The organism is Corynebacterium halotolerans, assembly GCF_050107895.1.
Lineage (GTDB): Bacteria > Actinomycetota > Actinomycetes > Mycobacteriales > Mycobacteriaceae > Corynebacterium > Corynebacterium halotolerans_B.
Genome location: NZ_JBNILW010000005.1, coordinates 113,155 through 168,208, shown reverse-complemented (window position 1 = coordinate 168,208; position 55,054 = coordinate 113,155). Strand labels below are relative to the sequence as shown.

Below are 55,054 nucleotides of genomic sequence, written 5' to 3'. Positions count from 1 at the left end.
TCTGGACGGGCATGGAACAGCTGACCTATTTCGTCCTCACCCCGGCGCTCTTCGTCACTGCGATAGCCTCGGTGGACCTGACCGCCGTTCCCTTCGGGTCCGTGGCCGCCGTCCTGGTCATCCCCATCCTCGTGGCCACGGCCCTCGTCCTGGTGCTCCGGCGATTGATGAAGGCCACGGGGCCGCAGATCACCTCCCTGGTGCAGGGGGCGGTGCGCTTCAACACCTACACCGGTCTGATCTTCGCGTCCGCGGTTGCCGGAGCCGAGGGGGTGGCGTTGTTCTCCCTGGCCGCCGCGATCGTCGTCCCCCTGGTCAATGTGGTCAGCGTGGCGGCGCTGACGGTCTACGGCGACAACGACGCGGAAATCCGGCCGGTCCCGATGGCCCGGCAGATCATCACCAACCCGCTGATCCTGGGGTGTGTGGTGGGCATCGCGTTCTCGCTGGCACCCTTCGAACTGCCCGCCTTCGCCGACGCCAGCCTCGGCATTGTGGCGGACGGCGCCCTGGTCATCGGCACCCTCGTCGTCGGCGCGGCACTGCAGTTCCGGATCAGCCGGCATGACATCGGCATGATCACCGTTGTCTCCGTGATCAAACTGGTGGCCCTGCCGCTGAGCGCATTCTTCCTGGCGCAGTGGCTGTCCATCGAGGGGGTCATGCTCGCGGCGATCGTCATCATCACGGCCCTGCCGCCGGCCCCGTCCTCCTACGTCCTGGCGGCCCGGATGGGCGGCGACGGCCAGCTGATGATCTCGATCACCGGGGTGCAGACCGTGCTGTCCCTGGTGACGCTGCCGTTACTGCTGACCCTGGTGTAACGCGTGTTCAGTCCGGCTGCGCCTGATAGCGAACCGGCCGGAGTGTGCCGTCGTCGCCGGTCAGGTGGGTCTGCGCACCGGGGATGATGTCGGTGTTGTGCGCGGCCACGGCAAGCCAGTCGTCCTCGCCGAACCGGGAGACCACGAAGGTGAACACCCCACGTCGGGTGCCGGCACGGCTGGTGGCGGACGCGTCCGGAACCCGCTGGCCGTCCACCCGCCAGCGGGCGTGCACCACGGCATGGCCCTCACCCAACATCCGGATCCGGGTCTTCTCGAAGACCATCGTGGTGTCCGGGAACATGTCCCGGAAACCGATGGCGTGGTTGTGGCGGATCTGCCGGTGTCCGCGCCACCAGAAGCCGACCACGTTGACGAAGTCCGCGTCCGTCGTGAACACCGCGGTCAGCTCCTCCGCCGACGCCCGGTTCCACGCCGCGCGGAAGCCTTCCGCGACCCCGCCGGGATCAGCGAATCCCACAGCGGCTACCAGATGGTCACCCGCTGCTCGGGCGCCAGATACATCGCGGAGTCCGCCGTGACCTCCGGGAAGGCCTCGTAGAACTCGTCGATGTTCGCCGCGATCTGGTTGCAGCGGAACTCGGCGGGGGAGTGCGGGTCGATCGCCAGGTACTGGGTGGCCAGCTCCGGACGGATGGCGGTGCGCCACACCCGGGCCCAGGAGAGGAAGAGCCGCTGGATGCCGTTGAACTCCCGGTCGGTCAGACCCGGGTCGGAGCCCTCGGCAGTGAACGTGGCCACCGGGGAGGTCTCGAAGGTCTGCCCCTGATCCGCCAGGTACTTCCGGTAGGCCACGACCGCGATGCCCAGGCCTCCCAGGTCGCCGATGTTCTCACCCAGAGTGAACTCGCCGTTGACGCCCTCGGTCTCCACGCCCCTGTCCTTGAGCACCGAGGGCACCAGACCGTTGAACTGCTCCACCAGCTTGTCCGTCAGCTTCTTGAACGCGGCACGATCCTCATCCGACCACCAGGACTGCAGGTTGCCGTCCCCGTCATACTGCGATCCCTGGTCATCGAAGCCGTGGCCGATCTCGTGACCGATGACGGCGCCGATCGCGCCGAAGTTCTCCGCGGCGTCGGCCTCTGGGGAGTAGAAGGGGGCGCGCAGGATCGCGGCGGGGAAGGTGATGTCATTGACCACCGGGTTGTAGAAGGCGTTGACGGTCTGCGGGGTGGCGAACCACTCGTCGCGGTCCGCCGGCTTGCCGACCTTGTTCAGTTCATAGTCATGGAGGAAGGCCGCGGCCGCCCGGACGTCGGCCACCAGGTCCGCGCCAGAGGCGCTCACCTCAAGTCCCTCGTAGCTGCGCCACTTGTCCGGGTAACCGATCTTCGCGCGGAACTTGTCCAGCTTCGCCAGCGCCCGCTCCCGGGTCTCCGGTGTCATCCAGGCCAGGTTGGTGATGCGCTCCCGGTAGGCCTCCGTCAGGTAGTCGACCAGCTGGAGCATGTCCTCCTTGGAGGATGCGGGGAAGTGCTCCGCCACGAAGATCTTGCCGATCTCATGGCCCACCAGCTGCTCGGCCAGGGCCACCCCGCGCTTCCACCGGTCCTTCTGCTCCGTGGCACCGGACAGGCGGGTGCCGTAGAACTCGAAGTTCCTGGCGCCCACCTCCTCCGGCAGCAGCCCGGCGCGGCTACGCAGGATGTGCCAGGTCGCCCACAGCTGCCAGTCCGCCAACCGGTCCTGGGTGAGCAGTCCCCCGATGTGTTCGACGGCCGAGGGCATCATGTTCACCAGCCGGCCCTCGCCGAGCTGCGCCCCGCGCAGCACGGTCTGGATGGCTCGGGGCAGCTCCGCCAGGGTGGTGGGGTTGTAGGTCTTCACGGCGTCGCGGGAAGCGACCACATCCCAGTGGCCGGCGGCGATCTCCGTCTCCAGCTCCACGATGCGGGCCGCGGCGATTTCCGGGTCCAGTCCCTGCAGGCGCCGGTCGGGCTGCAGGAAGGTCAGCATCTGCGCCACGTGCTCGCGGTAGGCGGCCAGCGTTTCCGCGTGCGCCTCCTCGCGGTAGTAGGCCTCGTCCGGCAGGCCGAGTCCGGACTGCACCAGATAGGCCACGGCCTCATCCCCGGACTCTGCCGCGGAGTCCTTCTCCACCCAGAAACCGACCGGGGCCCCCGCACCCACGCGGTCCAGCTCACCGAGCGCCGTGGCGAACTCGGTGATGTTGCTCACCGTCAGGCGATCGAGATCCGCGTCCAGAGGCGACATTCCGGCGGCGTTGATCGCCTCGGTGTCCATGAAGGAATCGAAGAGGGTGCCCGCGCGTCCGGAATCCGCCCGGACGATGGCGTGGACGTCCTCCTCCGCGTCGTCGCGAAGCTTGTGGAAGGTACCGTCCACACCGCGGTCGTCGGGAATGACATGGGACTTCAGCCAGGGGCCGTTGACATAGTGGTAAAGGTCGTTCATGCCGCCAGTCTAGGTGACTGTGACGGCCGTGGCGGCGTCTCCGGCCCGCGCTCAGGAAGTGGGGCGGGGCAGGTAACCTCGCAGATATGCCCCAGTACAGATTCAGCCCGACCCGAGCGGGAAGACACTGGTGGGCAGTGTTCGGTGTCGCAGCCGTGCTGCTGGCGCTGCCCGCCCTACTGAACCTGCTCGTCCCCGACAACGAGGACCGCGTCGATGAGGTTCGCCTGGGCCAGCTCGGCTATGACTGGGAGATCCCGCTGACTGACGCCGCCGGGGAGCCCGTGGCCTGCCGGAAATCCACCGACGTCATCAACGGCTACCTGTGGGACTGCGATGGCACCCTCGTCCGCTCCATGATCGTGGAAGGCAGCAACGACGAAGAGGAGACTCTACGCCGGATGATGCGGATGGAGTTCACCCAGTTTCCCCCGAGGGACATCCCCACCTTCCGGGAGGGGGAATCCCGCATGGTTCTCGACGACCGCTTCGGGGCCGTGGGCATGTCCCTGCCCGGCACCGGGGACCGGGAGAGTCAGTCCATGATCGCCATCATCTACGGCGGCACCGAGGTACCCGAGCTGGCCGACGCCGCCTGGTACCGCTTCACCGACGGGCAGCCGCTGCCCATGCCGGTGCTGATGCTGCTTGAGGGCATGTCCGATGGTGCCCCCTCCCCGGGCTCCCCCGAGGTACCGATGCTCGAGAACATCACGGAGGCGGTATGAGCCGGCTATTCCACATCACCCTCATCGTGCTGACGGTGCTGGGCGTACCGATCCTGCTGTTCTTCACCTTCAGTAACTTCCTGGTCTCCGGCATCGCCGCCGGGGTGGGCATGGTGTTCGCCGTGGTCTACACCGCGTTCTGGCTGGTGGTGCTGCGGGTCAACGCCGCCTGGCCCCGTGCCGGGTTCTGGTGGGTTATCGCCAGCATGCTCTGGGGTGCCGGGGTGTCCTTCCTGGTGGTGATGATCGCCGGCCTGCCCGTCCTGGAGCTGATGGACAAGTTGGGATGGACCTTCGTCACCGCCTCCTTCGGCGGGGCCTACCCGGAAGAGATCGTCAAGGCCCTCGGCGTGGCCGTCATCCTGCTGAGCTTCCGGCGCCTGAACCGGCCCTGGCACGGATTCCTCACGGGCGCGCTGATCGGGCTGGGTTTCGAGGTGGTCGAGAACCTGCTCTACGGCACCTTCGGGGCACTCATGAACCCGAACTCCGATCTGGCGGGTGTGCTGGGGATCTGGGCCCTGCGGGTCGTCGCGGGGCCGGGGCTGCACGTGATCTTCACGGCGCTGGCCGGGTGGGGCATCGGGCTGGCCCTGTTTCGCGCCGGCCGGTCGCTCTCGTGGCGCTGGACGGTGGCGGTGGCCTGGACACTGCTGGCCTTCGCCCTGCACTTCGCCTGGAACCTCATGTGGGAGAGCACCACGGCGCAGGTCATCGCCATGGTCGTGATCGCCCTCATCATGTACCCGGTGGCCATCTGGCTCTACGTCCACTGCCACCGCAGCGCGCGCAACGATGGCAGCCAGGTTGTCCTGCCCGGACTGCTGACCAATCTGACTGCCCTGCAGCATTATCGTGATCGGCATTCTTCCCCGCTGCCGGCGAATAGGACGGAACCGGGAGAGCCGGAAGCGTTCTCCGCCGTCGAGGACCCGGAGCGTCTCCGCGGGTGAAGCGGGTCCGGCCCCGGCGGAGTAGGGGAGCCAGGGGGTCCGCTGCTCTGCGGAGGCCTCGCCTCCGAAGGGGCCGGGAGCTCCGCGGGGGATGGCCACCCTCCCTGAGGTCCCGATCCTGCGGGAGGCAGACATCCGAAAGCCCCTCGAGGAACGGGAAATCAGTCATTCTTGCCGGGATGACTTCCCTGGGACGGGCTTGCCGGCAGAACCGCCGGGTTCTGAGCTCCGTTCCACCGAGGACAGTAATTTGCTGAGCGTAACGGAAGAGCCGACCCAGATCTGAGCAAAGGGGTAGTTCTCCCTCAGGTTGACACGTACCCAATGTGGGAAACAGGGGTGCTTGCGCCTGGGGTGGCCTGCTCCAGAGTTCGCCTCCGCTTGTGACTATCGGGATTCAATTACCGTTTTTGCACGTCAAGCGCGCTTTCGGTGAATCGTGGCTGAATTTGAAAGGGCTGGGAGAGCTGTTCCTGGTGGGGTGGGAGGTGCCGGAGGGAGGGCTGGAAATGCTTCAAGAGTCTCATGAAAGTGATTTCCGCATTCTTCTCGACCTGCGGAAATGCGGGAGATGATCTGCGCTCCATGAATGTTATTCGATTGTTACATACTATCTTTCGGGGCGGCGATAAGTGTTATTGATCTCTCCCGAAAGACCCTGTGAGCTGTTCGTTCGGGTGACACTGGGATGGGTGGGTGGGACCTTAATTCGCCTGAAATGGGATGACCAGAGGCTCAGATAAGCCTGAAAATCCGGCAAACAAAAGTTACCGTGTGGAGTCGACAGGGCCGGTGTTCAGCTGCCGGTCGCGTCAGTACCCACGTTGACTCTCGGCGATCAGATCCATCGTCTTGTGACCCGTAGCTTCCGAGACTGTGAAGGAATTTTCGATGCGCTCTTTCCGTAAGGCAGCCATTGCGGCCGCAACCGTCACTGCCCTGACCCTCGGCACCACCTCGGTCGCCGCCGCCCAGGAGACTGAGGATCCGACCGGCGGCACCACCACCTCCTCCAGTTCCAGCACGAATGACAATGATGCGGCGGACGGTGACGACGTCTCCGATGTTGATACCCCGGGCGAGGGCGACATCGAGATCATGGAGGGTTCCTCCATCCCGGCCAACGGCTCCAGCCGCCTGAACGACAACCTCAACGGCGACCAGGAGGCCGATGGCCGCGCGATCTTCGGCTCCTCCAAGGTGAACGAAGAGACCGGCGCCACCTTTGACGGTCAGCCGGCCTGGGCCAAGCTGCTCTACGGGCTTTCCATCACCGGTGCCATCGGCGCCCTGGTGGGCCTGGTCGTCGGCCCGATCCACAACTTCTTCGTCCACGGCCCGGGCGCGCTCTAAACCCCATAGATTCTCTGAAAGAAGGCACTTCAATGCGCAAGATCCGTAACGCAGCCATCGCCGGCGCCACCGCTCTGGCTCTGACCTTCGGTGGCGTCTCCGCCGCCACCGCCGAGGAGAACGACGGCGAGAACGTCAGCCTCTCCTCCCAGCTCAGCTCCGTTCCCACCGGCGGCTCTTCCGCCTTCGGCGACGCCAACGAGGCCGATGACCGCGGCACCGGCGAAGATGCCCTGGGTGAGGAAACCGATGACGAGGCCACTCCGGAGTGGCTCGGCAAGTGGCGTGATCTGACCACCCTCGCCGGCCTCGGCACCGTTCTCGGCGCCATCATCGGTGCCGTCAACTTCTTCCAGTTCCTGAACGCTCAGTAAGCTACGCACACCGATCCGGTTCTGACGCCGGGTCATCCGGGAATCTGTGGCGACGGACCCGACCTCCAGTGTCTCTGGGGGCGGGTCCGTTGTGGGCTTCCCGGGGTCGGTCACGCCGCCGGCGGCAAATTCAGCGGCACCCCGGCGGGTACGTATCATGGCCCGGTAATGGGGCGCGCGGTGCGGCGTGCGCTCGAGGGCGCGGGAAACGGAAGCGGGGAAGGGCGGGCATGACTCGACGGGCGAATGACCAGGTGCGGAGAGTCTGTGGGCTGGTCGGTGCGCTCGGTGTGCTTGTCCTGGTGGCGATCGCCGGAGTGTCCGTCACCGCCTGGTTTCTCTATCCACCGGAATCTGAAGCCCGCCCGGCGGATGCTGTTCTGGTGCTGGCCGGGGCGGATGACGGGCGGCACGAGTACGGCGCGGGACTCGTGGAGGACGGTATCGCCGATAACCTGGTGATCTCCAGCTGGAATGGCTCGGATTATGAGGTCGGGCGAGCGCACTGCGCTGGCCCGGAGCGTCCCGAGGGGGCACGGTCCCAGTGTATGAAGCCCAGCCCGGTTTCCACCGTGGGGGAGGCGCAGACTTTTGCGGACCTTGCCGCGGAGGAGGGCTGGACCAGTGCCGTGGTGGTGACTAACCGGCCGCACACCCGGCGGGTGCGCAGCGTTTTCGAGCGTTGTACCGACCTGGATATCCAGGTGGTCAACCATAACTGGGTCAGTAAATCCCGGATTCCCTATCACGTGGCCCGTGAGATCGGCGGCTACCTGAAATTCTGGGCCACCAGCCCCTGCTGACGTCTCCCGAGGCGAGCCAGGATGTGTAGATTTCCCTTCTGCGCACCCCGTGTGCTGTGAATCACAACATAAGTTTTCTGTACTTCCACGTCTCGTCTTCCAGCGTTTTGGGCTGGGCGGGCGATAGCTGTCCGCGCTTTTTCCGCAGCTGGGCTGCGCTTTCGGCGGACGTGTGGGATGGAGCGCCTATTTAGGCTGTAACCAGCTGAAACTCAGCTATGAAAGGTCGGGGAAAGTGTGACTATTGTTGCGAGTGTTACGCATGTGAAAGCCTGCTAGCCTTTCCAGCCATGGCAACCGGCATCCGAAAACTGTCCCGACGTATCCCTCTGGTCGCTGCCCCGGTGACCGCTCTCGCGCTGAGCGCGGGGCTGGTCACGGCGCCGTCGGCAAGTGCTCTTGGCTCGTCCTCGCTCAGCGGCGTGGACGTCTCCAGCTGGCAGCATCCTGAATCTGCCCCCATCAACTGGGCGGGGGTCTCCGGGGACGGACACCACTTCGCCGTCGTCAAGGCGACCGAGGGGATCGGGTACGTCAACCCGCACCTGCACGAGGATGCCGGGCAGGCGGCGGCTTCCGGCCTGGTCACCGGCACCTACCACCTGGGCCGGCCGGGAGAGAACGCCTCCCTGCAGGCTGCGGAGTACGCCGCGGCCCTGGCCTCGGTGCCCCAGACCACGATGCCGCCGGTCCTCGACATCGAATACCACGACGGACAGTCCCCGGAGCAGATGCAGGCCTGGGTGCGGGAATTCCTCGACCGCACCCAACAACTGACCGGACAGACCCCGGTCATCTACACCAACCGTTTCTTCTGGGAGGAGCATCTGGGCAACACCACGGAGTTCGCGGATCACCCGCTCTGGCTCGCCGCCTACCAGAACAATCCCCCCACGCAGATGCCCGGCGGCTGGACGCACATGTCCATCTGGCAGCACTCCGAAACCGGCCGGGTCAACGGGGTGAATGCTCCGGTGGACCTCAACCTGTTCAACGGCACGGCCGAGCAGTTCGACCAGTTCGTCACCGGCCAGCCCCTGGTTCCCGGCGATTTCCAGCTGCCGTCCTTCGGGGAGGGGGACGAGGACCTGTTGACCCAGTCCAACGTGGAACTGGTCGGCGTGGTCCTCGCGATCGCGGGCGGTCTCGTGGCCGCCGACGCCCTCGGCGTCACGGCAGGGGACCTGGGACTCAACCCCGCCGACACCGAGCACCTGGTTACGCTGGTCTCCCAGCTCCGGGACAGCGGGGAGCTGCCCGTGGCGGATCTGGCGCTGATGGCCGAAAACGGTGAGTACAGCATCGGCGACCTCATCCTCCTCCTGGAGAGCGCGCAGCAGCCCGGCATCTAAATACCCTGTCTCCGCGGACTGTGATGGGTAGCATCGGGCTCATGAGTGCCACCTTCCCGATCGGAAACCCCGCCAACCCCGACTGGTTCACCGGCGACGCCCACATGGCGTCCCTGGAGGAACCGGCCGAATTGCAGGCCGCCAACGTCACCTTCGCCGCCGGGGCGCGCACGAACTGGCACACCCACCAGGTGGGGCAGCTGATCGTGGTCGTCGACGGCGAGGGGATCTTCCAGGAGGAAGGGCAGCCGGCCCGGCGCATCGTCACCGGTGACACCGCCTGGGCCGGGCCCGGCGTGAACCACTGGCACGGTGCCACGGCCACCTCCGGCATGACCCATGTGGTGGCCAATCTCAAGGACGCGGTCGGCGATTTCGTGGCCTGGGGAAACCCTGTCACGGATGAAGAGTTCGCCGCCGCCAATCGCGGAATCTGAACAACCACGGAAAGTCAGGCCAGCGGGTTGTCCTCCGTCGGCCAGTTTTCCCGCGGCCCCCAGATTGTGCCGGAATCCAGGTGGGTGCTGCGGAACGGCCGCCAGTCACCGTGCAGGCACTGGTGCAGCTGGGCCGCGGAGTCCACGAAGCAGATGATCTCCAGCCAGGGTGGGGCGGATTCATCGTGGACGTCCGCCGGCTCGTGCGTGCGCCCGCAGACCACCAGGTGCGGTGGCCCGGCATCCGGGGTGAGGAGCAGATTCCCCCGGCTGGCCAGGTCGAAGAACAGTGCGCACTGCGCCCGATTAGCGGCCGCACCATGGACCTGGCCGTAGAAGGACCGCGCCCCCTCGCCCAACCAGGAGGCCTCGAAGGCCAACGTATCTCCGCCGACGGTGGGGAACCCGCCGCCGGTGATCCCGAGAAGCGCCGTCCCCGGACTCGGGATGAGGTTGTGGGCAGCCAGGATCTCCCGGATCGCGGGGAGGTTCGGGTCCTCCTCCAGCGGTATCAACCCCAGTGACATTCCCATGGCGGGGAGGGTAGCAGGTGCTGGGGCAGGACGGCTCAGCCAGATGCCGGAGACGCCTGGCAGACATACCCGGCAGGCTACGCCCGGTGCCCCGGATGCACGGAGAAATGACAAAACGGGGAGGGCCCCACCGGAACCCTCCCCGTTGTTGTCACCCCGGGACCACGTGTCTACTCGTCGATCATCATCTCACCCGGGGTCCACAACCCGGAGCGGGTGATCTCCTCGTAGTCGATCGTCGCATCCTGCGGAGCCTCGTCCTCGGAGTTGGTGCGGCGGGTGTACACCTCGATGGAGCCCCAGTCGCGGTGCCAGTCGTTGAGCATGTAGCTGGGCAGCTCAAAGGAGGAGTTCACGGCCTCCGCGGTACCCATCACGCCACCACCGGCGTAGTCCTGGAACGGGGTCAGCGTGACCTTGCCGCCGTGGTCCGGTGAGATCCGGTACTCCGGGATCTCGGCCACTCCGGCGTAGTGGTCGAAGGTGCGCTGGCAGGGGAACTGCAGTGCCACGGACCAGTCGAGCAGGCCCGGCTTCTCGGAGCCGACCACGTTATTGAGGGTGTCCAGGGTGGGCACCCGGGGCGGGGTGAAGGCCAGCCACTGTTCCGGATCCAGACTCGGGTCGGCGGCGGAGATCCGGACCACGTTGGCCTCTTCCGGTAGATCCTCCAGCGGCAGGCGCAGGTTGCGCCAGGACGGGGTGGGGCCGATGTCCAGCAGCTCGGCCTCGCCTTCGTTGGTGACCTCCCCGTTTTCATCCATGGTGCCGTACTCCAGCACCAGCTCCTGGCCGTCCTGCAGGACACCGTTGATGTCGTGGTGCTCGATCCGGCCGGCGGCCGAGACCACGATCAGCGGGGCGTCCTCGCTGTACTCGGGCAGTTCGTACCAGGAGCTGGTCAGCTCAGCGGGGTGCTGCGGGCCCTGGTGCCAGGAACCGGTGACCGGGACCTGCGTGTGGTCCAGACCGAAGGGCAGTCGGGCGGTGGAGCCGTTGATGCCTTCGTCATTGCGGGTACCGCCGGTGGTGCCGGTCTCCTGACCGGTGGCCTCGGCGCTGCCGCCGTCCGAGTCCACGGAGTCGGCGATCTGGCTTCCGCTGGAGGCGGAGACGCCTTCGGCGTTGATTGTCGTCGGGATGCCGTTGGCGGTGAAGCCGCGGCTGTCCTCGCCGTCCAGGGATTCACCGAAGTCGGTGCCGTCCGCGGTCTGGAGGAAGGAGTCATTGGAGTTGGTCTCCAGCATGGCGTCCGAGGCCAGTCCGCACTTGTCGCCGGCCAGCGACCGCAGGTTGCCCAGGCCGACGGAGTAGGCCGGGTACTGCTCCACGAAGCCCTTGGTCAGGGAAGCAAGGGAGAACAGCACCATCAGGCCGGAGACGACGGCCACCGGAGCGGACGCCACCCCCACCCAACGGGAGCGCTTCGCGCGCTCCGAGGCCGCGAGCTCAGCGACCTCGCCGCGCGCCTCGGCCCGGTCGACCCTGACGTCGGACACGAAGGACTGGACGACACCCAGCAGCAATACGGCCAGGGAAATGAACAGCACCACGGTCGAGGCCTCAATGCCGCCGACCTGAACGGTCTTGTCCCACCACGGAATGCTGAAGCTGGAGATGTACCACCAGCCGTTGTTGCCGGCCAGGGCGATGGCGAACACGAAGAGCACCGCGCCGATCAGCAGGGTGCGGATCCGGGAGGAGCGCAGGGCGATATAACTCAGCGCCACGGCGGCCAGAGCCGCCAACGCACCGGCGATACCGGCATAGACACCGAAGTGGTGGGTCCACTTGGTCGGGGTGAACGCCATGAAGAACATGGTGCCGAAGATGATCAGGATCAGCCGCATGGACGGACCGGTCGCAGACCCCGGCACCCGACGGTTGCGCAGGATCGAGGCGATGACCACCGCGAGGCAGAAGAACATCATCAGCACCGCGAAGCGGCGGGTCAGGGAGCCGTCGACGGTGGGTTCCAGCAGCGTCTGGTAGCGGACCCACTCCTCATACCAACTCAGCGCGGGCCCCTTGTCGGCGCGCACCCGGATGGCCTCCATGACGGTGGCCAGGGTCTGGTCGCCGAACACCCCGGTCAGGATCGCGGTACCCGCCGGGAGGAAGGGCGCGATCTGGGCGGCCACCGCTATGAAGACGGTGCCCTTCGAGGAATCGCGCGAGACACCCAGCAGCGGCAGGCGGCGGTTGACGATGCGGATCAGGCTGGACAGCGACGCCAGCAGCGCCGCCACCGCCATCAGGCCGGTGGGGCCGGCACCCAGGGACAGGGTGGCGATGATCGTGCCGACGGCCGCGGGGAAGAGGCGACCGGTGGCGATCGCGCGCTCGAACGACGCCCAGGTCAGCAGCGCGCCCATGGCGATGATCGGTTCCGGTCGGGTGCCGTTGTTGTAGGGCAGCCAGAACGCCAGGAACATGAAGGCGGCGGACCAGTAGGCCACCCGGCGGCCACTGATCTTGGTGCCCAGGCGGGGGATGATCTCCCGCGACAGCACGAACCAGATGACCAGGCCCGAGATCAACGCGGGCAGCCGCATCCAGATCGATGAGGTGGAGACGTGGGTCATCACCGCCAGCAGGTCATAGAAGGGCCAGCCGAAGGGGGATTCCGGCACGCCGAACCAGCGGTAGTAGTTGGCCATGTAGCCGGCGTTGTCGGACACCCGCGCCATGGTCAGGATGAACCCGTCATCGGAGGTGTTGGCACCGATGAAGTGCCAGAAGACCAGGATGGCGCCGACGATGCCGTCCAGCGGTTTCGGCTTCCACCACTGCTGCGGCAGGAAGCGGCGGCCGTGGCGGCCGTCGAGCTTGTCCATGCGGTGCAGGCACCACAGTGAGACCAGCAGCAGAACCAGGCCGCCGTACATCGCGAGGTACTTGATCACGGACGGCGAGGAGGTGAACCGGGAGTTGATCTCCACGTTGACGTCCAGCCCGGCGTCGGTCAGTGCCGCGAGGTTCTCCGGGGTGTCGTCGAGTTCGGTGTAGACGCCGGTGACCTGGGGGCGGACATCCTCGTCGACGGTGCCGGCGACCGGGTCGCCGTCCTCGTCCGTCACCCCGGGGATCTCGGCGGTGGTCTCCTCGCCGGTTGCGGAGAGCTCGAGCACGGCGTCGTCGGGAAGCGCTGCGTAGTCGTCGTCTGAGACCTCCAGAACGACGTTGTCCCGGACGGTGACCACCAGGCTGTCGCCGTAGTCGCGGACGAAGAGTCCGCGGCTGGTGGCGTCGGTGCTGTCCGGGGGCAGGGTACCGATCACCATGGACTGGCCGTCCCGCAGCGCATCAGCGGCGCTGAGCGGAATGCTGGCGTCGAACTCCTCCGGTGCGTAGGACACCAGCGGTGCGTTGACGCTGTTCAGACTGTCATTCTGCGGCCAGCTCAAGGAGGACTGGGTTTGGTTGACCGGCAGGAAGGGCAGTGCGACAAAGGACAGGAATCCCAGCACACCGGTGACGATGGCGAGGATCTTCAACCACTGTGGCGCAACTTTGAGGTTCGTTTGGGCGGTTTCCGACACAGTCGAAGAGTCTACGTCAGTGTTTTCAGTTCTCACGGGTCACCACCACGAAGGGGCCGATCTGAGTGGTATCCCACACGGAGCCGGCCTCAGTGAAGGGTTCGAGGTTGAAGTACACGGAGCTGTAGCGCACGTTCGGGGTGCTCGGGTAGATGTCCTCGGCGAGGTGGAACTTGCCGCCGAGTTCCGGCTCCTCCAGGTTCCCCCGCATGATGAAGACGTCCGGGCCCTGCCAGGGCGCGTTATCGAGGGCCGCGGTGAACGCCGCCGGGTCGGCGAGCTCATCCCAGGACTGTTCGGCCCAGGCCTCGATGGCGTCATTGCGCTTGCCGAACTCCCCCAGCGGGTTGGCGTAGTGGCTGGTGAAGGCCTGGAACCCGCGGTAGGGGTTATAGGCCAGGAAGTTGATCTCATCGGTCAGCACCACGGTTTCGGAGGGGTCGTGTCCGAAGGAGCGGATGTGCTCGTCGATCTCGCTGTAGAGGGAGCCGGCGTCCGGGGTGCGGCGGTCGCCGCGCTCTCCGTCGCCGTCGGTGTCCGTGTAGGCCTGATCGATGTGGTCCTGGTTGCGGTAGGGGATGTCCTGGGCGTACTTCAGGCCGGTGAACATCAGCAGGACCACCATCACGAGGGTGATGGTGCGCGAGAGCCGCGGGCTGAACCGGTCCGGGTAGAGCCGTTCCACCCCGATCAGGCGGATGTCCGCCAGCGCCAGGACACCCGCGGTGGTCAGCTGGAGCACGATCACCGTGGTCAGCCGGAACCCGAGCAGGGTGCTGCCTGCCAGGGTGGCGACCATGGAGGCCACCGCCCAGGCGTAGAAGATGGCCAGGCCGACGCCCATGGCGCGCAGGTCGAGATCGACGGCGCGGACCACCAGGAAGATCAGTCCCAGCAGACACAGGATGCCGATGACCGAGGGGGAGAGGAAGGGCACAGGGATCTCGGTGCCCTGCTGCGGCAGGAAGTGGGTGGCGGTGGCCCCGGACATCGGTTCACCGGACAGCACCGCATAGAAGAACGGACCCCAGAAGATCAGGGCGATGGCCACCGAGCAGACCCCGATGACGACCATGCGCAGGACCGGCTTCCACGAGCGCTCGGAGAAAGCGGCGAAGACGGCGGCGACGATGATGACGGACAGGGCGAGGACGCCGGTGTAGAGGGTGTACATCGAGGCGGATCCGCCCAGGTACAGGATGAGCGCGAGCATGGCGAAGCGGGAACCGCACACGGCCCGCCGCGCCAGGACCGTCGCCGCCGGAGTGCCTAGGGCGACGATGGCGGCGTAGGGCTCATCGGGGCTCATGACCAGCACCGCGCAGATGCTGACCAGGGCGATGCCGGTGGCCACGGCCAGGGAACCGGTCAACCGCTGCCAGACCGGCACGAGCAGGGCCGCGGCGGCGGCCATCGAGACCAGCGCCCAGGGCTGATAGACCGCCCAGCCCTCCATGCCCAGCAGGTTGGCCAGGCGGCCACCGAACCAGAACCAGCCGGCCGGGTAGTAGGTGGGCATGTCAATGTAGTTCATGTCCGACAGCGCCATGGTGTCGGTCATCCGGGTCAGGAACTGGGTGCGGAAACCCTGGTCCACCTGAATACCGTCCAGGTACAGCCGGGTCGACGACAACGGGATGGCGGTGGTGGTGACCACCAGTGCCGCCGGGGAGAGGTAACAGACCAGGTAGGTCAGGATGACCCGCCACCGGGGGCGGGTGACGCGCAGCTCCCCCGTGTCCGCAACGGTGGCCGCGGTGCTGCCGGCAGCGGCGGTGGAGAGCTTCTCCCGCCGCCGGGCGGTGCCGCGGTGTTCATCGAACAGCCAGAAGACCACCAGAGCGCCGACGGCGAGGAGCACGAGGAGCGTGCCGGCCGTGGCCAGCGCCTTGGTCACCATTGAGGTGGAGAAGGCGGGCAGGCTGGTGAAGGTGAGGACGTACCAGGCCAGCAGCGTGAACACCCCGCCACCGACCGCAGCGGCCACCATGGCGAACAACGTGGTGCGGCGGCTGAACAGGTCGGTGGTGTATTCCTCGGTGACGCCGGGGTCCGGGACATCCAGCGGATGTGGCTCCGATCCTCCGGCGGTGCTGGTGGTCGTTGTCATGAGTGGCATTCTCCCACAACCTTTCGGTTTACCCCGACGTATGTCGCCGGGGGCGGGGCAAGATCACATCTGCCCCATGCGTTACGCGTATATCGACGCCCCGGGCGTGCCGCGGCCACGAAAAACCGCCGCAGGCGGAAAGGAGGTGCTTTCCACCCGCGGCGGCGGGATTCATCCTCTTAGAAGGGCAGCTTGCGGAAGATCTGCCGGGGGATGAAGTTGAAGACGGTGGTCACCAGCTGGAAGGCCGGGTGGACGAAGATGATGTCCTTGCCGTCCAGCACCGCCTTCACGGTGGCCTCGGCGACGTCCTCACGGTCCACGGTCAGCGGCGCGGCCTTGGCCTCGGCGGACATCTTGGTGCGCACCTGGCCGGGGCGGACCACCAGCACGTTGGCGCCGGTGCCGCGGAGGGCCTCACCCAGTTGCGTGTAGAAGCCGTCGACACCCGCCTTGGAGGCGCCGTAGACGAAGTTGGAGCGGCGCACCCGCACGCCCGCCACGGAGGACAGGGCGATAATGGTGCCGTGGCCCTGCGCCTTGAAGCGCTGACCGAGCAGCACGCCGACCGACACCGGGCCGGTGTAGTTGATCTGGGCGGAGGCCACGGCCTTGTCGTGGTTCTGCCAGAGCTCCTCCTGATCACCCAGGGTGCCGAAGGCCACGACGGCGACGTCCACGTCACCCTTGGCGAATGCCCGGTCAATGAGCTCCGGGTGGGAATCGAAGTCGGTGGCGTCGAAGTCGAGCACCTCGACCTCGCTGGCGCCGGCGGACTCCATCTCGGCTACGGCGGCGTCGATACGCGGGGAGTCCTTCCGGGCGGCGAGGGTGACCTTGGCGGCACCGCGGGAGAGGAATTCGGCGACGATGCCGAGGCCGATCTCGGAGGTGCCACCGAGGAGCAGGATGTTCTGGGCCTGGCCCACTGCGTTCAGCATTTGTTGATTCAGCCCTTTCTAGTGGAGCTCGAGACGGCGGGACATGTCGGAGGCGAACACCCCGGTGGGGTCGATCTCATTGCGGGTCTTGAGCCAGCCCGCCAGGCCGGGGTACATCCGGTGGAAGTTCTCCGCGGAGGTGCGGGACTCCTTGGCCAGGTAGAGGCGGCCGCCGAACTCCATGACGCGGGAATCGAGGTTGTCCAGGAAGGAGTTCAGTCCCTTGCGGATCGGGAAGTCCACGCACACGTTCCAGCCGGCCATCGGGTAGGACAGCGGCGCGCGGTTGCCCTCGCCGAAGAGCTTGAACACGTTCAGTGCGGAATAGTGGCCGGAGCGCTGGATGTCGCGGATGATCTCCTTGAAGGGCTCGACGGCGTCCATCGGCACCACGAACTGGTACTGCAGGAAACCGGCCGGGCCGTAGCCGCGGTTCCACTCGCCGATCAGATCAAGCGGCTGATAGAACTGCGTCAGGTTGTTGATCTGGTTCCGGGCCGGCTTGCCCATGGCGTAGTAGAGCTCGCCGATGGTGTTCAGCGTCAGCTTGTTCATGGTCCAGGACGGGAAGATGTCCGGCACCGTCATCAGCTGGGGGGCGTTGAACTTCAGCGGGTCCTTGGCCAGCTTCGGGGCCAGCTCCTGGAGCTGATCCAGCGTGGCGAGGTTGCCGCGGGAGATGGTCGAGCGACCCAGCTTCGGCTCCGGGTTGATGGCGTCGAACCAGGCGGAGGAATAGGCGTAGTTGACCTCGGAGCCGTCCGAGTGGAAGGCGATGGTCTCCTCGAGGTTGTCGGTGCGGTCGGTGTCCGCGATGAAGTAGGCGGTCTCCGTCTTGGTCATGCGGATCTGGGCACGCAGGATGATGCCGGTGAGTCCCATGCCGCCGACGGTCGCCCAGAACAGGTCTCCGCTCGGATCGTCCTCGGAACCGTTCGGGGTCAGGTGCAGCACCCGGCCATCGGCCACGAGCAGTTCCATGGACACCACATGATCACCGAAGGAACCGTCCGAGTGGTGGTTCTTACCGTGGATGTCCGGGCCGATGGCACCACCGATGGTGACCTGACGGGTGCCCGGCAGGACCGGCACCCACAGTCCGTAGGGGAGGGCGGCCTTCATTAACTGATCCAGGGTGACGCCGGCGTCCACGTCGACGATCGCGGAATCCGGATCAATCGAGTGGATCTTGTTCAGCGCCGGCATGTCGATGACCAGGCCGCCGCCGTTCTGCGCGGGGTCACCGTAGGAGCGGCCCATGCCACGGGCGATCACGCCGCGGCGGGCATGCTGCGGCTTCGAGCTGTTTTCTTCGGCGACCTGCTTGACTGCCGTGATGATGGTCTCCACATCCGGGGTGGACAGGACCTGGGCAGTCGAGGGGGAGGTGCGCCCCCAGCCGGTCAGGGACTTCTCAGTGGTCTGCAGTTCCATCTTCCGATTCTTCTGTCGACGGACATATCCGACCGCGGCGTTGCAGCACGTAGACAGGCTGCTGCGCCGGGCGAATACCTGATACACCGGAGAACTCTACCCGCGCTCCCTGTGGATTCGATGCGCGCGCGCCGTGAATTCCTTGCCAGCCGGCCGCCCGTGATGGCCGCGGCGGGATCCGGCTGGAACTCCGCGGGACGTTTTCACGTCTTCGGCGGCCCGGGTCCTTTATATAGGGGACAGTTCCGGCGGCTTGCTGAGTGTCACCCGATGGGATGAGGGGCGTGGACCGGAGGGTAAGGTACGAATCCTTCGCGAAACTGCCCGGGAAGTTTCGTTCAGGTGTGTGGTCCCCGCCTTTCGGCTCAAAGTTAACCATAGCTTAACGAGTTATGAGGAAAACGCCCTCAGAGCTGAAAGTGGCGTGAATTTGAAACCGGATGAAACGTTTATTTGTCACCCGGCGATATGTAATGTTACGGTCTTTTTCAAGTGGCCTATATGCCTGCAGATTCAAAGCGTTACAGAGTCTGTCAAATTTATAATATGCAGACTAGTTCATGATGTTGGAATCGTGAAAATATGCCGTGAGCTGGGCTTGTATTGCCTCTTCTGTATGGTTTGCCCCCGGATGGGGGCAGTTTGTTCTGCTCGATAAAAATTAGGCTATTCCTGAGCTGGAACTAAAACTGCCGCCGTGAACACGCCTTTTGTTCCAGGTGAATAACAGTCAAACTGGCGTATTTTATTGTTCTGTATGGTCCTACTTGTCGAGTGTTCTGAGTGTCTGCAATACTCATAATCACCACACCGGCTAAAGGGGTCGGTGACAAGTGGAAGGTGAACATCATGTCCGATGTTATCCAGCAGATCATCTGGGCCATCGCCGATGTGTTCGACGAAATCTTCGACGGTCTCGGCGACGTTGTCGGCGGGGTCGGCGATTTCCTGGGCGGTCTGTCCTAGGTAGTTCCCTCTCAGGGGCTCACCTCGAAAGAGGTGGGCTTCCCCCTTGTCCCGATCCCGGCCTCATTGGTCGGTCGGTGTGAAAAATGAACCTCGTTCGGCGCACCTGCGCTGAACCCTGAACCTCGAAAGGGTTTTATCATGACCAACGTTTTCCAGACCATCATCGACGCTGTCTCCGGCGTTTTCGGTTCCATCTTCTCCGGCCTGAACTCCGTTGTGGGCAACGCTGGCGAGTTCCTGGGCAACCTGTCCTAAGGAACGGGCAGCGCGCCCTTGAGGCGTGCTGCCGCTGACTGGCCGTAGCTCTGCTGCGGACTGGCGAAATCAATAGAAGCATGTTCGGGCTTGAGCCCCCGGCTCGGCCCACCAATTTTGAGGAGCTTTATCATGGCTGACGTTATCCAGGAAGTTATCACCGCTATCTCCGGCGTCTTCGAGTCCATCTTCACCGGCCTTGAGAACGTTGTTAACGGCTTCGGCAACCTCTCCAGCGATGTCGCTGGCGAGGGCGAGCAGTAAAGGCTCCAGCTGCTCCTTGTGAGCGCTTGAGCAACTTTCGCTCCGGCACTTTCTTAAGTGTCGGAGCACTGTTTTTCCAGGTTGCCTGACACCAGGCAGGCCAGTACCCCGACCCGCACTACTGCGGACCGGGGTACTGGCTTTTTCTCATCGCCAAAGGCGAAACCCTCGGTGCTCGAAGAGCACCGAGGGTTTCGCGGGGCTGTCAGCGATGTGACAGCTCCAGAGGCTACTCGGCCCCAGTGGTGTCGTCGCCGTCAACGTTGCCCTCGCCAGCGACATCGCCGGAGAGGTTGGAGGACTGATCGACGATGCCGCTCAGGCCGTCGGTGATGGAGTTGACGACGCCCTCGATAGCGTTAATGATGTCCTGGATAACCTCGGTCATGATGGATCCTTTCGTAGGGGTTCAATATCCGGCTACAAGTGCCGGTGTATTACAGTGCTGCCTCCCGGCACGAAACAACGTCTCGTGTTGCCCGGAGGCGTACCGTCCCAACGGGCCGGCGTGCGCCACGGTACATAAAGATGTCACTTTTGTCCGTCGTCACGGAAAAGTATCGCCTGCCGCCCTGCCCGAAGCTGCGTCGGGTCCGGGCGAGCAGCTCCGTCTGTGATTCAGGACGTTCAGAAAATTCTTCGGGAATCCCACAACCCTTTTGTGTTCAAGCTTTCTCCACCGGCGGGGTGGGGCCCGTCTGGTCGGTGGGGTCCAGAGGGTGTTGGCCGTGAGCTCATATGCGTTGGAGGGGTAGGGGCGAAGGCCCTGTCTGCTCTTCGAGCGCTCCGGCAGCTTTCCTGTCCCGGATTCTCGGGAGGCGGAACAGAGGTCTCCCGGTATGCCGTTGCCGCGGCGCATATTTCCAATCTCCTTCATCCGAGAGCAATCTTTTAGCAGTGGTGACCTAAAACACAGGCCAAAATGCACGTAACAATGGCGGTAGGTCGGTCTGTGAGTCGACGTAGAGGCCGAGGACGTTGAAGGCGTTTTCGGGGAGTGTTGTTCAGCTTTCTGAATTTCCCTCGGTACTCCCGTGATCAAACGGTGACATTCCTCTTTCGCAGACGTACCGTGACTCCCATCGCCATGACGGCGTGATGGTTTTCGGTTCGTCCGGGTTGTCCGGGCGGTCTCGAAAATGGTCTTGCACCTCTCTGATCCACCTGGATCAGGGTCAAGCTATTGCGAAAGGAAGTTTTTCTCCATGAACGATGCTTTGCAGTCCATTATCGACTCTCTGGGTGGGACGCTCCAGCCTCTGCTCGACCAGTTCGGTCTTGATTCTTCATCCGATTTCCTCGACGGACTGTCCGGTGGAGAGGGGGATACCGGTGGTACTGAGACCGACGGAACCACCGTGGATGGCACCGAGACCGGTGGTACTGAGACCGACGGAACCACCGTGGATGGCACCGAGACCGACGGTACTGAAACCGACGGCACCGACACCGTGACCGGTGAGGAGACTGCCGCAGACGCCACTGTCTAAAGAGATTCGCCTGAACAGGTGAAGTACGACGCCCTCGGTTCCCAGCTGGGAACCGAGGGCGTCGTACTGCTTGCGCCGGCAGTTGCGGTGAACTGCGCCAGGACAACCCGAAAGCTACAGGTCGAAGATCTCCCGGATGCGCGGAGGCAACTCCTCCTGCGAAGTGATCGTGGGACCCTCATAAGCCTTGAGGAGGCGGTAGACCTCCACCCGGTCGGTGCTGTCGAGCAACGGCAGCTCCTGGGCGATCAGCCGGGTCATCGTGTCATCCAGGGGAAGCTGGGTCCGCTGGGCGGCAATGTGCTCCTCGCCCACACCGGCGGTGTTGAGGTTCTGGGGTTCTGTGGTCTTCTTGCCTCTGCCGAACATGGATCTGACGTTACCCCCAGGCATCGCTGCCACAGAATTTCACTTCATCTGCGTGGTGGAGTGCAGCCGCGACGGTGTCCGGGCGAACTACTACGCTGACTGACATGAGCTCGCAGACGGATTTCAATTCTCTTGATGACACTCTGGCTGGCCGGCTGGCGCAGGCCGGGATCGCCGGGGTCTCGCTGGCCCTGCCGGACTACATCCATTCCCGGCTCGGTCGGTTCCTGGCCAATGCCGTGATCGTCTCTGGCGGAGTGGGGCTGGTGGCCTACTTCAATTCCACTGATGAGGACCCGAACAATGATCCGGCGATCCTGGTGGACCGCATCCGCCAGGGAATCGGGGACATCGGGCAGGAAGCTGGTCCTGATTCCGACACCAGCCTCAGGGAGGCCGGCTCCCCGCTGAAAACCTGGCTGATCATCCTCGGGGCGCTTCTGGCCGCCGTCGCTGTCAGCCGCCTGGAAGCCAGCGGCCGGCGCTGGCTGGTGCGCAAGCTCGCCCAGCGGGGTGTCAAGCGGCCGAACACGATTCTGGGCGGCGTCGGTGCCGTGCTCACCTTCGCGTTCAGCGAGTACCTGCATCGCCAGCACCGGGCGGGACTGAAGGCGGCCCGCTCATGAGTACCCCGGACAACGCGCAGCAGCAGACTTCTCCGCAACTTCATCAGGTGGTCGCGGTCGTCGATAAGCAATCGGAGGACACCACCGTCCTGTGGCACGTGCAGACCCGCCCCGATGCCCCGGCCGGAGTGCTCAGTGGCTCCTGGATCCTGGGTGCCAACGAGGTCGCCCCGGAGCGGATGGGTGATCTGCTGCGCGACACCGTGGTGTTCCCGGTCGGGGAGACCACTCTCGCCGACGAGTGTCAGACGACAACTCTGCGGCAGATCCATGACGGGATCAAGGCTGCGGTCGCTGAGGTACGGGCGTACGCCAAGGCGGCGAAGGAGAACAACAAGAATTACGAAGCACCTCGGTTCGAGCCGGTTGTCCTGCCTGATCCGGGTGAACTCGCGGACAGTTTTCACGGCGAGGAATCCGCCCGCCACGCCTGGGCCCACGCCACCGCCCTGGCGGATCTGGTGGAGCAGTGGCATGCGGTGGAAAGCCAGCGGCGTAGCAGGAAATACCTGCAGGAACACTTCGGGGCGGAGATCCGCCCGCTGCCATTGACCGGATAAGTACGGGCAACCCGGTTGTTGATGTGTCGCTACCCTTGGGGGCATGACCCCACACCTCGCCCACGGCAACGTCGTCTCCTTGGCGTCGGTACGTGCGCGCAGGTCCCCGGTCCGTCCCCCGGAGCGTGAGCCGCGCACAGTAATCCTGCAGGTCTCGAACCTGCAGGCCGACCTTGAGGTGCACCGGCACATCGGCATCAATGATGCGCTGCACCTGGCGGACCTCCACGAAGTGATCGACATCTGCTTTTCCCCGGAGCCGACGGATCCGGTGCAGCACACCCCGTGGTGGTTCAGCCACGGGAACCGGCGCCTGGATAACACCGATGAAATCAACCTCTGGTTGCGCCATCCCGGTGAAACCCTCACCTACCACTGGGGGCTGTGGGAGATCCGGCTTTTTACCGTCGAGTCCTACCCACGGGACCGCGGGACCCCACGGGCCCTGTGCGTCGGCGGCTCCGGCGCTTTCGGTGCGGCGGAGTTCGACCTGGCCGGCGTCAACGCTGCGTTGACCGGAACCGACACGATCCGCAACGTGCTGGGCAGTACCCGGCGGGAGGTCCGCGATCTGATCCGGCGCAGCGAGATCTTCGATTTCGTTCCCCTGCTTCAGGCCCTGGATCTCTCGCGACCGACCGGGCTGCAGGAACCGGAGCGGCAGATGTGCGACAGCCTCCCGGTGGAGGATGACCAGGCCGCCCACGACGCGTTCTGGACCGTGGTGCTGGCCCTGGCGTGCCTGAGTGATGAACATCTCGCCGCGGAAGTTCTCCAGACCACGATGACCTCGCTCGGCTGGGTCAACGAGGACGGCAGCCCGATGACGGGCAAGGAGGTTCGGGCCCTGTGCACGCCCTCCCTGGTGAAACTCGCGGAAATCGGCGGTTACGGCCAGGATGCGCTGGCACCGGTGGACCGTCTGGAGATCTACCGGGAGCTGCTGCGGGCCTGACCCGGGGAGCGAGGCTTCCAGGAGACCGGAAGTTCGGGGACGGGTATTTTCAGGGTCTCGGGGTAGGCTCATGAGCCGTGGCTGACACCGATAAAGATACTGAGCACGCTTCCGGGGCCGAACAGGGCGACAACTCCATGTTCGTGTCCCCGGAACGCATGCAGCAGGAAGTTGCGGGGGGCGCCACGGAGTACACCGGCCCGTTGCCCTCCGCCGAGATGCTCGATGAAGACGCCGTCAGGCGGGCAGCGCGGCTCGCCCGCGCCCGCACCAGGGCCAGCGCGGCCGATTCCCGCATGGGCGTGGGCACCCAGGCCTTCCGCTTCATCATTTCCGGCGGCGTTTCCGCGATCTTCGACCTGGGGCTGACCTGGATCCTGCAGATGATCGTCGGCCTGGGTCCCACCGCCGCCCGCACCTTCGGCTTCATCCTGGGCACGCTCGTGGCCTACTTCATCAACCGCCGCTGGACCTTCCAGGCGGAGCCGTCCAAGCGCCGCTTCCTGGCGGTGGCTGCCCTGTATGCGGTGACCTACTTCGTCAACGTCGGTCTCCACCGCATCGGCTTCGAGATCTTCACTGACGCTCTGGGCTGGGCGGATTCGATCGCCATCGTGGTCGCGTATCTGATCGCCCAGACCACAGCCACCGTGGTCAACTTCATCGTGCAGCGCACGGTCATCTTCCGGGTGGTCTAGCTGTGCTGCCCGGGGTAGCGCCCGGGGCTAGAGCAGCTCCTGTGCCAGAACCGGGGCCAGCAGGTTCGCCGCCGCATGGGCGACCGCGCCCGGGAGGAAGGAATTGCTGCGGTGCCGCAGCCAGCCCAGCAGGAGGGCGCTGAGAAACTGCATGATGAGGATCGGCCAGGCCCGGAGATCCACCGCCAGCAGAATCAGGTGCGGCAACAGGAACACAGCCGCCTGCACCAGATTTCCCCGCAGCAGCCCCCACCGCTGTTGCAGCACCCCGGCGATCAGGCCGCGGAACAGCAGCTCCTCCATCACCGCCCGGAGCACCACCCCAGCTGCCACGGACACCGTGGAAGCCACCGGGAAAACCATGCCGGGGGAGTCGAGCGTGGCCACCGGCACGGCGGGAACCACCACCAGGAACAGGGCCAGCTGCACCGCCCCCAGCCCCACTGCCAGGACATAATCAGTAACCCTGCCGGGCGTGCATCCCAGGCGGTGCAGTGCGGTACGTAGCCCGAGCCGCCGCCGGTGAGATTGCACCACCAGGTAGATGAGTACAGGCAGTCCGTAGACGATTGCTTCGGTCACGTTCTGCAGATGCTATCGGAGTCCGCGGTAGGCGGAGAGCCGCCTGCCGTTCAGTTCTCCGGCCGGCTGAACTGCTCCTGCCGGCCCTGGCGGTGCAGCTTCAGCCACTCCAGAAATCCCTTCGGGTCCTTGCGCTGGACCAGAAAGAACCACGCGAAGCGGGCGTATTCCTGGGGCAGCAGCCTGCGCATGCCCGGCTGGCTCATCACATAACCGCGGTTGCGGTAGGTGAAGTAGCGCTTGCCCTCGTTGTCCGGGTACTGGGTGTGCATCTTCCCGCCCAGGATCGGTTTGAACTCCGCCGAACCGTCCGGGTGCAGGTACGCCGCGGTCAGGCAGGTGCCGAAGTTCAGCCCGGAGCGCACCAGACGACGGTGGTACTCCACCTCGTCGCCGCGGATGAACAGCCGGTAGTCCGGCACCCCGATGATTTCCATGGCACGGGCACTGATCAGCGCTCCGTTGAAGAGGCTGGCGATCCCGGGGAGGAAATCGCCCTCCAGTTCCACCAGACGACGCCGCCACACCAGGCCCTGGCGCAGGGGGAACGCGAGTGCTCCGGGGTCGTCGATATTGCAGACCACGGGGGAGACCTCGTGCAGGCGCTGGCGTTCAGCGACGTCGTAGAGCGTGGCCAGCACGTTCTCGTCGGCCGGGCGGCCGTCATCATCCGCGCACCAGACGGCCTCGGCACCGAGGCTGAGGGCGGTGAGGAAACCGTAGGCGAAGCCGCCGGCCCCGCCCAGGTTCGTTCGGGAGGGCAGATAGACCGCGCGCTCGCCGGCGAGTTCCACCAGCAGTTCCCGAACCGCCTGTTCATTGCCGTTGTCCACCACGATCACCCAGTCCACCGGGGTGGTCTGCCGGCAGACCTGCTCCAGGGAGGCACGCAGCAGTTCCACGCGCTTGTGGGTGACGATCACCGCTGCAGTTGAGTTGCCGCGGTGCAGGTGGGGCAGGTTCTTCGGATCCGGCATGGGCATCATTGTGCCACGCGCGGGGCGGAACGCCGGCTGCGGCGCACGTCAGCGGGCGAAGCGGCGCCGGATGGGGCGGAGTTTTCCGGAAGCGCTGGCACAGTTGTGTTCCAGATCATATGGTGGGGAAATACAACCGGCGAAGGAGTGAACACCCATGGCAGGCAACCAGGAAGAAGAGGACCGGCGACGACGCGTCGAACAGGCCGACCACAGCGGACGGATGGAAGGGCAGGTGCTCTCCGACGAGACGCGCCAGACCGCGATGGACTACGTCAGGGGAGCGATCGATTCCACGGAGCTCGTCAACCAGATCCGAGGCAGGTACGGCCATGACTGATCTGAAGGACCCCTACTACGACGATTCTGGGGAGGTGCTGCGCAACCTGGTCGGAGCCGCCACTCCAGCAGACCTGGCAGTGGCGGAGGCGGATCTGGTCTTCGCCCGTACCGTCCAACTGGATGCCGTGGAGCTGCCCGACACCCGAGACCTGGCGGAGCTGCAGGCCATCCACCGGCACCTCTTCCAGGATGTCTATCCCTGGGCGGGCGAAGTGCGCACGGTGGATATCCGGCGCAGTGAGGAAGGTTTCCTGCCCGTGGTGGCGCTGGACCGGGCAGCCGGCATCGCGGCGAGCGACCTGCACACCGATCACTACCTGCAGGGGCTGGACCGCGAGCGATTCGTCGCCCGACTGGCCCACCACTATGACCAGTTCAACTACATTCACCCGTTCCGGGAGGGCAATGGCCGCACCCAACGGGTGTTCTGGACCCGGGTGGCCGCAGCCGCCGGCTGGGAACTGGACTGGCGCAATGTCAGCGGCGAGGACAATGACCGCGTCTCCCGCATCGCGGCAGAGGAGCGGAACCTCACGCCCCTGGTGGAGATGCTGGAAAGGGTGGTCGTGGCTGAGCACCGGCCACAGCAGGGGCAGCCTTAACCGGGAGGGCGGCCCGCGGCTCCGCGGCGTCGTCAAGCACACAACAGCGGCGGTGACCCGCAGGTCACCGCCGCTGGTTCCGGGGGAGCTTAGTCCTTGTTCTCCCCCTCCATGCGCGCCATCAGGCGGCGGATGTGATCGGCGGCCTCTTTGCCCTCGTAGGCCTCGATGACCTCGTCCACCAGGCCGGTCTGGTGGACCTCGCCGTGATCGATCCACATGGCGGTATTGCACAGCTGGGCCAGGAAGTCATTGGAGTGGGAGGCGAACACCAGGATGCCGGAGCGCTCGACCATCTCCTGCAGGCGGGTGCGCGCCTTCGCCATGAACGCGGCGTCGACGGCACCGATGCCCTCATCCAGCAGGAGGATCTCCGGCTCGATGGAGGTGACCACGCCCAGGGCCAGGCGGATGCGCATGCCGGTGGAGTAGGTGCGCAGCGGCATGGACAGATACTCACCGAGCTCGGAGAATTCCGCGATCTCATCCATCTTCTGCTTCATCTGCTTGCGCGTCTGACCGAGGAACAGGCCACGGATGATGATGTTCTCGTACCCGGAGATCTCCGGGTCCATGCCCACGCCGAGGTCGAAGACGGGGGCGACCCGGCCCCGGATGTCTGCGGCCCCACGGGTGGGTTCGTAGATGCCGGACAGCAGGCGCAGCAGCGTGGACTTGCCGGCCCCGTTGTGGCCCACCAGGCCGACGCGGTCCCCCTCTCGCAGGTGCAGGTTGATGTCCTTGAGCGCTTCGACCACGACGGTGTTGTCCTTGTTGCGGCCGATGGCGCCGCCGGCCGCCCCCAGGAAGGCCTTCTTCATGGAGCGGGACTTCGCGTCGAAGATGGGAAAGTCCACGCAGGCGTTGTAGGTGTCGATGGAAACCATGTTGTTGCTAACTCCTCTGCAGACTTAAACCCAGTAGCTGACGCGGAAACGCCACTGCCGCATGGCCAGCAGCGCCAGCACCAGTCCGGCGGCCGTGAACGCGAGCACCACCCACCAGTGGTAGGCGGGCAGCTCAGCGCCGATCATCGGCGCACGCACGATCTCCAGGTAGTGGTAGAGCGGGTTGAGCTGCGCCAGGTTCGCCCGGGACTCCAAGCCCTGGATGTTGTCCTCCAGCGTGGAGGTCATCCACACGATCGGGGTGACGTAGAACAGCAGCTGGGTGCCGGCCTCCAGCAGCGGGGACACGTCACGGTAGCGGGTGGCCACGATGCCGAAGAACATCGCCACCCACACGCCGTTGATCACCAACAGCGCCATCGCCGGGATGACCAGCAGCACCTCCCACCCCAGGTCGCGGGGGAAGACGAGCATGAGGATCACCCAGATGACCAGGTTGTGGCAGAGGAAGAGCAGTTGCTTCCATACCAGGCGGTAGACATGCACCGACAACGCCGAGGGCAGCTGTTTGATCAGCCCCTCATTGTCGATAAAGATGTCCGAGCCTTCCTTGATGCAGCCGGAGATGAAGTTCCACATGATCAGGCCGACGGTGACGTGCGGCAGGAACTCGGCCAGGGGGATCTCGAAGAGCACCGAGTACAGCAGGCCCAGGGCAATGGCCATGACGCCGGTGGCGATGGTGATCCACAGCGGGCCGAGCACCGAGCGCCGGTAGCGCTGCTTGATGTCCTGCCAACCGAGGAGCAGCCACAATTCCCGCTGCTGGAATCCACGGACGAGATCGTCCCAGGCGGCCTTGAAGGTCGCCGACTCCGACCGGGGGACGGTGTCCGCCTCCACCTGCGTCATCCGCGCGAGGTCGTCCCTCAACTTCTGGGTATCTGCTTGTTCGTGCACGATCAACAGCCTAACCGCTGGAAGCGTCCAGCCCGATTCCCCCGCCCACGCCGGGTGCCGGGACCCCGTCGCAATGGCGGGGTTGACGCAGCGGGGGCGTTACAATGTCTCCCCGAATGGGGTTGACGCTGGACGAATATGTGTTCTGGCGGGGTCGGTGCAATGATGAGTGCAAAGCGGCATACTTGTATGAGAAATTTCGGGGTGTTAAGGAGATGAGGAATGGCCTATGACGTGGCTCGGGTCCGCGGGCTCTACGTCTCATTGAGCGACGGATGGACCTACCTGAACGCTCATGCCTGCCCACAGATCCCGGAGCGGGTCTCCGCCGCGGTCTCCCGCTCCTTCCGCATGTCCACCGCCTTGTCTGATATTGAACCGGCTTCCGGCACCCACTCCCGCGCGACCCGCGCCGGCCGGTTGGAGGGGGAATCTTACCTGGACGCCGCCCGGCTGGCCGTGTCCGACCTGGTGGGTGCGGCTCCGGAACAGGTGGTGCTGGGACCCAGCCTGCAGGTGCTCTACCACAGCCTCGCCCGGGCGATGCGCCCGATCCTGCGGCACAATCCCTCGGTGGTGTTGAGCCAGCTCGACAATCCGGTGCTGACCGACGCCTTCGCCAACGGCTCCACCGAGGTGCGCTGGGCACAGCCGGATCTGGCCACCGGCGCCCTGCCCGGTTTCCAGTACGCCGACCTCGTGGACGGCACCACGCGCCTGGTCAGCCTGTCCGCCGCCCATGAACTGCTCGGCACCGTGGCCCCGGTAGCGGAGATCGCGGACACCGTCCACGACCGCTCCCGCTCCTGGGTGCTGGTCGACGCCTCCGCGCTCGCCGCCTACCGTCCGCTCGAGGCCGACCAGTGGGGCGCGGACATCGTGGCGGTGGACCTGGCTGCGCTGGGTGGACCACAGCTTTCAGCCCTGATCTTCCGGGACACGCGGATGCTCAAGCGGCTGGACCCGCTGGTCCCCGGTTTTGACCCGGAGGACATCCGGAAGCTGGAGACACCCGTGTCCACCGGCCTGGCCGGAGGAGTGGCTGCCACCGTCGATCACCTGGCGGACCTGGTGGAGACGCGCGGCACCCGCCGCACCCGGCTCCAGAGCTCCATGACGCAGCTGCAGGAGTACCTGGAAAACCGCACCGCAGAGTTGATCACCTCCCTGAACACGCTGACCGCCGTGCACATCCTCGGTGTGACCGGGGAAGCCGCCGGCGGGGGCGTGCGTGACCGGATCCCCCGGTTGAGCTTCGCCGTACGTGACGTCCCCGCGGAAACCGTGCATCAGCGGTTGATCGACAACGGCCTGGTCACCAATATCTGCCCCCACACCCCGTTGCTGACCGAGATGGGCGTGGATGAGATCGGTGGTGCGGTGACCGTGGCCCTCGGACCCTTCAACACCTCCGTGGACGTGGACAACCTGACGCGCGTGGTGGCCTCGTTGGCTTAGGTTCTGCTGGGACACGGGGGACAGTTGACTGTCGGTATTTTCCGGCGGTTGGCCTAGTTCTGGAAAAGTTCGCCCCCGTATTCCCACGGAGTTTTCCAGTACTTGGCGATCCACTCGGCGAAAAACACGGGAACCTCATAGAGATCCGGCCGCCGGACAAGGTGGTGGCACGTCTCACTAGCGGGCGATAGGCTCGGGTCATCCCCGTGCCCTGCGGAAACCACCCTGGCCGCACCGTGGCGGGTGCCAGCCGGGGGTGCAGGGGCACGGATTGACCGTACCCGCGAGCGTTTGAAGGACCACGTGAAAGACATGGCCGAGCACACCCCGAAGAACCCGGAAAACCCGTTGCAGGTGGCCGTGGACACCGGTGGCACCTTCACCGACATCGGGGTGCGCCGCCCGGATGGTTCCCTGGCCGTGTGGAAGGTTCCCAGCACCCCGGACGCCCCGGATGAAGCTGTGATCAGCGGGCTCACCGGCGCGATGGAGCAGCAGAATGCCAGTCCCATCCAGATCACCCGGCTCGTCCACGGCACCACCGTGGCCACCAACACCGTGCTCACCCGGGACGGGGCGAAGGTGGGCTTGCTGACCACTGCCGGCTTCGGAGATGTGCTGGCCATCGCGCATCAGGCACGGCCCGCGCTTTATGACGCCGCCGTGCACCGCGTGCCCCCGCTGGTGCCTGCGGGACTGGTCACCGAGGTCGAAGAGCGGATGGCCGCCGACGGCACCGTGGTCACTGAACTGACTGATGCCGCGCTGGACCGCGCCGCCGAGCACATCCGGAAACTGGACCTGGACATCCTGGTCGTCTCATTCCTCAACGCCTACCTCAACCCGGAGCATGAGCAGCGGGCAGTCGAGCACCTGCGCGACGCAGCGGTGGCACCGCGGATCACCGCCGCCACCGCCATCACCGCGGAGATGCGGGAGTATGAGCGCACCTCCACCGCAGTGGTCAACGCCTACGTCCAGCCCAAGATCGCCGGCTACATGAGCAATCTGAACCAGGGCATCGAGGAGCTGCAGGTGCCCTCCAAGCTGTGGATCATGCAGTCCAACGGTGGTTTGCTCAGCCCCTCGTTGGCCAGCGAGCACTCCGCCCGGACCGTGCTTTCCGGCCTGGCCGGCGGGGTCGTCGGCGCGGCGAACTGGTCGCGCCTGCTGGGATTCGAGCAGGCGGTGAGCTTTGACATCGGCGGCACCAGCACCGATATCGCCCTGATCCGGAACGGCCAGCCGGATGAGACGATGGCCGGGGAGATCGACACCCTGCCGCTGCGGTTGCCGAGCGTGGATGTGCACACCATAGGTGCCGGTGGTGGGTCGATCGCCTGGCGGGATTCGGGCGGCGGACTGCGGGTCGGCCCGCACAGTGCCGGAGCCGTTCCCGGACCGATCAGTTATGGCCGGGGCGGTGAGGATCTGACGGTCACCGACGCCCATCTGGTGCTCGGTCGACTGGGCACCGGTCTCCTGGGCGGCCGTTTCGAACTCGACGTTGCCGCCGCCCGGGAGAAGATGACCGCCTGGGGCAAGGAACTCGGACTCGGCCCAGAGGAAACCGCCGAGGGAATCCTGGAGGTCATCGCCGCCACCATGGCCCGCGGCATCCGGAAGGTCAGTGTCGAACAGGGCGTGGATATCCGCGCCTGCCACCTGATCTCCTTCGGTGGGGCGGGCCCGCTCCACGGGGCCGACCTGGCCCGGGAACTGGGCATGCAGTCCGCGGTGATCCCACCGACCCCGGGCATCGCCTCGGCGGTCGGCATGCTGGACGCCCCGGTGCGCCACGACTTCGCCGCCCCGTTCGAAGCCACCGAGGACACCGGCACCGCCCACCTGGCAGAGGATTTCAAGCAGTTGGAGCGACAGGCTGAGGGTGAGATGGATGCCCCGGCCATCGACTTCACCCGGTTGGTGGACGCCCGCTACATCGGCCAGAGCTATGAACTGACTATTCCGTGGAACGGGGACTTCGCGGAGCAGCGCCGGGCCTTCGATGAGGCACACGCCGAGCGCTACGGTTTCCATGATCCGGATGCCCGGCTGGAGATCGTCGTGGTCCGGCTGGTGGCCACCGTCCCGCAGGACGATGTCGCGCAGCGCCGCTGGCAGGTGGCTGTCGAAGCCACACCCAAAGGGGAACGACCGGTGTTCATCGCCGGAAAGTGGCGGGACACGCCGCTCTATGACCGGGAGACCCTTCCCGCCGGGACCGTGATCGAGGGGCCGGCGATCATCGACCAGTTCGACTCCACCACCTATGTCCGCCCCGATCAGGACTGCCGCTGCGACGACTACGGCTTCCTGCACCTGAGCACGAGAGGATGAACCAGAAGATGGCCACTGAACTGAACGCCGTGGAGCTGGAGATCGCCCGCAACCGGCTGGAGTCCATCGCCGAGGAAGTGGGAACGGCCCTCATCCGGACGTCCTACTCCCCGAACATCAAGGACCGCCGGGACTGCTCCGCCGGTGTCTACGGCCCTGACGGGGAGTTGATCTCCCAGGCCGAGCACATTCCGCTGCACCTGGGGCTGATGCCCACCCTGATCAAGAACACCCTGGCGCAGTTCGGTGCGGAGCGGCTCCGGCCCGGCGATGTCCTGCTGACCAACAACCCCTACCTGGGTGGTTCCCACCTGCCGGACATGTGTGTGATCACCCCGGTGTTCCGGGAGGGGGAGATCACCGCGGTGATCGCCACGATGGCCCACCACGTGGACGTCGGCGGCCAGACACCGGGATCCATGTCCGCCCAGTCCGCGGAGATCTACCAGGAGGGCATCCGGGTCCCGCCGGTCCGCCTGTTCGCGGAAGGGGAGTTGCAGACCGAGCTACTGGAATTTCTGCTCACCAATATCCGCACCCGCGAAAAGACCCGCGGCGACCTGATGGCCCAGGTGGCGGCCAACCGGCTGGGGGAGCGGCGGGTGACTGAACTCATCGCGGAATGGGGTCTCACCGGATTCCACGACTCCTGCCGCGCTCTGGTGGACTACGGCGAGCGCCGCACCCGCGCCGCCATCAGCGAACTGCCGGACGGCACCGGCACCTTCACCGACTACCTCGAGCACACCGGTGCCCGGCCCGCCGAGCTTCCCATCGGGGCCACCGTGACCGTGCGCGGCGAGGAGATCGAGGTGGATCTGTCCCAGACCTGCAACCAGGTGCGCGGGGCGGTCAACTGCTCCTATGCCGTGGCGACGGCGTGCGTGGCCTATGTGGTCAAGACCCTGACAGATCCCACGCTGCCCTCGAACGCGGGGCTGACCGCCCCGATCACCGTCAAGACCCGGCCCGGCAGTCTGGTGTCCGCGGAATTCCCCGCGCCGGTGGCCCACGGCAATATCCAGACCGCGCAACGCATCGTCGACGCCGTGCTCGGTGCCTTCGATCAGTTCACCCAGGACCTGGTGCCGGCGGCGTCGAGTGGCTCAATGTCCATGGTCACCATCGGCGGTCTGGACCCGAACACCGGGAAATACTTCTCCTACGTGGAGACCTACGGCGGCGGGCAGGGAGCCTCCCCGCACCTGGCGGGGGCGTCTGCCACGCACACCCACATGACCAACACCCGAAACACCCCCTGCGAGGTCATCGAGCGCGAGTACCCGTTGCGGGTGGACACCTACCGGATCCTGCCGGAGACCGGTGGGGCGGGACAGCACCGCGGCGGGGACGGACTGGAACGTCGACTGCGGTTGACCGCCGGCTTCGCCACCGCCACGGCAGGCACCGAGCGGGTCAAGAACGGACCCTGGGGGTTGGCCGGCGGCGAAGCCGGTGTCCCCGCCCGGGTGCAGTGGCACGACGCGGAAGGGGACCACGACCTGGAGTCCATGAGTCGCGTGGACCTGCACGCCGGGGAGGCCATCTCGATCCGGACCGCTGGTGGCGGCGGCTACGGCGAGCCCGATTCCTAGAGTGACATCCTTCACTGCGGGGAACTGCGGCCGGGGTTGAAACAGGGGCGTGCCTGCGAAAGTGAGGGGAACCTGAGCGGTTGGATGCCCGACTGCTCGGGCATGACCAGTTCAACTCACACCACATCTGAGGCAGCCGGGGAGCGGGGCATTGAACCGAAACCACCCACCCCGCCCCGGACGTGCAGCGCCCACGGCATGATCCACCGGCTCCACACGATTGCCGGGCTCTTCGTCGCGCCGCTCCTGCTCGTCGCCGCGCTGACGGGACTGCTCTACTCGGTGGCGCCGACCCTGGAGCAGATCGTCTACCGCGACGTGCTCACGGCGGAATCGCCGGAGCAGAACTACCCGGTGGGCAGCCAGATCGAGATCGCGCAGCGGGTGAAACCGGACCTCAACTTCAGCGCCGTGGAGGTGCCCGAGCAACCCGGGCAGACCACCCGGGTGCTTTTCGACGACCCCTCGCTGCCCAGTTCCAGCTACCGGCAGGCGGTCTTCGTCGACCCCAGCAACCTGACGGTCACCGGTAACCTGGTCCAGTACGGCTCGGCCCAGGCGTTGCCGTTGCGCGCCTGGATTTCGGAGGGGCACCGGCGGCTCTGGCTGGGGGAACCGGGGCGGGTCTACTCGGAGACGGCGGCCTCCTGGCTGGGCATCCTGGCCCTGGCCGGTGCCTGGCTGTGGTGGAGGCGGAGACAGCGGCACAAGGGTAAGTCGACCACGGGGATGCGTAAACGTGCTCTGTCGTGGCATTCCGCGCTCGGGATCTGGTTGCTTCCCGGTTTCCTCTTCCTGACCGCGACAGGACTGACATGGTCATTGGTGGCTGGGGCGAACATCGGCGAGGTGCGCTCGCAGCTGAACTGGACCGAGCCCACGCCAGCGGTGACGGTGTCCGAGGGCAGTGGTGCTGAGTCTGCTGCGGGTACGCACGCCCACCACGGCCACGTCATGGAGCTGCCGGCAGAGCCGGTGGCCGTCTCCGAGGTGGATACCGTGATCTCCGCGGCACGGAGCGCAGGATTGACCGGCATGATCGACGTCAACGCTCCCACCGCGGAAGGTGGGGCCTGGACGGTCAAGGAATCCCGGCAGGCCTACAAGCTGGCCAATGATTCAGTCTCCGTGGATGGGGCCACGGGGGAGATCGTGGATCGGGTGGACTACAACGCGGACTGGCCGCTGGCCGCAAAACTGTCGAATTGGTTGATCCAACTGCACATGGGCACGCTCTTCGGGCCGATCAACCAGTTGGTGCTCGCGGTGATTGCAGTCGGGTTGATCGCGGTGATCTGCTTCGGCTACCGGATGTGGTGGTTGCGTGGTCGGGGCAATCGGCCGGGCCGACTACCCGCGGCCGGACAGTGGCGGCGCGTCCACCCGGCGGTGCTGGCCGGGATCGTGCTCTTTCTGCTGGCCTATGCGGTGGTGGCCCCGCTCTTCGGGATCAGCCTGGTGCTCTTCCTGCTGGTTGATGTTGTGTGGCAGCGGTTGCGGCGGCGGAAGCAGGGGGCTGGTGCTCGGCCCGGGGCTGGTGCTCGGGTGTCTGGAGCGGGACCGGAGTGAACGCTGGGACCTGGTCGAGGCGGCGATTGGTGACCGATGGCGGTGGAAAGCTCCGGTGGCGTGTCCGGGTGACAGCGAAGCCGAAGGAATTTGTTGATGTGGACCGCTAAAACAACACATTCCTTCGGCTGCAGCGTCACCCGGCGAGCCCTTCCACGTTCCAGCCGGACATCCACGCGGCTATCCGCCCAGAGGCCCGCCCGAAGATCCACCTGGACACGCCCCGGAGGCCCGGAGAGCAATGTCTCCGGTCGTCCCGCGGCACCGGTTAGTCAGCCACCTCAAGCACGATCTTGCCGGTGACTGCGCTGTCCTCCAGCAGCTGCAGGGCCTGGGCGGCCTCGGACAGCGGGAGGGTGCGGTCGATGTGGTGGGAGATGCGGCCGTCGGCCAGCATCGGCCAGATGTGCTCGATCGTGGAGGAGACGATGTTCGCCTTGTCGGCCAGGTCGCGGCCGCGCAGCGCGGTGGCGGAGAGATTGAGTCGCTTGGCCAGCATCAGTCCCATGTTCAACTCGCCCTTGCGGCCGCCCTGCAGTCCAATGGTGACCATGTGGCCGTCCTTGGCCAGCGCCTTGAGATTCTGGTTGAGATACTTCGCACCGATGATGTCCAGGATGACGTCGCACTGGTTCTTCAACCGCTCCGCGAAGTCCTCATCCTTGTAGTTGATGAGGATGTCGGCGCCGAGCTCCTTGCAGGTCTGCAACTTTTCGGCTGAACCAGCGGTGACTGCGACGGTGGCCCCCAGCGCCTTACCCATCTGGATGGCAAAGGTGCCGATCCCGCCGGCGCCACCGTGGATGAGGAAGGTCTGCCCTTCCTTGAGTCCGGCGAGCATGCCGATATTCGACCAGACGGTGCAGGCGACCTCCACGATGGAGGCGGCCTCCGTCAGGGAAAAACCCTCCGGGATGGGCATCAGCTGCCCTTCCGGCACGGCCACATACTCGCCGTACCCTCCGCCGGACAACAGGCAGGCGACTTCCTCGCCCGTTTCCCGGCCGGTGTTGCCCGGATCCTCGATAACACCCGCGCACTCCAGCCCGAGCACCTCGGAGGCTCCCGGCGGAACCGGGTAGTTGCCCTGAGACTGCAGGAGGTCAGCCCGGTTGACACCCGCCGCATGCACCTTGACCAGCACCTCCCCGTCCTTGAGCTCAGGGCTCTCGACGTCGCCGTAGATGACCTGTGCCTTGTCGTCTGTGTCGGTGGATTCGGAAACTGTGATTGCCTTCATGCCCACCAGGGTAGGGAAATTTCAGTGCCTGTGGGCAGTCAGGTAATCTGTGGGGGTTGGCGCCTGCAACCAGGGTTTCCCGGTGCGGGCGCGGCACCACCGGGAGGTGTGGCAGAGCGGCCGAATGCACTGGTCTTGAAAACCAGCGATGGGCAACCATCCGGGGGTTCAAATCCCCCCGCCTCCGCCAGGAACCCGCTCACCGAGGAAGACTTCGGTGGGCGGGTATTTGCTTCACCGCTCTGGGCGGCGGCCCCAGGCGTTGACACCGAAGTCCAGGTTGGCCAGGAGCCACAACAGATAGCCGGTGACGGCGAGGACACCGACCGCGACACCAACCAGGAACGAAGGCCGATAGCGGTAGCTGTGGTGGTGGAACATGTCGGCCCCGGCGGACAGGGCGGACAGAGCCACGAGGGACAGCAGGATCCGCACGAATACATTGAAGAGGAGAATCAACAGCCAGCTGAGGACTCCGCCGGTCACAACGCCGCGGAGGACCAGCACGGCACGTACCGCCGCGCTGTACCGCCGGGGAATCACAGGTACGTGGAGAGAATCCATTCCAGGGTGGATTCCCGGACGCCGAGCGCCAACAGGAACTGGAATACATCGAGGGTGGTCTGGGCGTAGGAGAGGGTGAAGCTCTCGAGGATGTCCATGACTGAAGTTTAAGGGTCAGGCGCCGGGGCCGGGGAGATTCCGCGTTCCGGGCTGCGCGCTATCCGGTGTTCCCGCGACGGTACAGGCCACTGCTTCGGCTGCCATTCTCGCTGGAGGGGTCATCTTCATCCGGGGATTCCTCGAAGCTGCCGGGACCTTCCGGGGCCTTTTCCGCCAGGCGGTCGATGTTCTTGATTTTGGCCAGCCAGATCTCGCGGGCCATCCGGATGGTGGGTTTGGCGGCGAAGAAGATGGAACCGATCAGGAAGCAGTAGGTTCCCGGAATCGTGGTCTGTTCGAAGAAGAACAGGACACTGCCGATGATGAACAGCAGCGCCGCCCCGAAGTCCGCCACCGTGTGCCCGATCTCGAAGAGCGCAAAGCGTCGGGCCTGCTCGGGTGTGATCTTCTGGTCGCGTGGGTCGAAAAGTCGTAGCTTCCCGGACATGGTTCCTCTTTCACTCGGTGGACGTCATTCTGGAGCACGTTGACGCGGCGTACATTCGATGTGCCTGTGTCCGAAACCTAACGCATCGCCGTTCGCTGCAGCACGGCCTCCGGTTCGGAAGATCACCGGAACTCCGGCGCGCAGAAGAAATTCCGCATATGCTCGGCCGCACGAACTGCTTCGTGAGAGCGAAAGAACTGCTTCCGCACCAGGATTGAGGTACTCATGTCCGTGCCAACGCAAACCCTTCCCCGTCAATTGGATCCGCAGCAGCTGGCTGAGAAATTCGCGGCCACCCGCGCCCTGACTGACCACCTGGTCTCCCGGCTGAGCCCGGAGGACCAGGTCCCGCAGTCGATGACCACCGCCAGTCCTGTTGCCTGGCACCGGGCTCACGTGACCTGGTTCTTCGAGGAGCTGGTCCTGGGGAGGGTGGACAATCCCGAGCACCGTTTCCTGTTCAACTCCTATTACGAGCAGATCGGGGACCGGCAGCCCCGCCCGCAGCGCGGCATGATCACGCGCCCCTCGGTCACCGAGATCACCGCCTACCGCGCGAATGTTGATGAGCGGGTGACGGAGGCGCTGAAGACCGGTGATCTGGACGAACGTGCCCTCGAACTGCTGGAGATGGGCTGCAGCCATGAGCAGCAGCACCAGGAACTGCTGCTCATGGACTTCAAGCACCTGCTCTCGTTGAACCCGACGGACCCCGTGTATCTGGAGCGTCCGCGTGATGACGCCGCGGAGGTGCCGTCGCTCGGCTGGATCCCGGTGCCCGAGGGCGTCGGGGAGATCGGTGCCGACGCCGCTGCCGGCTTCTCCTATGACAATGAACGGCCCCGCCACAGGACCTATCTGCCCGGCAGCATGGTGGCGGACCGGCAGGTGACCGTGGGGGAGTGGAAGGAATTCATGGCCGCCGGCGGCTACCGTCGCCCCGAGTTCTGGCTCTCCGACGGCTGGGCCACTCTCAAGGAAACCGGCTGGGAAGCCCCCGGCTACTGGCGCCGGGAAGAGGACGGCACGTGGACCACCTTCACGCTCTCCGGACGACGGCCGGTGGTGGACTCCGAGCCGGTCATGCACGTCTCCTACTACGAGGCCAACGCCTTCGCGGCCTGGGCCGGGCGGCGGCTGCCCACCGAGGCGGAGTGGGAGACGGCCTCGTCGGCCTGGAGTTACGGCGATGAGCTGGACCCGGACCGCTGTCACCCGAACAATGTCCGCCGCAACACCCTCGGCGGGGTGTGGGAATGGACCCAGAGTGCCTACCTTCCCTACCCGGGTTTCGAGCCTGAGGAAGGGGTGGCCAGTGAGTATAACGGCAAGTTCATGTCCGACCAGTACGTGCTGCGCGGCGGCTCCGCACTGACGCCGCGCGGGCACTCCCGGAAGACCTACCGTAACTTCTTCCCGGCGCCCGCCCGCTGGATGGCGGGCGGTCTCCGGTTGGCCGCGGATTCCCCCGGGGAGCCGCGATGAGTCCTGTTCTGACTGACCAGCTGGCCCTGGAAACTGACCTGCGCAATGGCCTGTGGAATGACCCGGCCACGCTCCCGCCGCGCTGGTTCTACGACGAACGCGGCAGTCGTCTCTTCGATGAAATCACCCGCCTGCCGGAGTACTACCCGACGCGGGCGGAAGCGGAGATCCTGACCGGATGCGTCGGGGAGGTGCTCGCCGCCAGCACCCCGGCAACTGTGCTGGAACTCGGCTCCGGCACTTCCACGAAGACCCGCCTGCTGCTGGACGCCTGGTCTGGTGAGCACCGTGAGTTCGTGCCCGTGGACGTCAGTGCCGAAGTCACCCATGAGAGCGCCGGGCAGCTGTCGCGGCGCTTTCCCGGGTTACGGGTCACTCCGGTGATCGCCGATTTCCACCATCTCCCGGAGACACTGCCGGGAGAGCCGGGTAGTCGACTGATGATCTTCCTCGGCGGCACCATCGGCAACTTCAGTGAGTTTGAGCGGCAGGAGTTTCTGGGCAAGCTGCGGCACCGCCTGGCCCCCGGCGACCGTCTGCTGGTGGGCCATGACCTGGTGAAGGACTCCGTCCGTCTGGAGCAGGCCTACGACGATGCCGCCGGGGTGACCGCGGAGTTCAACCTCAATGTCCTCGATGTGATCATCCGGACCGTGCCCACCATTGGCCTGGACCGCTGCGATTTCCGCCATGAGGCGCGCTGGAACGCTGGGGAACGGCGGATCGAGATGCACCTGGTGGCGCACCAGAATGTGCGCGTCGAGTTTCCGTCACTGGGGCGGTGCCGGGAATTCTCGGCGGGCCAGTCCATCATGACGGAGATTTCGCGGAAGTTCCTGCCCGGTGAATTGGCCGACGCCGCAGCTGCCGCAGGCTTCACTCATGAGCGGACCTGGAGTGATGAGGCCGGGGACTTCGCGGTGGATCTGTATCGGGGTTAGACAGGTTCCTGATGTTTAAGCGGGGCGCAGTTCCGGAAAACTCGGGCAAAGACTCAACTTCATTGTTAGCATGATCACATCAAGCTGTCAGCTGTCCTGTGAGCCTTCGTCTGAGGAGTCCCTCCATGAAGAACCCGGTGTCTCGAGGTGCCCGCGCGGTCGTCGCGGCCATCACCGCCTCTTTCCTGCTGCCCGTCACCGCAGCAGCGGTGCCTGTCCTTCCCGGTTCCAGCTCGCTATCCGCTGAGCTCAGTTCCGGAAAACCGGCGGTGCCTGAACCTTCCTGGGTGGGCAGTTGGTCAGCAGCTCAGACACCACCCGGGGAGGAAGGTACGGTATCCGGCGACGGGTTCACCGACACCACGCTCCGGCAGACGGCCCACCTGTCTATCGGTGGGGACAGCCTGCGGCTTCGGGTGAGTAATGAATATGGCGAGGAACCGCTCGAGATCGGTGCCGCCACGGTGGCGCCCGGAAGCGCGACGGGAGAGATTGACCCGGCGCAGGTGCAGGACGTGACTTTCGACCGCAACGAGTCGGTGACCATTCCGCCAGGAGAGGAATGGCTCTCTGATCCGCTTCATATGGGAGTGGAGCCGAATTCCAATCTCGTGGTGAGTCTCCATCTGCCTGGTCCGACTGGGCCGGCAACCACTCATCCGCTCGGAATGGCAACCTCTTACCGGGCTTCCGGGGACGCCACCGGAGCGGAAACCGCGGAATTCGAGGAATTGGACGATTCACGGTATTTCCTGAGCGGTGTGGACGTGAGCTCTGCAGCGCAGGGGTCGGTGGTGTTCTTCGGGGACTCCATCACTGACGGGCACTCCTCGACGGTCGATGCGAATCTCCGTTATCCGGACCAGGTGGCCGACCGGCTGTTGGAGCGTCCCGAAGAGCAGCAGTGCGGCGTCCTCAATTCGGGGATCAGCGGAAACCATCTCCTCCGTGATGACGGCACCAAGGGCGTGGCGGCCATGTCCCGCTTCGAGGAGGACGTACTGAATCAGCCTGGTGTCCACACAGTTGTGCTGCTGGAGGGTATCAACGACATCGGCAACAGCGAAGGGGAGGTAGAGCCGGAGGAACTGATCGAGGTCTATCGTCAGTTCATCGAGCAGGCCCATGACCATGGCATCCGGGTTGTCGGCGCCACGATGACCCCTTATGAAGACGCTGACTATTACACGGAAGCCGGGGAGGCGGACCGTCTGGCCGTCAATGAGTGGATCCGAAACTCGGGTGAGTTCGACGACATCGTCGATTATGAGGCTGCCGTCCGCGATCCGGAGCAGCCCAGCCGGCTGCTGCCGGAGTTTGATCCCGGTGACAAGCTCCACCCGAATGATCAGGGTTATGCAGCAATGGCGGAGCAGCTCAACCTCGAAACCATCTGCGCGAGCTGATCCTGGGGGTGCTGCTCAGTCGCCCTCATCCTCTACTGCCCGCACGTGCGCCCGCTCCCCTTGCCGGCCGAAGAGACTCAGGTATTCCACCGCTCCTTCCGCGGTGGCGCCGAACCAGTGCGGGGTGGAGGTGTCGAACTCCGCAGCCTCACCCGGGGTGAGGATCATGTCCCGGTCCCCCAGGATGAGGCGTAGCTTGCCGTTGAGTACGTAGACCCAGTCGTAGCCCTCGTGGGTGTGCATGTGCGGGCGCCCCGTGCCGCGGTCGGCTGGTTTGATGAATTTGTAGGCCTGGATGCCGCCGGGCCGTCTGGTCAGCGGGAGAACCACGGTGTCCCCGCCGACGGGCAACGGCCGCAGGTTGATGCGGGGGTCGCCGGTGGGCGGGGCGTCGACAAGCTCATCGAGTGTGACCCCGTACGCCCGGGCGAGCGGGAGCAGCTGCTCGAGGGTGGGGCGTCGCAGCCCCGACTCCAACCGGGAGAGGGTGGAGGCGGAGATGCCGGTCCGCTCGGCGAGTTCGGTCAGCGTGATGTCCCGGTGCTGGCGCAGCCGCTTGAGGCGGGGGCCCACGGCTTCGAGAGTGCGGTCGATATTGTCTTCCATGCCCACATATTGCCATTTAGCAAAATAGATTGCCAAGTAGGTGATGGCTGTCTACATTCGACTTCGTCCGAAAGAAGTCGAAGGGAGCTGGACATGTCAACAGAGAATGAATTGCGCGATGCCGTCGTGGTGGGCGGTGGGGCGGCCGGGTTGGGCGCGGCGCTCACCCTGGCCCGGGCACGTCGCAACGTGACGGTGATCGACGCCGGCCAGCCGCGCAATGCGCCCGCCGAAGGGGCGCACGGTTTGGTGGGGCAGGAGGGGATCAATCCCCTGGAGCTACTGGAGCGCGGCCGCCGGGAGGTGGCCGGTTACGGCGCGGAGGTCCGCAACGACGAGGTCACCGACGTGACCGGTGCCGTCGGAGATTTTGCGGTGGCGCTGCGCTCCGGGGAGGTACTCCATGCCCGCCGTCTGGTGATCGCAACCGGTCTGGTCGACGAGCTGCCGGAGATCCCGGGTCTGTGGGAGCAGTGGGGCCGCAATGTCGTGCACTGCCCCTACTGCCACGGATGGGAGGTGCGTGACCGGAAGATAGCCGTGCTGGGCACCGGGCCGATGATGGTCCACCAGACGCTGATGTTCCACCAGTTGAGCCGGGACATCACGTTGTTCAGCCGCGGTCTCGAGATCTCGGCGGAGGACCGGCGCACGCTCGATGCCCTGGGAATCCCGGTCATCTCCGAAGAAGTGACGGAGGTGATCTCCGAGGGAGACCGCCTGACCGGGGTGAAGCTTGCCGACGGCGCGGTCCACGCGGCCGAGGCCGTCGCGGTGGGGACCCGCATGGTCGCCCGGACGGGGGCCTTCGGCGGTATCGGCATCACTGCCAGCGAACACCCGATGGGCAGCTTCATTGCCACGGACGAGTTCGGCCGGGCAGAAGTGCCGGGAGTGTGGGTGGCCGGCAACGCCACCGACCTCGGTGCCCAGGTCGGTGCGGCCGCCGCAGCGGGAGTCAAGGCGGCGGCGCACCTGAACTACGACCTGATCAACGAAGACGCGGTGGCGGCGGTGGCGGCTGCTTCCGCCGTCGGCTAGTTTTCCTGATCGTGCAGGCTCTTGCCCTGGATGTTCTTGGGAACCAGGAGCACGGCGATGAGGGAGATCGCGGAGATCACCGCAATGTACACGCCGATGCTCAGGGAGGTCCCGGTGGCTCCGAGGAGCATTTCCGCGATCATCGGTGCGAAGGCGCCGCCGATGATGGACCCGATCGCGTAACCGATTGAGACACCGGACAGCCTCACGTGGGCGGGGAACATCTCGGCGTAGAGCGCCGGCTGCGGGCCGTAGGTCACGCCGAGGAGGGCGCCGAGGATCACCACGGCGATGCCGAAGAGCAGCGGGTTGGCGGTGTCGATCAGAAGCCAGGTGGGGATGGCCCACAGCACCATCGCGAGGTAGCCGAGAGCGAAGGTACGGCGGCGCCCCAGGCGGTCCGAGAGACCGCCGAAGTAGATGGTGGCGATGATCCAGGCCACAGCCGTCACCGAGGTCAACGCCAGAACCACCGGGCGGCTCATCCCCAGCTCGTCTGTCCCGTAGGACACGAAGAAGGCGATGGCGAGATAGCCCGCGGCATTGACGCCGGCGAAGATGAGGGCGGCGAGAATGACGGTCCTGGAGTGGTTGCGCAGCAGGGTCGACAGCGGGGCGGAGGCCTTCTGCTTCAGTTCCTCCATCTCGGAGAAGACCGGCGACTCCTCGACCAGCCGACGGATGAAGTAGCCGATACCGATCAGCACAATGCTGGACACGAAGGGCAGGCGCCATCCCCAGGCTTCAAACTGTTCCGGGGTCAGGGCGGTGGTGACCACGAGCATGAACAGGGTGGCCAGCAGCATTCCGGCCGGGACACCGACCTGGGGGAAGGAGCCGAAGAGGCCGCGTCGGGAGGTGGGGGCGTGCTCCACCGCGATCAGCGCGGCACCGCCCCATTCCCCGCCGGCGGAAATGCCCTGCAGAATGCGCAGCAGAACGAGCAGCAGCGGGGCGGCCATGCCGATCTGGGCGTAGGTGGGCAGCAGGCCCATCGCGACGGTGGCCCCGCCCATGCCGATGAGCGTGAGGACGAGGACCGGCTTCCGGCCGAGACGGTCACCGAGGTGACCGGCGATGATGGCGCCCAACGGGCGGAACAGGAAGCTGATTCCGAGCGAGGCCCAGGCGATGACCTGGGCCAACGTGGGGTTGGAGTTGCTGACGGGATTGAAGAACTGCGCGGCGAAGATGAGGCCGGCGGCTTGGGCGTAGATGAAGAAGTCGAACCACTCGATGGTGGTGCCGACCATCGCCCCGGCCAGTACCTTGCGGTGTTCCGGGGTGATCCGGGAATCGGTGGTCAGCTGGGCGGTGTCGACTGTGGCGCTGGTGGTGACGGTGTCATTGGTGGTCATCAGCGGGAACTTTCTGTGCAGGTGCATCCGTTCGATGCACGGGCAGGAAGATAACGGGCAGAGTGCTTGCGGGGAGGGCTGATTCGGGTGGCCACTGATGAAGGTGCGGGCACCGTGGTCGTTGAAGCGGGAAATGCCTGACGGGGAGGGGCACTCGGGAGCCGGTGTCAGATCGGCAGTCCGGAAAACGCCGCCGGAGAAAAGACTCAGGCACCTGGTGCCGGGGTTGACCGCCATTACGGCTGGCGGGGCGGCAGGGCGCAACGTGGGGAGCATGACGGCGGGCGGTGGAGCGTGCCTGCCGGTGTCCGGCGGCTCATACGGCGCGGATCCACCTCGGCCGTCGGAGCGGTGCAGTTGTGCGGGACAGACACATCGGGCGGGGTCGGTCGGGGTTCACGGGCACCGGCAGAACACTGCTGCCCAGTGCCTCCGGCTCTGGATCAGGCCTTCACCCGGTTATCCACCAGGCGCTTCGCCTTGCCGTCACCACTGTCCACGCGGTCACGGATCTCGATGTCCACGGACACACCGATGCGGTCCTTGATCTGCTTGCGCAGCTGGCGGTCTGAGGCGGCGATGTCCTCGGCGGCGAGCCCGGGGTTGTGCTCGACGAGGAGGGTCATGTGGTCCATGCGTCCCTTGGTGCTGAGCACGCACTGGTAACGCGGACGCAGGTTCTTGTCCTCCACGATCAGCTCCTCGAACTGACTGGGGAAACAATTGACGCCGCGGAGGATGATCATGTCGTCGTTGCGGGCGCTGATCTTCTCCAGTCGGCGCATGGAGAAGGCGGTGCCCGGCAGAATACGGGTCAGGTCGTGGGTGCGGTAACGGATGACCGGGAAAGCCTCCTTGGTCAGGGAGGAGATGACCAGCTCGCCGTATTGCCCGTCCGGTACCGGTTCACCGGTGGTCGGGTCGACGATCTCCGGGTAGAAGTGATCCTCCCAGATGGTCAGGCCGTCCTTGGTCTCCACGCTTTCCTGTGCCACGCCCGGGCCCATCACCTCGGAGAGTCCGTAGATGTCGGTGGCGTCGATGCCGAAACCTGCTTCGAGGTCAGCCCGCATGCCCTCCGTCCAGGGCTCCGCGCCGAAGACTCCCACCCGCAGGGAGGTTTCCCGTGGATCTTGACCGTTGGCGCGCATCCGGTCCAGCACGTTGAGCATGTAGGAAGGGGTGCCCAGAATAGCGTCGGGCTGGAAATCCTCCATGATCTGCAGCTGGCGTTCCGTCTGGCCGCCGGAGGTGGGGATGGCGGTCGCGCCGAGCTTCTCCACCCCGTAGTGGGCTCCCAGACCACCGGTGAACAAACCGTAACCGAACGTCACCTGGACCCGGTCGCCGGCGCGGATGCCGCCGGCCCGCAGGGAGCGTGCCACCAGGTCGGACCACATCTCGATGTCATTGCGGGTATAGCCGACGACGGTGGGGCGGCCCGTGGTTCCGGAGGAGGCGTGGATACGGGCGATCTGCTCGCGTGGCACCGCGAACATGCCGAAGGGGTATTCCCGCCGGAGCGTCTCCTTGTCCGTGCACGGGAACTTCGCGAAGTCCGAGAGCTCCCTGAAATCATCCGGGTGCACGCCCAGCTCGTCGAATGCCTTTCGGTAGTGCGGCACGTTGAAGTAGGCGTGGCGGAGCGTGCTCTTGGCCCGGGCGGTCTGCAGGGCAGTGATTTCGTCGCGGGAGGCGAACTCGATCCCCGTCTGCGGACCGTTGTGCGTGGAGTGGATTTCGGCGACGGAAGTCATCTGGGATTCCTTTCTGGCGGGACATCAGGGTTTCGGCGGCGGAGAGGAAACCCCGGTGAACATCGGCACGGAGATTGCTCACGGGAAGCCGGCGAAGCTGCAGGGAGCTGTAGCTGGGCTACTGCGCCGGGAGATTCCTGCGGTGGCCGGGAGGCCCTGAATTACTAACCGACCAATCGGTAAGTCGGTCTGTGGTGCAGATTACAGGGTGGAGCGGGTCATTGCCAGTGTCACGGAGAAATTTCCTCGTCACTGGCTCTTCGTTGTGGGGTATTCCCAGGTGGCTCGGGGTTTCCGTCAATGGGCCAAGTAGATCCGGGGGTGGTGGGGTCGGAGGTGCGGGACGCTCGGGCCCGGCGGGCGGGTGTGGGACGTGCCTGTTATTTGGACTCCAGGCCTTCGAAGACGAGCTTCGCGGTGACGTCGGCGAGAGTTTCGGGGGTCTGGGGGCCGTCGGGGCGGTACCATTCGACGATCGAGTTGATCATGCCGAAGGCCAGCCTGCCGACCAGTCCGGCATCGAGGTCGGTGCGGACGGCGCCCTCGTCCTGCGCCTGTTTGACGTGGTTGATCAGACGACGGGTGAGGGTTCTGCGGCGCTCCATGAGGTCCAGCTCCACCTCGGTGTTCCCGCGCAGGCGCAGGAGCAGGGTTACCCGCTCGGGGCCTTCGCAGAGCACCCTGACGGCACCGCGGACGACCAGTTCCAGGCGTTCGCGGGCACTGCCGTTGGCCTGGTCCGCTTCCTCCACGACTTCAGTCAGGGAGGTCAGTGCCCAGTTGGTGGCCTCCACCAGGATCTCTTCCTTGGAGGCGATGTGGTGGTAGATGGCGGACTTGCTCACGCCGAGCCGCTTGGCGAGGGTGCCCATTGAGGTGGCTTCATATCCCCGGGTGTTGAATTCGCGGACAGCTGCCCGGATCACGTCCATGCGGTCGTAGCCGGGGCGGCCCCGTCCCGGCTGTTTTGTCGGGGCGCTGGTGGGGTCGGTGATGGCCTGGGGCATGTTTTCTCCTGAACGGGTGTCTGGTGTGGGGTGTGTGGCCTGGATTGTGCCGGAAGTCCTCCGTGGTCGGGTTCCGGGGCGTACACTCCCCAACAATACCGTCCAACTGGTCGGTAATGAGCATTGCGGGAAAGGGAATGAAATGACACAGACATCAGTGAGCGTACTCGCCGACGGCGTGGCTGAGGGGGCGGAGTTTGCCCACGTGCGACAGATGTTCGACCGGGACGAGGCGTCGAAACGGCTCGGCATCACCATTACGGAGCTGGGTCTGGAGGAGGTTCGGGGGAACTTCACGATCCGTCCGGAGATGTGCAACGGGCACGGCACGGCACAGGGCGGAATGCTCTTCACTTTCGCGGACTCACTTTTCGCCGGCGCCTGCAATGCTCCCGGGCGGCCGGCCGTGGCGGCGCAGGTCAGCATCCACTACATCGCCCCTGCCCGGGAGGGGGATGTGGTGGAGGGGGTGGCGGTCACCCGTCAGTCCTGGGGGAGGAATGGGGTGACTGACGTGACCTTGACGTCCGGAGGCCGGGCCATCGCCGAGTTTCGTGGCACGTTCCGCGTCGTCAAGGCTGTCTAGGGGGTGAGGGTGCTTCCGGCCACCGGGAATTAGGGGATCCACCTGGCACTTTTCCGGGTCCGGGCGGGATCTGTTGACGTAGATCACAACGCCTGCATATACTGACCGGGCGTTCGGTTAGTAAATGTCCGGAGGGAAGATCTCCGGAAGGTCAGAGCCCGGCCAGTCCATGGCCCACCACCGAAACCACGAGGAGAATGACATGACCACCGCGACACCCACTCTGCAGACATCAGAGGATGAGGCAGGGCAGCGTCAGTTCGATTCGCTGATCGCCCAGGACGGCCGTATCGAGCCCAGTGACTGGATGCCGGCCGCCTACCGGAAGACGCTGACCCGGCAGATCTCGCAGCACGCCCACTCAGAGATCATCGGCATGCAGCCCGAGGCCAACTGGATCACGCGGGCGCCCTCGCTCAAGCGGAAGGCCATCCTCATGGCCAAGGTCCAGGACGAGGCCGGGCACGGCCTGTACCTGTACTCGGCAGCGGAGACGCTGGGAACCGACCGGGACACGTTGGTCGGGCAGCTGCTCAGCGGCAAGGCCAAGTACTCGTCAATCTTCAACTACCCGGCCCGCACCTGGGCGGATGTCGGTGCCATCGGATGGCTCGTGGATGGTGCCGCGATCGCCAACCAGGTGCCGCTCTGCCGGGCGTCCTACGCCCCCTACGGCCGCGCAATGGTCCGGGTCTGCAAGGAGGAGTCCTTCCACCAGCGCCAGGGCTGGGAGATCCTCTACGAGCTCGCCAACGGCACTGCGGCGCAGAAGCAGATGGCCCAGGAGGCGATTAACCGCTTCTACGGCCCGGCCCTGCAGATGTTCGGCCCACCGGACGATGATTCCCCGAACTCCCGGCAGTCGATGGAGTGGAACATCAAGCGCTTCAGCAATGACGAACTGCGCCAGCGTTTCGTCGACATGATCGTCCCCCAGGCCGAGGCGCTCGGTCTGCACTTCGAGGATCCGGACCTGAAGTGGAACGAGGAACGCGGCCACTATGACTTCGGCGAGCTCGACTGGGAGGAGTTCAAGTCCGTCATCAAGGGCAACGGCCCCTGCAACACGCAGCGGATGCAGCGCCGCCGCCAGGCCTTCGACGAAGGCGCCTGGGTGCGGGAGGCCGCCGCGGCCTTCGCCGAGAAGCACGAGTCCGCCGACACCCGACTCAGCGCCTGACAACCGACCAGAACCATCAAGGAGACAAGCTGATGTCCACCAAATCCTGGCCCATGTGGGAAGTCTTCGTCCGTACTTCCCGTGGTCTCTCCCACGTCCACGCCGGCTCGCTGCATGCCGCTGACGCCACCATGGCGCTGCGCCACGCCCGGGACCTGTACACCCGCCGCAACGAGGGTTCCTCGGTCTGGGTCGTCCCCTCCGAGACAGTCGTCGCCTCCGACCCGGACTCCAAAGGCGGCTTCTTCGAATCCTCCCAGGGCAAGAGCTACCGGCACGCCACCTACTACGACAAATCTGAAGGGGTGCCGCACCTGTGAGCAGCTTCGCTACCGCGGATTCCGCCACCCGCATTTCGCAGGGGGACGCGATCACCGCAGAAGACATCCAGAACACCGGTGCCGTGGCCACCGGGGACGCCGCCACCTACGCCATGATGCTCGGTGATGACGCCCTGATCCTCGCCCAACGGTTGGGGTGGTGGATCTCCCGGGCCCCCGAGATGGAAGAGGACATCGCGCTCGGCAACATCGCCCTCGACCTGGTCGGGCACGCCCGTTTCCTCTACAGCTACGCCGGTACCGCCTGGGACAAGACCGAGGATGACCTCGCCTACTTCCGGGATGAGGAGGAGTTCCGCTCCAGCCGCCTGGTGGAGCAGGAGAACGGCGACTTCGGCCACACGATCGCCCGCCAACTGCTGTTCGCCAACTACCAGTTGCTCCTGTACCGAGCGCTGTGCGCATCCACCGACGAAACCCTGGCCGCCATCGCCGCCAAGGCCGTCAAGGAAGTCGAATACCACGTCGATCACGCCATCCAGTGGACCCTCCGCCTGGGCCTGGGGACCGAGGAGTCCAACCGCCGGATGGCCGAGGGCCTGGCGAACATGTGGCCCTACCTGGGCGAGATCTTCGAGGATCTGCCGGTGCACGAGCGCCTCGCCGCCACCGGCGCGGGAGTCCTGCCCTCCGGCCTGCGCGCCGGGTTCGATGAGCGCATCACCCACATTCTGCAGGAATCCGGGCTCGAGATCCCGACGGCACCGCAGGCCCGCAGCGGTCAGCGTACCGGTTGCTTCAGCGAATACCGCGGCTTCATTCTCGCGGAAATGCAGTCCCTGGCCCGCCGTCACCCTGGCGCCACCTGGTGACCCGGCAGTTCTGACCTTGTACCCGCCCGCTCTGTTCCACAAGGAGGCTTTCCGTGTCCGCCACTGAAACCGTTCCGCATCCGCTGCGTCCCACCGGGGTGGAAGCCGCCCAGATCTGGGATCTGGCGGCCACCGTCCCCGACCCGGAGATCCCGGTGATCTCCATCGCGGACCTGGGCATCCTCCGCAAGGCGGAACTCGTGGATGGCCGGGCCGTGGTCACCATCACCCCGACCTACTCCGGATGCCCCGCAATGGACCGCATCACCAGCGACGTCACCGAGGCCCTCGCAGCGGCCGGCTATGACGACGCCCGGGTCGAGCTCGTGCTGACCCCGGCCTGGAGCACGGACTGGATCACCGAACTCGGCCGCGATCAGTTGCGCGAGTACGGCATCGCACCGCCCGTGCGGTCCACCCGGGAAGAGCAGGGGCCGGTGCGGCTCACCCTGCTCCGTCCGGAGCAGATCGCCTGCCCGCAGTGCGGTTCCACCAATACCCGAAAGCTCAGCCACTTCGGCTCGACGTCCTGCAAGTCCCTCTACAACTGCCAGGACTGCCTCGAGCCCTTCGACTACTTCAAGGTGCACTGATGACTACCCCAACCAAGCAAAAGGCAAAGTTCAATGCGCTGCGGGTCGCCGAGATCCGTCGGCTGACGGATGACGCGGTCGAGGTGAGCTTCGAGGTTCCTGAGGAGCTGCGCGAAGACTATGACTACCTGCCGGGCCAGTACGTCGCCCTGCGCGCTCAGATCGGTGGCCGGGAAGTCCGCCGTTCCTACTCGATCTGCGACGTCCCGAGCGGCGGCCTGATCCGGGTCGCCATCAAGAAGAACCTCGGCGGCGCGTTCTCCACCTGGGCGAACGAGGAGCTGACCGTCGGAACGACGATCGAGGTGATGAACCCACAGGGTGCCTTCACCCCGAAGACCCATGTGACCTCGCTCAATGACGCAGACGAGATTGTCGAAGAGGAGCTCGCCGGCCTCACCGCACCACACCTGGTGGCCATCGCCGCCGGCTCCGGAATCACCCCGATCATGTCGATCGCCCAGGCGGTGCTGGACACCAGCACGGACGCCACCTTCGAACTGGTCTACGCCAACAAGGGCGGCGGGGACGTCATGTTCGCCGAGAAGATCGGTGATCTGAAGGACAAATACCCGGCCCGTTTCGCGGTCCACCACATCCTCTCGCGGGAACAGCGCGTCAACCCGTTGTTCTCCGGCCGCATCGACGATGAGAAGCTCTCGCTCCTGCTCGACCGGGTCATCCAGACCGACCAGGTCCGCGAGTGGTTCCTCTGCGGCCCGTTCGAACTGGTGCAGTTGTGCCGGGACGAACTGGACGGCAAGGGAGTGGACAGCAGGAACATCCGGTTCGAACTGTTCTCCACCGGCAAGCCCTCCGAGGGCCCCCAGCAGGGCAACACCGGCCGGCCGGTGACGGCTGACCCGAAGGGCAAGAACGTCACCGTCTCCTTCACCCTCGACGGCCTCTCCGGAGAAGTCGAGTCCCCGGTCAGCGCCAACGAGACCATCCTGAACGCGGCCCTGCGCACCCGGCCAGACGTCCCCTTCGCCTGTGCCGGCGGCGTGTGCGGCACCTGCCGCGCCAAGGTGATCGAAGGCGAATACGAGATGGATGAAAACTACGCCCTGGAAGCCGATGAAGTGGCGAAGGGATACGTCCTGACCTGCCAGACCCGCGCCAAGAGCGACAGGATCGTCGTCGACTACGACGCCTGACCAGCCCTTCGGTCCCACCCCCTGAACCTGGTTCGGGAGACGAGAAAAGGATCTCGCCATGATTGACCTGCACATTGAAGACGACACCGCAGAAGTGGTGCTGAACAACCCGAGGGCCATGAACGCCCTGGGGGAGGCGGACCTGGCGCAGCTGCACCAGGCCTATCACGAGGCCGAGTCCCGCGGCGTGCGCGCCCTGATCCTGCGTGGTGAGGGCAAGGGGTTTTCCGCCGGGCGCAACATCAAGGGACTGGATCCGTCGGATGATGACGCCACGGATTACCTGGCCAACAAGGTCACCCCGGTGCTGAAGGCGATGAGTGAGTTCCCGGCCCCGACCTTCGCGGCCGTGCACGGGCCCTGTCTCGGCGTCGGGCTCGGCCTGGCAATCGCCACCGACATCGTCTACGTCGCTGAGAACGCCAAGTTCGGCTCCCCCTTCGCAAATCTGGGTGCCACCCTCGACTCCGGTGGACACGCCCTGTTCCTGGAACGGCTCGGCGCCCACCGCGCGATGGACCTCATCGTCACCGGTGATCTGATGTCAGGGGCGGAAGCCGTCGCCGCCGGGTTGTTCTCCCGGGCGGTCCCGGCCGAGGAGCTGCTGGACTTCACCCGCGAACGCGCCCGCCGGGCCGCCCAGGGAGCCACCCAGGCGTACCTGGTCAGCCGCAGACTCCTCCATGACATCCGGGACAACGGCACCGGGCTGTGGGATTCGGTGCACGCCGAGAACGTCGCCCAGGGGCAGTTGTGCTCCTCGGCTGACTACGCGGAGGGCTTCGCCGCCTTCAACGAGAAGCGCGCTCCGGTCTTCGCCGGACGTTGACCACCGACGGCACCCGCCACCGGACCGCAGTCCCCGCCCCGATCCAGGCCGCTCAACGCAGGAGAACAACACTTCCATGAATACCCCCAATGCATACCTCGTCTCCGGGTTACGGACCCCGGTGGGCCGCTACGGCGGTGCCCTGTCCTCGGTGCGTCCCGATGATCTGGCCGCCCTGACCATCAGGGCCGTGGTCGAAGATTCCGGGATCAACCCGTCCGTGGTGGACGAGGTCATCCTGGGCAACGCCAACGGCGCCGGTGAGGAGAACCGCAATGTCGCCCGCATGGCGTGGTTGCTCAACGATTACCCGGACACCGTCCCCGGCATCACCGTCAACCGGCTGTGCGCCTCGGGCATGTCCGCGATCACCCTGGCGGCGAACATGGTCAAGTCCGGGGAGGCAGATGTCGTCATCGCCGGCGGGGTGGAATCCATGAGCCGGGCCCCCTGGGTCCAGGAGAAGCCGACGAAGCCCTTCGCCAAGCCGGGCGAGATCTTCGACACGTCCATCGGCTGGCGTTTCACCAACCCGGCCTTCCGGGAACGGGACAAGGCCACCTACTCCATGCCGGAGACGGCGGAGGAGGTCGCCCGCGTCAAGGGCATCAGCCGCGCCGCCGCCGACGCATTCGCCGTGGAGTCCCAGGACCGGGCCATCGCCGCCATGGAGGCGGGACGTTTCGACACCGAGATCGTCCCGGTGGAGGTGCGGGACCGCAAGGGCAATGTCACCGTCGTCGACACCGATGAAGGACCGCGTCCCGGCACCACCGCCGAGGTGCTGGCCAGGCTGCGGCCTGTGGTCAAGGGTGGGGAAGTGGTCACCGCGGGTAACGCCTCCTCACTCAATGACGGTGCCTCCGCCATCCTCGTCGTCTCTGAGCGGGCCGCGGAGAAGTACGGACTCAAGACCCGGGCCCGGGTGATTGCCGGAGCCAACGCCGGCGTCGCCCCCGAGATCATGGGGATGGGCCCGGTACCGGCCACCCGGAAGGTGCTCGAACGCGCGGACTGGGACGTCGCCGAGCTGGACGCCGTCGAACTGAACGAGGCCTTCGCCACCCAGTCCCTGGCCTGCCTCCGGGAGCTGGGCCTGGATCCTTCGAAGGTCAACGCCTGGGGCGGTGCCATCGCATTGGGTCATCCGCTGGGGTCCTCGGGCTCCCGCATCACCATCACCCTGCTCAACCGGCTGGAACAGGAAGACGGCACCCGCGGTGTCGCCACCCTGTGCGTCGGCGTGGGGCAGGGTTCCGCCATCGCCATCGAGAGGGTTTGACACCGTGACTATTGCGACCACCGACCTGGAACTACCGGACACCCGCGACTTCACCGCTCTGACGGTCACCGAGCACGAGGACCGGGTGATCGTCGAGCTGACTCGCCCCGAGGTGCGCAACGCCATCGATGAGACGATGGTCGCGGAGCTCCACGCGATCTGCGCCCACCTGGAGAGCTACCCGAAGATCCTGATCATCACCGGGTGTGAAGCCAACGGCAAGGGCATCTTCGCCTCCGGGGCGGACATCGGCCAGCTGCGCGAGCGCCGCCGCGAGGACGCGTTGCGCGGCATCAACAACACCATCTTCAATCGCATCGCCCAGCTTCCCCTGCCGGTCATCGCGGCGATCGACGGCTACGCCCTGGGCGGGGGCCTGGAACTGGCGCTGGCGGCGGACTTCCGGGTCGCCACCCCCGCCGCCAAATTCGGTCAGCCGGAGGCGAACCTCGGCATCATCGCCGCGGCGGGCGGCATGTGGCGGCTGAAGGAACTGGTGGGGGAGGCCCTGGCCAAGGAGATCCTGCTGGCCGGCAGGACACTCACCGGTGAGGAGGCCCTGGCGGCTCACCTGGTCACCGAGGTGACGGAGCCCAGCGGGCTGCTGACAGTGGCCAGGGAGCTGGCGGACCGGATCGCCAGGCTGGATCCGCTGGCCGTGCGCATCAGCAAGCAGGTGATGGCCATGCCGCCGTCCGCCCACCCGGCGGTGGACAACATCGCCCAGGCCGTCCTCTTTGAATCCGAGGCGAAGTTCGACCGCATGCAGACCTTCCTCGACCGCAAGAAGAACAAGTAGAAGGAGACGACAATGACCGTTTCACAGACTGCCCCGGAAACCACCGCCACCGGCGTGCCGACGACCGTCGGGGTACTCGGCGGCGGCCGCATGGGAGCGGGCATCGCCCACTCCTTCCTCGCCGCCGGAGCGCACGTCACCGTCGTGGACATCAACGACGTCGCGGTCGAGGCCGCGCGGGAACGCATCATCCACGACATCGAGGGATCCCTCAAGCGAGGTGCCGACGGCACTGTCGGGG

At 65.7% G+C, this 55,054-nt stretch carries 55 protein-coding genes and 1 tRNA gene (2 of these 56 running past the window's edge); 35 read left to right on the top strand and 21 right to left on the bottom strand.

Annotated elements, in window-relative coordinates:
- Positions 1-824: the 3' portion of an AEC family transporter gene (locus tag ACQCVD_RS07100; protein WP_426823022.1), read on the top strand. Its footprint begins 91 nt before the window's first position; only the last 824 of its 915 coding nucleotides appear in the window; its start codon lies off the left edge, out of view; its stop codon occupies positions 822-824.
- Between the two features lie 7 nt (positions 825-831).
- Here the strand turns inward: ACQCVD_RS07100 and ACQCVD_RS07095 are convergent, their stop codons facing one another.
- Complete coding sequence (locus ACQCVD_RS07095) at positions 832-1,305, bottom strand: YybH family protein (RefSeq protein ID WP_426823021.1); 474 nt, start codon at positions 1,303-1,305, stop codon at positions 832-834.
- A 5-nt stretch (positions 1,306-1,310) separates the two neighbouring features.
- Positions 1,311-3,263, bottom strand: coding sequence for a M13 family metallopeptidase (locus ACQCVD_RS07090; protein WP_426823020.1), 1,953 nt, complete (start codon positions 3,261-3,263; stop codon positions 1,311-1,313).
- A gap of 86 nt (positions 3,264-3,349) precedes the next feature.
- Here ACQCVD_RS07090 and ACQCVD_RS07085 point away from each other — a divergent pair, with 86 nt between their 5' ends.
- The 7 genes from ACQCVD_RS07085 to ACQCVD_RS07055 all read left to right on the top strand — a co-directional run bounded on the left by ACQCVD_RS07085 (position 3,350) and on the right by ACQCVD_RS07055 (position 9,263).
- Positions 3,350-3,991 carry a hypothetical protein gene (locus ACQCVD_RS07085; RefSeq protein ID WP_426823019.1) on the top strand — a complete coding sequence of 214 codons (642 nt, stop codon included), beginning with the start codon at positions 3,350-3,352 and terminating at the stop codon, positions 3,989-3,991.
- The gene (locus ACQCVD_RS07080) at positions 3,988-4,944 is read left to right on the top strand and encodes a PrsW family intramembrane metalloprotease (protein ID WP_426823018.1); all 957 of its coding nucleotides are present in this window, start codon (positions 3,988-3,990) and stop codon (positions 4,942-4,944) included. The genes ACQCVD_RS07085 and ACQCVD_RS07080 overlap by 4 nt, the downstream gene beginning before the upstream one ends.
- 891 nt (positions 4,945-5,835) lie before the next feature.
- A complete protein-coding gene (locus ACQCVD_RS07075) occupies positions 5,836-6,297 on the top strand; it encodes a hypothetical protein (protein ID WP_426823016.1) in 462 nt (153 codons plus the stop codon).
- Positions 6,298-6,329: 32 nt separating this feature from the next.
- Positions 6,330-6,671 carry a hypothetical protein gene (locus tag ACQCVD_RS07070; protein WP_426823015.1) on the top strand — a complete coding sequence of 114 codons (342 nt, stop codon included), beginning with the start codon at positions 6,330-6,332 and terminating at the stop codon, positions 6,669-6,671.
- A 230-nt stretch (positions 6,672-6,901) separates the two neighbouring features.
- Positions 6,902-7,474: a YdcF family protein gene (locus tag ACQCVD_RS07065; protein ID WP_426823014.1), complete on the top strand. Its 573-nt coding sequence runs from the start codon at positions 6,902-6,904 to the stop codon at positions 7,472-7,474.
- A 290-nt stretch (positions 7,475-7,764) separates the two neighbouring features.
- Positions 7,765-8,826 carry a glycoside hydrolase family 25 protein gene (locus tag ACQCVD_RS07060; protein ID WP_426823013.1) on the top strand — a complete coding sequence of 354 codons (1,062 nt, stop codon included), beginning with the start codon at positions 7,765-7,767 and terminating at the stop codon, positions 8,824-8,826.
- 41 nt (positions 8,827-8,867) lie between these two features.
- Positions 8,868-9,263 carry a cupin domain-containing protein gene (locus ACQCVD_RS07055; protein WP_426823012.1) on the top strand — a complete coding sequence of 132 codons (396 nt, stop codon included), beginning with the start codon at positions 8,868-8,870 and terminating at the stop codon, positions 9,261-9,263.
- 14 nt (positions 9,264-9,277) lie between these two features.
- On the opposite strand, the gene ACQCVD_RS07050 is transcribed toward ACQCVD_RS07055, so the two are convergent.
- The 5 genes from ACQCVD_RS07050 to ACQCVD_RS07030 all read right to left on the bottom strand — a co-directional run bounded on the left by ACQCVD_RS07050 (position 9,278) and on the right by ACQCVD_RS07030 (position 17,823).
- Positions 9,278-9,796: a hypothetical protein gene (locus ACQCVD_RS07050; protein WP_426823011.1), complete on the bottom strand. Its 519-nt coding sequence runs from the start codon at positions 9,794-9,796 to the stop codon at positions 9,278-9,280.
- Between the two features lie 170 nt (positions 9,797-9,966).
- Complete coding sequence (locus ACQCVD_RS07045) at positions 9,967-13,338, bottom strand: arabinosyltransferase domain-containing protein (protein WP_426823010.1); 3,372 nt, start codon at positions 13,336-13,338, stop codon at positions 9,967-9,969.
- A gap of 25 nt (positions 13,339-13,363) precedes the next feature.
- Complete coding sequence (locus ACQCVD_RS07040; RefSeq protein ID WP_426823009.1) at positions 13,364-15,448, bottom strand: galactan 5-O-arabinofuranosyltransferase; 2,085 nt, start codon at positions 15,446-15,448, stop codon at positions 13,364-13,366.
- 179 nt (positions 15,449-15,627) lie between these two features.
- Positions 15,628-16,389: a decaprenylphospho-beta-D-erythro-pentofuranosid-2-ulose 2-reductase gene (locus ACQCVD_RS07035; protein ID WP_426823008.1), complete on the bottom strand. Its 762-nt coding sequence runs from the start codon at positions 16,387-16,389 to the stop codon at positions 15,628-15,630.
- An 18-nt stretch (positions 16,390-16,407) separates the two neighbouring features.
- Positions 16,408-17,823, bottom strand: a complete 1,416-nt coding sequence (locus ACQCVD_RS07030) for an FAD-binding protein (RefSeq protein WP_426823007.1) — start codon at positions 17,821-17,823, stop codon at positions 16,408-16,410.
- Positions 17,824-19,179: 1,356 nt separating this feature from the next.
- Between ACQCVD_RS07030 and ACQCVD_RS07025 the strand changes: the two genes are divergently transcribed.
- Positions 19,180-19,311 (top strand): hypothetical protein, encoded by a 132-nt coding sequence (locus ACQCVD_RS07025; RefSeq protein ID WP_426823006.1) that lies wholly within the window; start codon positions 19,180-19,182, stop codon positions 19,309-19,311.
- Positions 19,312-19,540: 229 nt separating this feature from the next.
- On the opposite strand, the gene ACQCVD_RS07020 is transcribed toward ACQCVD_RS07025, so the two are convergent.
- Positions 19,541-19,699, bottom strand: coding sequence for a hypothetical protein (locus ACQCVD_RS07020; protein ID WP_426823005.1), 159 nt, complete (start codon positions 19,697-19,699; stop codon positions 19,541-19,543).
- An 817-nt stretch (positions 19,700-20,516) separates the two neighbouring features.
- Here ACQCVD_RS07020 and ACQCVD_RS07015 point away from each other — a divergent pair.
- Positions 20,517-20,801 carry a hypothetical protein gene (locus tag ACQCVD_RS07015; protein ID WP_426823003.1) on the top strand — a complete coding sequence of 95 codons (285 nt, stop codon included), beginning with the start codon at positions 20,517-20,519 and terminating at the stop codon, positions 20,799-20,801.
- A 114-nt stretch (positions 20,802-20,915) separates the two neighbouring features.
- Here the strand turns inward: ACQCVD_RS07015 and ACQCVD_RS07010 are convergent, their stop codons facing one another.
- Positions 20,916-21,170 carry a hypothetical protein gene (locus tag ACQCVD_RS07010; RefSeq protein ID WP_426823002.1) on the bottom strand — a complete coding sequence of 85 codons (255 nt, stop codon included), beginning with the start codon at positions 21,168-21,170 and terminating at the stop codon, positions 20,916-20,918.
- A 104-nt stretch (positions 21,171-21,274) separates the two neighbouring features.
- On the opposite strand from ACQCVD_RS07010, the gene ACQCVD_RS07005 reads away from it, so the two are divergent.
- From ACQCVD_RS07005 to ACQCVD_RS06990, 4 genes are all read left to right on the top strand, one after another.
- Complete coding sequence (locus ACQCVD_RS07005) at positions 21,275-21,796, top strand: hypothetical protein (RefSeq protein WP_426823001.1); 522 nt, start codon at positions 21,275-21,277, stop codon at positions 21,794-21,796.
- Entirely contained in the window at positions 21,793-22,356 is a 564-nt protein-coding gene (locus ACQCVD_RS07000) for a hypothetical protein (protein ID WP_426823000.1), read from the top strand. The genes ACQCVD_RS07005 and ACQCVD_RS07000 overlap by 4 nt, the downstream gene beginning before the upstream one ends.
- A 43-nt stretch (positions 22,357-22,399) precedes the next feature.
- Positions 22,400-23,311, top strand: a complete 912-nt coding sequence (locus ACQCVD_RS06995; RefSeq protein WP_426822998.1) for a hypothetical protein — start codon at positions 22,400-22,402, stop codon at positions 23,309-23,311.
- Positions 23,312-23,607: 296 nt separating this feature from the next.
- Positions 23,608-24,009, top strand: a complete 402-nt coding sequence (locus tag ACQCVD_RS06990; RefSeq protein WP_426823071.1) for a GtrA family protein — start codon at positions 23,608-23,610, stop codon at positions 24,007-24,009.
- A 27-nt stretch (positions 24,010-24,036) separates the two neighbouring features.
- Here the strand turns inward: ACQCVD_RS06990 and ACQCVD_RS06985 are convergent, their stop codons facing one another.
- Positions 24,037-24,591, bottom strand: a complete 555-nt coding sequence (locus tag ACQCVD_RS06985) for a CPBP family intramembrane glutamic endopeptidase (RefSeq protein ID WP_426822997.1) — start codon at positions 24,589-24,591, stop codon at positions 24,037-24,039.
- 50 nt (positions 24,592-24,641) lie between these two features.
- Positions 24,642-25,568, bottom strand: a complete 927-nt coding sequence (locus ACQCVD_RS06980; protein ID WP_426822996.1) for a glycosyltransferase — start codon at positions 25,566-25,568, stop codon at positions 24,642-24,644.
- 157 nt (positions 25,569-25,725) lie between these two features.
- Here ACQCVD_RS06980 and ACQCVD_RS06975 point away from each other — a divergent pair, with 157 nt between their 5' ends.
- Entirely contained in the window at positions 25,726-25,908 is a 183-nt protein-coding gene (locus tag ACQCVD_RS06975) for an antitoxin VbhA family protein (RefSeq protein WP_426822995.1), read from the top strand.
- Positions 25,901-26,512: a Fic/DOC family protein gene (locus ACQCVD_RS06970; protein ID WP_426822994.1), complete on the top strand. Its 612-nt coding sequence runs from the start codon at positions 25,901-25,903 to the stop codon at positions 26,510-26,512. The genes ACQCVD_RS06975 and ACQCVD_RS06970 overlap by 8 nt, the downstream gene beginning before the upstream one ends.
- A gap of 89 nt (positions 26,513-26,601) precedes the next feature.
- Here ACQCVD_RS06970 and ACQCVD_RS06965 read toward each other — a convergent pair whose 3' ends face one another.
- Complete coding sequence (locus ACQCVD_RS06965; RefSeq protein WP_426822993.1) at positions 26,602-27,399, bottom strand: ABC transporter ATP-binding protein; 798 nt, start codon at positions 27,397-27,399, stop codon at positions 26,602-26,604.
- 24 nt (positions 27,400-27,423) lie between these two features.
- Complete coding sequence (locus tag ACQCVD_RS06960; protein WP_426823070.1) at positions 27,424-28,272, bottom strand: ABC transporter permease; 849 nt, start codon at positions 28,270-28,272, stop codon at positions 27,424-27,426.
- A 270-nt stretch (positions 28,273-28,542) separates the two neighbouring features.
- On the opposite strand from ACQCVD_RS06960, the gene ACQCVD_RS06955 reads away from it, so the two are divergent.
- The 4 genes from ACQCVD_RS06955 (at position 28,543) to ACQCVD_RS06940 (ending at position 35,282) form a co-directional block, all read left to right on the top strand.
- On the top strand, positions 28,543-29,778 hold the full coding sequence (locus ACQCVD_RS06955) for an aminotransferase class V-fold PLP-dependent enzyme (protein ID WP_426822992.1): 1,236 nt from the start codon (positions 28,543-28,545) through the stop codon (positions 29,776-29,778).
- Positions 29,779-30,090: 312 nt separating this feature from the next.
- Complete coding sequence (locus ACQCVD_RS06950; RefSeq protein ID WP_426822991.1) at positions 30,091-32,118, top strand: hydantoinase/oxoprolinase family protein; 2,028 nt, start codon at positions 30,091-30,093, stop codon at positions 32,116-32,118.
- An 8-nt stretch (positions 32,119-32,126) separates the two neighbouring features.
- On the top strand, positions 32,127-33,713 hold the full coding sequence (locus tag ACQCVD_RS06945; RefSeq protein WP_426822990.1) for a hydantoinase B/oxoprolinase family protein: 1,587 nt from the start codon (positions 32,127-32,129) through the stop codon (positions 33,711-33,713).
- Between the two features lie 102 nt (positions 33,714-33,815).
- Positions 33,816-35,282 carry a PepSY-associated TM helix domain-containing protein gene (locus tag ACQCVD_RS06940; RefSeq protein WP_426822988.1) on the top strand — a complete coding sequence of 489 codons (1,467 nt, stop codon included), beginning with the start codon at positions 33,816-33,818 and terminating at the stop codon, positions 35,280-35,282.
- Between the two features lie 268 nt (positions 35,283-35,550).
- On the opposite strand, the gene ACQCVD_RS06935 is transcribed toward ACQCVD_RS06940, so the two are convergent.
- Positions 35,551-36,522, bottom strand: coding sequence for an NAD(P)H-quinone oxidoreductase (locus ACQCVD_RS06935; RefSeq protein WP_426822987.1), 972 nt, complete (start codon positions 36,520-36,522; stop codon positions 35,551-35,553).
- 102 nt (positions 36,523-36,624) lie between these two features.
- Here ACQCVD_RS06935 and ACQCVD_RS06930 point away from each other — a divergent pair.
- Positions 36,625-36,712, top strand: a tRNA-Ser gene (locus ACQCVD_RS06930).
- 44 nt (positions 36,713-36,756) lie between these two features.
- Here ACQCVD_RS06930 and ACQCVD_RS06925 read toward each other — a convergent pair.
- From ACQCVD_RS06925 to ACQCVD_RS06915, 3 genes are read right to left on the bottom strand one after another with little or no spacing between them, the layout of a single operon-like run.
- Positions 36,757-37,065 carry a hypothetical protein gene (locus ACQCVD_RS06925; protein WP_426822986.1) on the bottom strand — a complete coding sequence of 103 codons (309 nt, stop codon included), beginning with the start codon at positions 37,063-37,065 and terminating at the stop codon, positions 36,757-36,759.
- Entirely contained in the window at positions 37,062-37,184 is a 123-nt protein-coding gene (locus ACQCVD_RS06920; protein WP_426822985.1) for a hypothetical protein, read from the bottom strand. The genes ACQCVD_RS06925 and ACQCVD_RS06920 overlap by 4 nt, the downstream gene beginning before the upstream one ends.
- A gap of 59 nt (positions 37,185-37,243) precedes the next feature.
- Positions 37,244-37,633 carry a YrhK family protein gene (locus ACQCVD_RS06915; protein WP_426822984.1) on the bottom strand — a complete coding sequence of 130 codons (390 nt, stop codon included), beginning with the start codon at positions 37,631-37,633 and terminating at the stop codon, positions 37,244-37,246.
- Positions 37,634-37,858: 225 nt separating this feature from the next.
- On the opposite strand from ACQCVD_RS06915, the gene egtB reads away from it, so the two are divergent.
- The 3 genes from egtB to ACQCVD_RS06900 all read left to right on the top strand — a co-directional run bounded on the left by egtB (position 37,859) and on the right by ACQCVD_RS06900 (position 41,465).
- Positions 37,859-39,118 carry an ergothioneine biosynthesis protein EgtB gene (gene egtB, locus ACQCVD_RS06910; RefSeq protein ID WP_426822982.1) on the top strand — a complete coding sequence of 420 codons (1,260 nt, stop codon included), beginning with the start codon at positions 37,859-37,861 and terminating at the stop codon, positions 39,116-39,118.
- Positions 39,115-40,059, top strand: a complete 945-nt coding sequence (gene egtD, locus ACQCVD_RS06905) for an L-histidine N(alpha)-methyltransferase (RefSeq protein ID WP_426822980.1) — start codon at positions 39,115-39,117, stop codon at positions 40,057-40,059. Before egtB ends, egtD begins: the two co-directional genes overlap by 4 nt.
- A 125-nt stretch (positions 40,060-40,184) precedes the next feature.
- Positions 40,185-41,465, top strand: a complete 1,281-nt coding sequence (locus ACQCVD_RS06900) for an SGNH/GDSL hydrolase family protein (protein ID WP_426822979.1) — start codon at positions 40,185-40,187, stop codon at positions 41,463-41,465.
- Positions 41,466-41,480: 15 nt separating this feature from the next.
- Here ACQCVD_RS06900 and ACQCVD_RS06895 read toward each other — a convergent pair whose 3' ends face one another.
- Complete coding sequence (locus ACQCVD_RS06895) at positions 41,481-42,071, bottom strand: helix-turn-helix domain-containing protein (RefSeq protein WP_426822978.1); 591 nt, start codon at positions 42,069-42,071, stop codon at positions 41,481-41,483.
- A gap of 93 nt (positions 42,072-42,164) precedes the next feature.
- Here ACQCVD_RS06895 and ACQCVD_RS06890 point away from each other — a divergent pair, with 93 nt between their 5' ends.
- Positions 42,165-43,112 (top strand): NAD(P)/FAD-dependent oxidoreductase, encoded by a 948-nt coding sequence (locus ACQCVD_RS06890; protein ID WP_426822977.1) that lies wholly within the window; start codon positions 42,165-42,167, stop codon positions 43,110-43,112.
- Here ACQCVD_RS06890 and ACQCVD_RS06885 read toward each other — a convergent pair.
- The 3 genes from ACQCVD_RS06885 to ACQCVD_RS06875 form a co-directional block, all read right to left on the bottom strand.
- The gene (locus tag ACQCVD_RS06885; RefSeq protein ID WP_426822976.1) at positions 43,109-44,470 is read right to left on the bottom strand and encodes an MFS transporter; all 1,362 of its coding nucleotides are present in this window, start codon (positions 44,468-44,470) and stop codon (positions 43,109-43,111) included. The genes ACQCVD_RS06890 and ACQCVD_RS06885 overlap by 4 nt on opposite strands.
- A 443-nt stretch (positions 44,471-44,913) precedes the next feature.
- On the bottom strand, positions 44,914-46,227 hold the full coding sequence (locus ACQCVD_RS06880; RefSeq protein WP_426822975.1) for an AMP-binding protein: 1,314 nt from the start codon (positions 46,225-46,227) through the stop codon (positions 44,914-44,916).
- A gap of 380 nt (positions 46,228-46,607) precedes the next feature.
- Positions 46,608-47,234 (bottom strand): TetR/AcrR family transcriptional regulator, encoded by a 627-nt coding sequence (locus ACQCVD_RS06875; RefSeq protein WP_426822974.1) that lies wholly within the window; start codon positions 47,232-47,234, stop codon positions 46,608-46,610.
- A 142-nt stretch (positions 47,235-47,376) separates the two neighbouring features.
- Here ACQCVD_RS06875 and paaI point away from each other — a divergent pair, with 142 nt between their 5' ends.
- From paaI to ACQCVD_RS06825, 10 genes are all read left to right on the top strand, one after another.
- A complete protein-coding gene (paaI, locus tag ACQCVD_RS06870) occupies positions 47,377-47,820 on the top strand; it encodes a hydroxyphenylacetyl-CoA thioesterase PaaI (protein ID WP_426822973.1) in 444 nt (147 codons plus the stop codon).
- Positions 47,821-48,022: 202 nt separating this feature from the next.
- Positions 48,023-49,000 (top strand): 1,2-phenylacetyl-CoA epoxidase subunit PaaA, encoded by a 978-nt coding sequence (paaA, locus tag ACQCVD_RS06865; RefSeq protein ID WP_426822972.1) that lies wholly within the window; start codon positions 48,023-48,025, stop codon positions 48,998-49,000.
- Between the two features lie 32 nt (positions 49,001-49,032).
- On the top strand, positions 49,033-49,320 hold the full coding sequence (gene paaB / locus ACQCVD_RS06860) for a 1,2-phenylacetyl-CoA epoxidase subunit PaaB (RefSeq protein WP_426822971.1): 288 nt from the start codon (positions 49,033-49,035) through the stop codon (positions 49,318-49,320).
- Entirely contained in the window at positions 49,317-50,153 is an 837-nt protein-coding gene (gene paaC, locus ACQCVD_RS06855; RefSeq protein ID WP_426822970.1) for a 1,2-phenylacetyl-CoA epoxidase subunit PaaC, read from the top strand. The genes paaB and paaC overlap by 4 nt, the downstream gene beginning before the upstream one ends.
- Positions 50,154-50,206: 53 nt before the next feature.
- On the top strand, positions 50,207-50,746 hold the full coding sequence (gene paaD / locus ACQCVD_RS06850) for a 1,2-phenylacetyl-CoA epoxidase subunit PaaD (RefSeq protein WP_426822969.1): 540 nt from the start codon (positions 50,207-50,209) through the stop codon (positions 50,744-50,746).
- Positions 50,746-51,903, top strand: a complete 1,158-nt coding sequence (paaE, locus tag ACQCVD_RS06845) for a 1,2-phenylacetyl-CoA epoxidase subunit PaaE (protein ID WP_426822968.1) — start codon at positions 50,746-50,748, stop codon at positions 51,901-51,903. The genes paaD and paaE overlap by 1 nt, the downstream gene beginning before the upstream one ends.
- Positions 51,904-51,961: 58 nt before the next feature.
- The gene (locus ACQCVD_RS06840) at positions 51,962-52,732 is read left to right on the top strand and encodes an enoyl-CoA hydratase/isomerase family protein (RefSeq protein WP_426822967.1); all 771 of its coding nucleotides are present in this window, start codon (positions 51,962-51,964) and stop codon (positions 52,730-52,732) included.
- Positions 52,733-52,808: 76 nt separating this feature from the next.
- Complete coding sequence (locus ACQCVD_RS06835) at positions 52,809-54,014, top strand: thiolase family protein (RefSeq protein WP_426822966.1); 1,206 nt, start codon at positions 52,809-52,811, stop codon at positions 54,012-54,014.
- 4 nt (positions 54,015-54,018) lie between these two features.
- Positions 54,019-54,813 carry an enoyl-CoA hydratase/isomerase family protein gene (locus tag ACQCVD_RS06830; RefSeq protein ID WP_426822965.1) on the top strand — a complete coding sequence of 265 codons (795 nt, stop codon included), beginning with the start codon at positions 54,019-54,021 and terminating at the stop codon, positions 54,811-54,813.
- 12 nt (positions 54,814-54,825) lie between these two features.
- A protein-coding gene (locus ACQCVD_RS06825; RefSeq protein ID WP_426822964.1) for a 3-hydroxyacyl-CoA dehydrogenase family protein crosses the window boundary here: on the top strand, positions 54,826-55,054 show its 5' end (the start). 644 nt of this gene lie beyond the right edge of the window; only the first 229 of its 873 coding nucleotides appear in the window; the start codon lies at positions 54,826-54,828; the stop codon falls past the right edge of the window.

Coding starts and splice junctions, on each gene's coding strand:
- ACQCVD_RS07005 (WP_426823001.1), top strand. CDS start 21,275: ATGAGCTCGCAGACGGATTTCAATTCTCTTGATGACACTCTGGCTGGC.
- ACQCVD_RS06940 (WP_426822988.1), top strand. CDS start 33,816: ATGACCAGTTCAACTCACACCACATCTGAGGCAGCCGGGGAGCGGGGC.
- ACQCVD_RS07025 (WP_426823006.1), top strand. CDS start 19,180: ATGGCTGACGTTATCCAGGAAGTTATCACCGCTATCTCCGGCGTCTTC.
- ACQCVD_RS06840 (WP_426822967.1), top strand. CDS start 51,962: ATGATTGACCTGCACATTGAAGACGACACCGCAGAAGTGGTGCTGAAC.
- ACQCVD_RS06945 (WP_426822990.1), top strand. CDS start 32,127: ATGGCCACTGAACTGAACGCCGTGGAGCTGGAGATCGCCCGCAACCGG.
- ACQCVD_RS07075 (WP_426823016.1), top strand. CDS start 5,836: ATGCGCTCTTTCCGTAAGGCAGCCATTGCGGCCGCAACCGTCACTGCC.
- ACQCVD_RS06915 (WP_426822984.1), bottom strand. CDS start 37,633: ATGTCCGGGAAGCTACGACTTTTCGACCCACGCGACCAGAAGATCACA.
- ACQCVD_RS06935 (WP_426822987.1), bottom strand. CDS start 36,522: ATGAAGGCAATCACAGTTTCCGAATCCACCGACACAGACGACAAGGCA.
- ACQCVD_RS07070 (WP_426823015.1), top strand. CDS start 6,330: ATGCGCAAGATCCGTAACGCAGCCATCGCCGGCGCCACCGCTCTGGCT.
- ACQCVD_RS07060 (WP_426823013.1), top strand. CDS start 7,765: ATGGCAACCGGCATCCGAAAACTGTCCCGACGTATCCCTCTGGTCGCT.
- ACQCVD_RS07040 (WP_426823009.1), bottom strand. CDS start 15,448: ATGACAACGACCACCAGCACCGCCGGAGGATCGGAGCCACATCCGCTG.
- egtB (WP_426822982.1), top strand. CDS start 37,859: ATGTCCGTGCCAACGCAAACCCTTCCCCGTCAATTGGATCCGCAGCAG.
- paaA (WP_426822972.1), top strand. CDS start 48,023: ATGACCACCGCGACACCCACTCTGCAGACATCAGAGGATGAGGCAGGG.
- ACQCVD_RS07050 (WP_426823011.1), bottom strand. CDS start 9,796: ATGGGAATGTCACTGGGGTTGATACCGCTGGAGGAGGACCCGAACCTC.
- ACQCVD_RS07010 (WP_426823002.1), bottom strand. CDS start 21,170: ATGTTCGGCAGAGGCAAGAAGACCACAGAACCCCAGAACCTCAACACC.
- ACQCVD_RS07085 (WP_426823019.1), top strand. CDS start 3,350: ATGCCCCAGTACAGATTCAGCCCGACCCGAGCGGGAAGACACTGGTGG.
- ACQCVD_RS06975 (WP_426822995.1), top strand. CDS start 25,726: ATGGCAGGCAACCAGGAAGAAGAGGACCGGCGACGACGCGTCGAACAG.
- ACQCVD_RS06970 (WP_426822994.1), top strand. CDS start 25,901: ATGACTGATCTGAAGGACCCCTACTACGACGATTCTGGGGAGGTGCTG.
- ACQCVD_RS06920 (WP_426822985.1), bottom strand. CDS start 37,184: ATGGACATCCTCGAGAGCTTCACCCTCTCCTACGCCCAGACCACCCTC.
- ACQCVD_RS06895 (WP_426822978.1), bottom strand. CDS start 42,071: ATGGAAGACAATATCGACCGCACTCTCGAAGCCGTGGGCCCCCGCCTC.
- paaB (WP_426822971.1), top strand. CDS start 49,033: ATGTCCACCAAATCCTGGCCCATGTGGGAAGTCTTCGTCCGTACTTCC.
- ACQCVD_RS06890 (WP_426822977.1), top strand. CDS start 42,165: ATGTCAACAGAGAATGAATTGCGCGATGCCGTCGTGGTGGGCGGTGGG.
- ACQCVD_RS06950 (WP_426822991.1), top strand. CDS start 30,091: ATGGCCGAGCACACCCCGAAGAACCCGGAAAACCCGTTGCAGGTGGCC.
- ACQCVD_RS06960 (WP_426823070.1), bottom strand. CDS start 28,272: ATGACGCAGGTGGAGGCGGACACCGTCCCCCGGTCGGAGTCGGCGACC.
- ACQCVD_RS06995 (WP_426822998.1), top strand. CDS start 22,400: ATGACCCCACACCTCGCCCACGGCAACGTCGTCTCCTTGGCGTCGGTA.
- ACQCVD_RS07090 (WP_426823020.1), bottom strand. CDS start 3,263: ATGAACGACCTTTACCACTATGTCAACGGCCCCTGGCTGAAGTCCCAT.
- ACQCVD_RS07080 (WP_426823018.1), top strand. CDS start 3,988: ATGAGCCGGCTATTCCACATCACCCTCATCGTGCTGACGGTGCTGGGC.
- ACQCVD_RS06955 (WP_426822992.1), top strand. CDS start 28,543: ATGGCCTATGACGTGGCTCGGGTCCGCGGGCTCTACGTCTCATTGAGC.
- ACQCVD_RS07030 (WP_426823007.1), bottom strand. CDS start 17,823: ATGGAACTGCAGACCACTGAGAAGTCCCTGACCGGCTGGGGGCGCACC.
- ACQCVD_RS07055 (WP_426823012.1), top strand. CDS start 8,868: ATGAGTGCCACCTTCCCGATCGGAAACCCCGCCAACCCCGACTGGTTC.
- ACQCVD_RS06835 (WP_426822966.1), top strand. CDS start 52,809: ATGAATACCCCCAATGCATACCTCGTCTCCGGGTTACGGACCCCGGTG.
- ACQCVD_RS06885 (WP_426822976.1), bottom strand. CDS start 44,470: ATGACCACCAATGACACCGTCACCACCAGCGCCACAGTCGACACCGCC.
- ACQCVD_RS06980 (WP_426822996.1), bottom strand. CDS start 25,568: ATGCCGGATCCGAAGAACCTGCCCCACCTGCACCGCGGCAACTCAACT.
- egtD (WP_426822980.1), top strand. CDS start 39,115: ATGAGTCCTGTTCTGACTGACCAGCTGGCCCTGGAAACTGACCTGCGC.
- ACQCVD_RS06990 (WP_426823071.1), top strand. CDS start 23,608: ATGGGCGTGGGCACCCAGGCCTTCCGCTTCATCATTTCCGGCGGCGTT.
- paaE (WP_426822968.1), top strand. CDS start 50,746: ATGACTACCCCAACCAAGCAAAAGGCAAAGTTCAATGCGCTGCGGGTC.
- ACQCVD_RS07065 (WP_426823014.1), top strand. CDS start 6,902: ATGACTCGACGGGCGAATGACCAGGTGCGGAGAGTCTGTGGGCTGGTC.
- ACQCVD_RS07035 (WP_426823008.1), bottom strand. CDS start 16,389: ATGCTGAACGCAGTGGGCCAGGCCCAGAACATCCTGCTCCTCGGTGGC.
- ACQCVD_RS06965 (WP_426822993.1), bottom strand. CDS start 27,399: ATGGTTTCCATCGACACCTACAACGCCTGCGTGGACTTTCCCATCTTC.
- ACQCVD_RS07000 (WP_426823000.1), top strand. CDS start 21,793: ATGAGTACCCCGGACAACGCGCAGCAGCAGACTTCTCCGCAACTTCAT.
- ACQCVD_RS07015 (WP_426823003.1), top strand. CDS start 20,517: ATGAACGATGCTTTGCAGTCCATTATCGACTCTCTGGGTGGGACGCTC.
- paaI (WP_426822973.1), top strand. CDS start 47,377: ATGACACAGACATCAGTGAGCGTACTCGCCGACGGCGTGGCTGAGGGG.
- ACQCVD_RS06875 (WP_426822974.1), bottom strand. CDS start 47,234: ATGCCCCAGGCCATCACCGACCCCACCAGCGCCCCGACAAAACAGCCG.
- ACQCVD_RS06880 (WP_426822975.1), bottom strand. CDS start 46,227: ATGACTTCCGTCGCCGAAATCCACTCCACGCACAACGGTCCGCAGACG.
- ACQCVD_RS07020 (WP_426823005.1), bottom strand. CDS start 19,699: ATGACCGAGGTTATCCAGGACATCATTAACGCTATCGAGGGCGTCGTC.
- ACQCVD_RS06900 (WP_426822979.1), top strand. CDS start 40,185: ATGAAGAACCCGGTGTCTCGAGGTGCCCGCGCGGTCGTCGCGGCCATC.